Genomic DNA, 57,671 nt, shown 5'->3' on the forward strand with positions numbered 1-57,671 from the left:
AATAAGATGTTGGTTTTGAACAATATACGCAACAAAATCATTCACCGTATTTTTGCAGTGGTGAACTCCGGCAGAAATTACGAGAAAAACTACCAAAATAATTTGGTTTGTCCATAGAAATCAAGTCGGGCTGCGGATTCGTCGTTAAATCAAGATTTGTCCTAAAACCCAATATTGTTATTCCGTAGGAAATCAATGTAGTAGTTTGACGAGGTCAATCTCAAAGGTCTAGATTCCTAAGGAATGACAAAGGCTTTAAAGTTTTATTCTTTGATGAGCGTAATCGTCTTTGCGAACCTTAAAAATATTTTCAATAAGAATCAAAAAAATCTTAGCGGACTTTGCGTTAAAACCTTAAATCTATCAACCAACAACAATTAACTATCAACCAAAAATGAAATACATATCAACAAGAAAACACGAAGAAACCAACATCAAAACAGCCATCCTAAAAGGTTTGGCAGATGACGGCGGACTTTTTATGCCAGAATATATTCCGCAACTTGATGCTGGGTTTTTTGAAAATCTACCGAATCTTAGCTTGCAGGAAATCGGTTTCCAAGTAGCAAAAGAATTCCTCGGCGAGTCCATTTCCGATGACAATTTGAAAGAAATCATTAATGAAGTTTTGAATTTCGAAATTCCAGCTGTGAAAATCTCGGAGAATATTTATTCCCTGGAATTATTCCACGGTCCAACGATGGCTTTCAAGGATGTTGGCGCAAGATTTATGGCGAGAATGATGGCTTATTTCTCAGAAGGAAAACCGATGAAAGTTGTCGTGGCGACTTCTGGCGATACGGGAAGTGCCGTTGCATCAGGATTTTTCAATGTTGTGGGAATTGAGGTTTACATTCTCTATCCAAAAGGAAAAGTCAGTCCGTTGCAGGAAAAACAGTTGACAACTTGGGGCGGAAATATCAAAGCGTTGGAAATCGATGGCACTTTTGACGATTGCCAAGCTTTGGCAAAACAAATTTTGTCCGACGAAGAACTGAATCAAAAATTCACTTTGACATCGGCGAATAGTATCAATATTGCCAGATTGATTCCACAATCATTCTATTATTTCTGGGCGTTTGCTCAATTAGAAAAATTAGGAAAGCCAATTGTTTTCTCAGTTCCTAGCGGGAATTTTGGAAATTTGACAGCTGGGCTTTTTACTAAGAAAATGGGTTTGCCAATTCATCAATTCATAGCTTCAACCAACGCAAATGATGTCATTCCAAAGTTTTTAGAAACCGGAAATTACGAATCGAAACCTTCAAAACAAACCATCAGCAACGCAATGGACGTTGGCAATCCAAGCAATTTTGAAAGAATGAAAAGTCTTTTCAATGATGATGTTTCGGAATTCAAAAAAGAAATCGAGTCGTATTCTTTTTCGGATGAAGCGACAAAAGAGACGATGATAAAAGTTAAAAACGATTTCGGTTATACTTTGGACCCGCACGGCGCGGTGGCTTATTTGGGATTGGAAAAATATTCTGAGAAATCAAATGAAGATTTTGTTGGTGTTCTATTGGAAACGGCTCATCCTGCAAAGTTTGTCGAAGTTGTGGAAGAGGTCTTAAAAGGGAAAATCGAAATCCCTGAAAAACTGGAAGCTTTCAACAGAAAGGAAAAACAGTCTGTGGAATTTCCAGCGGATTTCGAATTGGTGAAAGCATTTTTGATGGAAGAGAAGTAAGAGTATGTATTCAGTAAGTTTGTCATTCCGTAGGAATCTCAACTTAGCTGTCTAGATTCCTACGGAATGACAAAATCGTGTTTTATTGAATAGAATTTATTCCAATAAAAATACTTTTGATTTTAAGTTCTTAATCCCAAATAAAATCCTATCTTTGCACCCGAATTACATAATAATCATTAAATAATATTGGAATGTATTTAACAACTGAAAAAAAGTCAGAAATTTTCGCAAAGCACGGAAAATCTGCAAATGACACAGGAAGCGCTGAAGGACAGATTGCTCTATTCACTTTTAGAATCAACCACCTTTCTCAGCACTTGAAAGCTAACCGTCACGATTTTGCTACTGAGAGATCTCTAGTGAAATTGGTAGGTAAGAGAAAATCTCTTCTTGATTATTTGAAGAAGAAAGAAATCTCTAGATACAGAGCTATCATCGCTGAATTGGGAATCAGAAAATAATTTCCGCTTTCAAGCAAAAAACAAAAGCAACTCAATTTGGGTTGCTTTTTTTGTTATTTTACTGCTCGAATTTTGATACTAAAATTCTCACGATTAATAATACTTTTATAAATTTTGATATGTTTTTGATTGGCAATTTTTTTTAAATACTCTTCAATAATGATATTTGTATTTGCTCCTATTATTATTGATTTGATAGATGTTGCATCATATTTAACTAAGCCAAATTTATCAGATAAAAATCGAAATTCTTTTTCATATTTCCAACCTAAACTTTTATTAAATAAATATTCATCGTAAGAATTTTCGAATAATTGCATTTTTTTACTTTTCGGAGAGTAAATTACTTCAGAAGACTTAGTTACTTTTCTTATGTTTTCTTCAACGTTAAAACTCTCCAATGTAAAATCATATTCAACTACATAACCTTTGTGATTATCACAATAGTGGCTCCATAGAACTAAATTGTTTTTTGACTTTGATAGTGATAAAACTCCAACTGATTGATTTTTTAGAAAACTGCTATCTAATAATTGGTTTTTATATTTCTCAGTTGAATACTTCCTTTTGGGTAATAAATAATCAAAATTTTTGGGATTTTCAAAATTGGCTATACCTTCAAAAGGGTCGTTAAGATATTCTATTTTTGAAAACCAAATTTCATCATTTAGAATACAATTTAAATCTCTTTCCACGTCAGAAATTTTTATTGCATTCTTATATTTATAGAGTTTCATTGGAAGGAGTAGTCTAATTAAGTATTTAAAAATAGTTTATTTAAAGACTAACAATTTCTTTGTTCCTTTTAAACAGAAAATAAACCCCAATCAAACTCAACAAAACAAACAATCCAAAACTTATCAAAGAAAATAATTTCCCAGTCTCGATAACGGCTGGTTCAAATTTCATTTCAATTTTGTGCTTTCCTGCTGGAACGTAAAGCGCTCTCAAAAGGTAATTGGCTTTGATGTAATCCACTTTGTTTCCGTCCAGATAAACATTCCAGCCGTGAGGATAATAAACCTCAGAAAAGACCGCTAATTGAGGCGTTTTGGAAGATGAATCAAATGACAATGCGTTTGGCTGATAAGATTTCAAAGCCAAAAACGCCGTTGAATCTTTTACCAGATTTTTCCCGTTGAAATAAGCTTTGTCATCTTTAGAAATCACCGCGATTTTTTTGGTGTCAAGATTTCCTGTTTCATTCAGTTCCTCGTTTGGATTGTTTACGAATTTGATGTCAGAAACAAACCACGCATTGCCGTTGGCTTCAGGGTTTGGAGAGATTTCTGGTTTTTGCTGGTCGCCAACTAGGAAGTATTTGGTGTTCAGCATATTCAGGATTCGGATGGTTTTTACCTGGTCTGTGGTTGAGAAATATTTGTTGATTAAATCATCGTAACGTCTCAGTTTAACCGCGTGATAACCGCCGATTGAAGATTTGAAATAAGAAGTATTCGTCTCACTGAAAGTTCCTAAAACATTGTTGAAAATCCTGTAATGGTCTTTATCTTTTTCAGCGATGGTTTGTAAGGCTTTGTTCACTTCGGTCTGTTGCAAAAGGCTTTGAACAAAAGAATTGTCGCCCGCTTTGCTCATCAGATATTCCGAGTTTTCGGTTTGGAAGGGATAATCTGCGAAGGTTTTATCAACGTAATTATCATCGTTCAGATAACGTCTGTTCACCGTCCAAAGGTCAAACAAGCTCACGAATCCGATGATTAATAAAACGATGTTGACATTCAGTTTTTTCTTTAATCCAAAAAATAAAACGCCGGCTGTAATCAAAACATAAATAATCGCTTTCAAAGCATCGGTTTGGAACATCGACGCTCTTTCATCAACCAAATAATCCAACACATACGGCGGAAGATAAGTTTTCTCATTCGCGGTGTAGAAACCTAAAATTCCTTTCCCGAAAACCATAAAAATCAATGTGATTCCGAGAACGCTTCCTGAAACATAAAGCAGGATTTTCTTTTTGTATTCCTCGGTCAGATTTTCATCCGTAAAGAATTTATACAAGCCAAGAATCGCAATCAAAGGGAATAAGAATTCCACAACCACCAAGATAGAAGACGGTGCACGGAACTTGTTGTACAACGGCACATAATCGATGAAGAAATCCGTCAGCGCAGAGAAATTGCTTCCCCAAGCCAAGAAAATCGTTAAAATCGAAGCACCCAAAATCCAATATCTGTACTTTCTTCCAGCAAAGAAGAATCCTAAAACTGCCAAGAAACAAACCACAGCACCTTGATAAGCCGGTCCAGAAGTGGTCGGCTGGTCGCCCCAATAGGTCGGACTTCCGAAACCTCTGAGGAACATATCGTATTCTTGTTGGGATTTGATGTTGTCCTGAGCCAAAACCTGGATTTGTTCCATTATTTTGTCGGAACCTTCTTCCTGACTTGCGCCTCCCATCAATCTAGGAATGAATAAGTTAAGTGTTTCTAGTTTTCCGTAGCTCCACATTGTTATGCTTTCTTTGTCCATTCCGGATTTTCCAGCGGTGTGATTTTTATCGTTCAGGATTTGCTTTCCACGAACAGTTTCCTTCACGTATTCGGCATTTGCCATTAGTCTTTGCGAGTTCATTCCAACGCCGATGATTCCAGCGACGGCAACGATTCCTGTCGAAATTAAGAAATGTTTCCATTCGATTTTCCCTTTGATGGCTCTAATCAATTCCGAAAGGAATAAAAATCCTAATCCGAGGAACAGATAATAAGTCATCTGTGGGTGATTCGCACAAATCTGAAGTCCCATAAATAGGGTAGTGGTGATGAATCCGAGAATATATTTTTTCCTAAAGTAAACCAATAAAATCCCCGCTACCAATGGCGCAAAGTAGGCAATCGTATGAACTTTTCCGTTGTGTCCAGCCGAAATAATGATGTAAAAATAAGTTGACAATCCAAAGAATGTCGCGCCCAGCAAAGCATATTTCCAGTTTCTAACAGCCACCATTCCCAAAAAGAAAAATCCGGCAAACAGCAAGAACAGGTAGTTTGCAGGTTTCGGAAGGAACAAAAACAAATCGTCAATTTTCTTGATGACATCGCCACGAAATTGCGCGCCAGTCTGATAAGTCGGCATTCCGCCAAACATTGCGTCGCTCCAATAGGTTTCGTTTTCGTTGTTCGCACGGTATTGCAAAAGTTCTTCCGCGCCACCTTTGTAGAAAACGATATCGTGTTGCATCAAACGTTTTCCAGAGATGACAGGATTGGCGTAAACCACCGCCAGCAAAATGAAAACAACCAAACTTGCAAGGATGAAAATGAGATTTTTCTTGTTTTTGAACATAGATGTTAGATATTAAGCTTTATATATTAGATTTGAAATCAGCGTTTTAACAATTAATATCAATTATCAAATGGCTTTAAACTTTCAAATTCCAAATTTAATATTAAAAAACCTTTCAGACTTAATAATCTGAAAGGTTTTATGTTTATTTTATGTCAGAATCTGACTATTGTTTTTTCTCTTCTTTTATTTCCTCAAAATCCACCGTTTCCGCATCCCATTTTACTTTTTGTTCGGGCATTTTTTTCGAACTGGTTTGCTGGTTTTGCTGTTGATTTTTTGGATTCAGAGTGGGGAAGTTTTTATAAAACGCACTGAAAAACAAGCGCTTCAAAATATTCCAAACGAAGAATATGATGATGGTTGCTATGATGAGTTCTAAAATGTATTTCATTTCCTGTTCTTATTTATAGGATGGATTAATGATGATAGAAGTGGTGGAATTCTTGCTCATACTCTGGGTTTGCTTGCCATCGGAAACCGTTTCTTTTTGATTGGTTTTGATGGAAAGGTTTTGGTTCAGTAGCCAACCAGTGTTTTCATCCACAATGATTTTCCCACTTTGCGAACCGCCCATACTCATCGAGTGTGTCATTCCGTTTTGGGATTGCTTGTCCGATTTGGATGGAATCACCCCAGTTACGGTAATTTCTGCTTTTCCGTCTTCAACTTTTGTCAAGGTGAAAGTCAGGTTTTGTTTCAATTTTCCGCTTGGGTCGATGTCTTCGGAAGTGGTCCATTTTTCTCCGATTTTCGTTCCTTTTACGGGAAGAAGTTTTAGGTTTTTGCCCAATTGTTCCTTCATCATTTCCTCGTTGAAACCAGCTTTGAAGCTTTCTATAAAGCCATCCTGCTGTTTCTTATCTTTCACAGTTCCAGCAATTGCTTTCTTCAAATTGTTGTAAATGGCATCAAATCCTGTAACCGATTTGATATTTCCCGAAGCATCCATTTTCACGTTCAGTTTATTTCCTGCCAAACCTTTGCTCACAAGATATTCCATTTTCAGATTTTCCTCTTTTGGAGCGGGCTGTTTGGTGTCGATGGTCAACGTCTTTCCGTTTGAAGTGCTGGACATTCTTTTGCCCACCATATTCAAAGTCAAATCGTAGATGTTGTCTTTGAAATCATTGACTGTCACAGACATTTCGTCCGTCGTTTCATTGGTTCCAGACATTGTTTTTCCATCTGGCGTTGTCAAAGACTGGATTTCTCTTTGATAAGAAACCAACGGATAAGTCACGCCTTTTTCAAGAATGAATTTTTGTTTGAAAATGCCACTACTGTCAGCAATCGCTTTCGGTTTTGAAGCTTCTTCGTCGGAAACTTCCACGGTTACAGTTTCAGTTTTTCCGGTTTTTGGGTCAACTCTTGTAACGGTTTTTGTTTCCTTTTTACAAGCGACCAATGTTATGGCAATTAGCGCAAGCGCTGTTATTTTTTTCATAATTGATGTTTAATAATAAATTATAATTGATGTTTTGATAATTATCAAGTTGATTTCTATCAAACAAAACTATCAACCAGCAACAACTATCTTCTGTCTCACGGCTTCATAAAGAATCGCGCCACACGCTACAGAGACGTTTAGGGATTGGGTTTTACCTTCGATTGGCAATTTTATTTTTTCATCGGAGTGGTGAAGCACTTCTTTTGAGATTCCCGTTTCCTCATTTCCCATTACGATTGCGCACGGTTCTGTGAAGTCCACGTCGTATATCAATTTCTGCGCCTTTTCCGTTGCTGAGAATACTTTGATGCCACTTTGCTGAAGGAAATCTACCGAGTGGGCAAGATTTTTTTCTTTACAGATTTTGATATTATAAATCGCTCCAGCCGAAGTTTTGATAGCATCAGAATTAATTGGCGCACCACCTTTTTCTGGAATCAAAATCGCGTCAACACCCACACATTCAGCGGTTCTACAGATAGCTCCGAAGTTCCGAACATCGGTCAATCTATCAAGAATTAAAATAAATGGCGTCTTTCCTTCTTCAAAAAGCTGAGGCAACACATCCTCGATTTTGTGAAACGGAACGTCTGAGATGAAGGCCACCACACCTTGGTGGTTTTTTCGTGTAAAACGGTTGAGTTTTTCTACGGGAACGTAGTTTGGGCGGAGATTATGCTTGGCCAAAAGTTGCTTCAGTTCGAAGTAAATTTCGCCCGTCAAAGCGTTTTGTAAAAATATTTTATCTACGGTTTTTCCGGCTTCTAAGGCTTCCATCACTGGCCTTAAACCGAATATGAAATCGTCTTTTTTCTCTGGATTCATTAATGAGATTTTGTTTTGCAAAAGTAGTCTTTTTGAGATTAATTTTATCTTAACAAAATTGTAAAGTTCTTGTTTGAACCACAAAAGTCACAAAAGGAAATCATTTGTAGGAAAAATTTAGAATAAGCGCAAAAAAGAAAATTTTACAGAAAGTCTTTTTTGAACTTTTAAAAAACATATTAAAGAAAAAACTTTTGTCCCTTTTGTGGTTTTTAATCCAACACAAAAACTAAAAACTCGTCATTTTCAGTTTTGAATTTCAAATCGCCCGTTTTTCTGTAATCTTCAAAAAGTGGCGTTGGAAACTTATCATCGAATTGTTTGGTCTTGAAGAATTTTCCCTTTATTTTTAAAGGGATTTTCTTAATCAATTTATCCGTCGTCACCGGAATTTTGAATTTCCTTTTCTCAGGATCTTTGGAATCGACGTAAAAACAATGTGCAATCAATTCAGCCTTGTCAACATATTTTTCGTAGTCAGCAGTTTTTACAAAATTTGGAAGGTTAGTGTCTTCCCAAGTCAGATAAAGAACTTCGATTTCCTGAGTTTTGCTGATAGGTTGGTAATATTTGAATCGCTCATTATCGGAAATCGAAAATGATAAAACTCCCAAGAGGAAAATCGGAAAAAGGAATCTGAATTTCATTAATTATAAACTTAATCCTTCCGCAATCAAAGCTCTTTTCTGAGCCAAAATATAACCGTAATGAATGCTTTCGTGCATATTGTTGAAGATGATAGCGTCCTGTACATTTTTCAAATCAATCCCAAAACTCGTGGAATAAGGGGTGTAATCCGAGAAGAAGTCATCATCATAATCCTTCATCAGGATTTTTGAAGTTTCAATTAATAGGTAAGCCAAATCCTCCATTTCGGATTGTTTGACATCCACGTTGGCGAAAGTTCCTTTTTTGTAAGTTTCCACCCAATATTTGTCGATTCTGAATTGGTTTCCGCTGAGATAATAGCAAAGTAACTGTTGCTGGGCCACGCAATGCGCGATGTTCCAATAAATATTGTTGTTGAATCCGTCTGGAATTGTCAGAAGGTCTTTTTCTGAGGTCGTTTGTAGAATATTTAAAAGGTTTTTTCGAACCTGTCTATGATTGGCAAAATGATAATTCATTTTCGGAGAGAAATTTATTTAGTCCAAAGTTATATTAATTATAAATAAACGACAAATTATTGAGATTTATTAGCAAAAAGTAAATCAGTTTGCTCAAAACTTCCATCATCTGGCTTCCAACTTCCATCTCTTTAACAAATATTTAACGGAAGTTTGGCAATTGTTATGTTTGCTGTTGCTAGATTTTATGTGAAATTTACCAATTATTTTTATTAATTGATATGTCAGAATTGAATCAAGCAGAAGATATCAGACAACTTACCGAAAAAGTTAAAGAACAAAATTACTTTTTCTCCATCTTAAAACAGGAAATCAACCGCGCCATCATCGGGCAGGAATATATGATAGACCGTTTGCTCATCGGACTTCTTGGCAACGGGCACGTTCTCTTGGAAGGTGTTCCGGGATTGGCAAAAACCTTGGCCATCAAAACCTTGTCGGAAGCTGTTGATGGACAATTTTCCAGAATCCAGTTTACACCGGATTTGTTGCCTGCGGATGTTGTTGGGACAATGATTTACAGCGTGAAAGACAACGATTTCAGTATCAAAAAAGGACCTGTTTTTGCGAATTTTGTTTTGGCAGATGAGATCAACCGTGCGCCGGCGAAAGTTCAGTCCGCACTTCTCGAGGTGATGCAGGAAAAACAGGTGACGATTGGCGACGAGACAATGCCTTTACCAAAACCTTTCCTCGTATTAGCCACTCAAAATCCGATTGACCAGGAAGGAACTTATCTTTTGCCAGAAGCGCAAACCGACCGTTTTATGCTGAAGTGTAAAATCGATTATCCTGAATTCGAGGATGAGAGAAAGGTGATGCGAATGATTTCGACGCAGGATATTCCGCAAATCAGAAAAGTGGTGGATTTGAACCAAATTGTTGAAGCCAAGAAACTCATCAATCAAATTTATCTTGATGAAAAAATAGAAAAATATATTCTGGATATGGTTTTCGCAACCCGTTTTCCAGAGCGATACGGCTTGTCCGAAATAAAAAATTACATCAGTTTTGGTGCTTCACCGAGAGCAAGTATCAACTTGGCCATTGCTTCCAGAGCGTATGCATTCATCAAAGGAAGAGCATTCGTAATCCCGGAAGATGTGAAAGAGATTGCGAAAGATGTTTTGAGACACAGAATTGGATTAAGTTTCGAAGCTGAGGCAGAGGAAGTGACTCAAGATGATATTGTGAATAAAATTCTGGCGAAAATTCAAGCACCGTAAATGAGTTTGAGGGTTTGAGAAAATATTGAGAATATTCAGGACAAATCTTGTTCTAAAATTTGGTTAATCTGTTGATAGTGGTCAGTCGTCCTATTGTTTTTGAAAAAACTAAGAGGTCTGAAAACTATCAACCGATGACCGCCAAAAAACAATCTAAATTGCAGATAAAAGACATTGTCAAAAAAGTAAAGCAGATAGAAATCCGAACTCGCAAGAAGACGGAGGCATCGCTTATGGGACAATATCACAGTGCATTCAAAGGTCAAGGAATGACTTTTTCAGAAGTTCGTCAATACCAGTTTGGTGATGACACCCGAAGAATGGACTGGAACAAAACTGCACGTTTTCGCGAGCCATTTGTGAAAGTAATGGAAGAGGAACGCGAGCTCACAATGATGCTTGTCGTGGACATTTCCGCCTCAATGGATTATGGAACGAGAACTCAGTTGAAACGAGAATATGTTGCAGAAATCTGCGCTTCTCTTGGATTTTCGGCCGCTGGAAACAATGACAAAATCGGATTGATTCTCTACGCAGACAAAGTTCTGAAAGTAGTTCCGCCACAGAAAGGTAGAAAACACGTTTTGTCTATCATCAGCAACATTTTGTCGGCTGATTATGTTCCTACAAAATCCAATCTGGATGTGGCTTTCAATTATATGATGAGCGTTTTCAAAAGGAAATCTTTGGTGTTTCTGTTTTCGGATTTCGAAGATGAATTTGACCAAAAAATCCTGAATGTGACCGCCAGAAAACATCAGGTTTTGGGACTTCGTGTTTTTGACGAAAAAGATATGGAGATTCCAGACATCGGTTATGCGCTTTTTCGTGATGCGGAAACTGGTCAGCAAGTTTGGGCAAACACTTCCAGCGCTAGATGGCGATACGATTTCGCAGAACAGCAAAAACGAAAAATGCGCCAGACAAAAGAAGAATTCGAGAATTCATCGGCCCATTTTTTAGATATTAAAACCTCAGATGATTACAGCAAGTTTTTGTATCAATATTTTAAAAAGTAAAAAACAAGAACCAAGAGTCAAGATTAAAGACAGTCAAATAATGCCTTACAGAATTTTCAAAATATTTTTTTCGCTTTTCATATTTATTTCTTCGTTTAGTTTCGGGCAAACCTTATCATCCAATCTTGATAAGACGACTTTGGCGTTGGGAGAGGTGGCGATTTTCAAGATTCAAATTCTGGATCTTAATGGAAAACAAGTACAGGCCGCGCCAAGAAACGAAATGCTTCCTTTTCATTTTGAAATGGTGAATGACAGTATTGCAGTTCAGAAAGATGTTTATTTAAGATCAATAAAATTCGCCGTTTTTCAGGAGGGAAAATTTACCATTCCGGAAATAGAGATCAGAGTTGGAGACCAAATCTTGAAAACTATCCCTTACGAAGTCGAAGTCATCAATACTGCGAAAAAAGATGACCAGATCAATGACATTATGAAGAATAAGGAAGTGGATCTGAATGTCAAAGATTATTGGGATCTCTACAAGTTCTATGTTCTTCTGGCTTTATTAATTATAGCGATCATTGTTTTGATCTACGGAATCATCAAATGGGGAAGAAAACGTAAGGACAGTCCAGCGGTAACGACCAATCAAACCTTGAAGGATTTGGATAAATTAAAAAAGAAAAACTACATCGAAGACCAGAATTTCCGTGCTTTCTACGTTGAATTAATTGAAATTTCCAGAGCCTTCATCACCAAACAATATCAAATTCCAGCAGACGTTTTGCTCACTGACGATTTGATTGTTTATATGAAACAAACCAACGCCATTTCTCCAGAGAATGAAAAAGTGGTAGAAGATATATTCCTGCGTGGCGATCTCGTGAAGTTTGCGAAAACAATCCCAAATCAGGAAATTATGAATCAGGATTTTGCGGAGATCAGAGCGTTTGTAAAGCGTTCCACAAAAGACATTGAAGCCGAAAATCTAAGAAATGTGAATAATGGAGATCAGGAAAACTATAGAGTCAAAAATCCGTAACCATTTAATCAAAATCATTTATCAACCATCATTTATCAATTATAATCACCCGTGAATTTCGAATTTTACAGTCCTTGGTTTTTATTACTTTTTCTTTTGTTCATTCCATTGTTGATATTGGATGCGGGCAAGAAGAAGAGTCGTGGGATTGCGGTGCCTTCGGTTCAGAATATGCGACCGAGCGGAAATATTTCTTTGGTGATGTGGTTTTTGAAGATCTCAAAATATTTCATTCTGTCAGCTTTGATCATCGCTTTGGCAAGACCAAGAACTTACACGGTTTCCCAAGACAGAGACGAGTCAAAGGGAATTGACATCATCCTTTCTGTGGATGTTTCACTGAGTATGTTGGCAAAAGATCTGGATCCCGATCGATTGGAAGCTTTGAAAAAGATTGCCGTCGATTTCGTCAATAAAAGAGAAAATGACAGACTTGGTTTGGTAGCCTATTCTGGAGAAGCTTACACCAAGGTGCCACTTACGACGGATCATCAGGTTGTTGTGGATGAGATCAATTTGTTAAATCCATTGGAATTGCAACAGGGAACTGCCATTGGAGAAGGCTTGTCCGTCGCTGTGAATCACCTCAAAAAAAGCAAGGCGAAAAGCAAGATCATCATTTTGATGACAGATGGCGTGAATACAATTGTCAATGCAATGCCTCCACAAATTGCTGCTGAGTTGGCGAAAAATAACGATATAAAAGTGTACACCGTCGGAATTGGAAGCAATGGTTTTGCGCCATTTCCAACTGGAACCAATATTTTTGGAGACATTGTTTTCACGGAGCAAAAAACGGAAATCGATGAAAATACTTTGATGGATATTGCCCAACTGACAGGCGGGAAATATTTCCGGGCAACGGACAATTCCAGTCTCCAAACGGTTTACGACGAGATCAATCAATTGGAAAAATCGGATGTGAAAACGTCGAAATTATACAATTACGAAGAATATTTCAGGATTTTTCTCTGGATTGCCTTGGGATTTTTGGTGTTGGATGCGATGTTGCGTTGGGTCATTTTTAAAATTTTGAATTAAGCTGATGAATTGGTCTTTAGGAAATTACTGGTATCTTTTACTTCTTCTTTTGTTGCCTATCATCGGTTACTTTATCATTCACTATGTCCGGTGGAAAGGGAAGAGAAGGAATGTTTTTGCGGAAGACAGGTTTCAAGATGTTTTATTTGAAAAGACCTCTGGATTTGCCAAGATTTTTCCGATTCTTTATCTCTTGGGATTTCTGTTTTTAATTTTTTCAATCATCGATCTCTTGGGTGGGAAAGAGGAAATTAGCGTGACTCAAAATCTCAGCAACACGATTTTTGTTTTGGACGTTTCCAACTCGATGAATGCACAAGACATCCAACCAAGCCGATTGGACGAAGCTAAAAATATCATCATCAATTCACTGCAAAAAATGAGCAACGATAGGGTAGGGATTGTGGTTTTTGCAGGCGATGCCTATTCTGTGATGCCTTTGTCCAGCGATTATTCAGCAGCGGAAACTTACCTTGCCGGAATCGAAACCAGCGTGATTCAAAATCAAGGAACGGATTTTCTGAAGGCGATGGAAATTGCTTCTCAGAAATTTAAAAATATCAGCAAAGGTTCAAAAAACGTAGTCCTCATCAGCGATGGCGAAGACAATGAAGGTCACGAGGGAGAAGCCATTGATTTGGCAAAGAAACAAGGCATCAGAATTACGACCATTGGCGTTGGAACCGAAGATGGCGCACCAATTCCAGAATATTATTACGGACAATTGATGGGCTACAAATCTGATCTGTACGGCGAAACAGTCGTTTCCAAACTTCAAACCAAAGCGCTCAACAACATCGCATCTTCCACGGGTGGAACTTATATCAATGGGAACAATCTCGAGGAAGCCATCAGCAGTCTAAACTCTGAGTTGCAAAAATCTACTGGAAGCAGTACAACGACCATCAGCTCTCAGTCTGCTGTTCATTATTACCAATATTTCTTGGCGGTTTCGGTTTTCTTTTTCTTGATGATCTATCTTTTCAATCCGAAGAAGGATTTTAATTTATAGAATTATTTGTTCAAATTTAAACAAAGTCCCAAAGTCCCAAAGGGACGATTGATATTTCAGCGTAGGAATTTATTCCTACGCAAATGTTATGATGGTCATTTCTAAATCACATACTTCTTCAAACCTTCCATAATGCCCTGCCAAACCATATTGAAGAAGCTCTTTTCAGGGTCGCGTTTTTTCTCGATTTTCACGTGTTCTGGTTCTCCAGTCGATTCGTTTTTCACAAACCAATTGGCGACAGTTGATAAGATTTTGCGCTCTTTTCCATTGTTTTTATTAATGAAATTCACGTACATATCTTTGTATTTGAAATAGAATTTACCAGCAATTCCTGCATTGGAACCATAATAATCAAACTTCACATAATCGATTTTCCCATCCAAAGTCACATTCAAATAAGGTCTGACGAACAAATTGACATTATCAGCCGAAAGTTTTTGGATATTTCCCGCAATCGTATATTTATCATCCATATCTTTCACATCAAATTTCCAAGTCGCGGTTGTAGGCGCAGTTCCATAGAATTTGAAATTGGCATCAACGGAAACCAAAGTTGGTAGACCTTTGATTTTCGTGTTGTTGACATTATTAATTGTTGCATTGAAATCATCAAAAGTCAATTTTCCAGGTTTGTTGGCATTCACCGCATTTTCCTCATAGATCAACCCAGAATTTTTCAATTGAATTTGATTGACGAACAGCGGAAACTTCACATCACGCAACTTCTTCCCAAACAAATATCGCACGCCGTGATCTTCTGGTGGCGCAAGGTCGTGGTAGATGTTGCAATCCAGATTGTCGATGATGATTTTATCGAGATGAATGACAGTATTCTTCCCAATTTTCGAATCTTTGTCTGTGATCGAAATGTGTTTCGTTCGGATTGTATACAAATCTTCCTGTTTCGCAATCACTTTGCTGAAAGCATCTCTGGAGTATTTTGGTAGAAATTCAAGATTCTGCAAATCGGTTTGTTTGCCTGAGTTTTTCAACGAAGCCAATTTCAATCTGTAATGCTTTCCAGCGTCCAGATTGATGATTTTTGCAGAGATCAATCTATTTTTTATCGTGAAAGGAAAATCTTCCTTTGCAATATTTTTGTCCGATTTTATTTCATTAAGATTAATGTCAAATTTCCCTACAGACAACTTTTCTTTACCTTCCGAAATTTGTTTGAAAGTTCCATTGGTGATATTCAATTTTCCAATCAACGCTTTGAAGTCAGGTGTTGATGAGGTTTTGTTTTTAGTATTAGATTTATGTTTTGCGGAGTAGATTTTAATCTTTGGATTCATCACATCGATTCCAGCAAAATTCAAATTCAATTGTTGACCGATATATTTTGATTGGTTTTTTGTGATTAATATTTTATCCGTTTTAATGTCAAGGATATCTTTGTGACTGCTCCTTCCAAGCGGAATCATCTCAAAATTATCAATCGTGATGTCTTGATTTTCCGACTTTATTTTTCCAATTTTCAAAGCTTGAAGTTCATCCGTTTTCAGATAAATATTTTCCGCTTCAATATTATGATTGGTAAATCTGAACGGAATTTTTTCTTTCACCGTATTTTTATCAAAAACAATATCATTAAGTTTAAAATTAAAGTTGTCGATTGAAGCCGTTTTCTGAAGATTAGATTGCAAAACCAATATTTTTCCTTGATTGAAATTGATATTCTTCAACCCGATTTTCAGGTTCATTTCCTTCTCTTTTTCCGATTTCTTTTCCACCGTTTTTTTACCTGTCGAAGTCACTTTCAAATCTGGTTTTATGAAATCGACCTGATCCACAATCAAAGAATCTTGGCTGATGACAAAGTTTTTTGCCATCAATTCATCCGCAGAAAAATCGAAAATATTTTTGGCATTATAATTTTTCGCATTTTGAATCGGATTGAGATGGAAACCAAGAATGTTCAAAGTTTTATTCTTTGCAGATATTTTTTTTGCATTGATTTCATAAAATTCATTCGCCGTCACGACAACATTTTGCGCATCAATTTTGAACTCCTCAAATGCAAAAGGAATTTTCGACTCATCTTCACTCTGCTTGATATTTGTGAGTTTGATGTTCACGTTTTGCCCATTGAACAAGGTCTTTTTCAACTCATTCTGGATTTTTACATTGCCGTTGGAAACAATGATGTTTTCCAGAGCAATATCAATTTTTTTCTTTTCCTTCTTTTTCTTTTCCTTTTTCGGAGCGAAAATTACTGTGATGTTTGGGTCGGTCAAAACCACATCTTTTGCCTTGTAACTTTTGCTGAAAACCGCTTTCCAAATGCTGAAATCCTCGATCTTCAGTTCTTTCACGGTTCCATTGATTTGAGTCACCGTAGAATCTTTTTTGTTTTTATTATTAATGACCAAATTCTCTGCATTCAAATTACCAGAAAACAGACTCAGATTGAATTGGTCAAGAGTCAAATGGTAAGGCGTTTTATCGTTGATGATGTCGGGAAGTTTGCGCTTCAAATAAGCATCTAGTGCAAAAGGAAAAATTATTGCCAAGACCAGAATAGAAATTCCAGTGATGGTCAATATTTTTTTTAGTTTAGATGGCTTAGTAGTTTTTTCATTCATTCTGTCGCGGTTTCAGATTTCGGTATAATCAATACTTATTCCAAAATTATAAATCATTATCATTAAAGACTGCATAAAATTTATATAACCACAAAGTCACAAAAGATAAATGAAAAAAAGAGAAATGTTTCAAAGAGCAAAAAAGCTAATTTTTAGAATAGCCTCCTTTTTTGAACTTTTGATACACTTAAGAAAGAGTATAACTTTTGTGACTTTTGTGGTTCGTAATAGTTTTACTCAAGCTCGCAACTTATTCAAAATCTTTGCGAAACTGATAACCATTCTCCGTATGTTCTGCAAAAATATGATGGAGTCCGTTGCTGATGATGATTTGTTGTGCGCCAATCAAGCTGTTGTAGCGCGCAATCTGCTCAAAATGAATTTGTTTCAAAGCAATGTTCGGTGCTTTGCATTCTATGAGGATTTTCGGTTTCGTTTTTTCTGTTACTAGAAGGTCGATTCGCTTGGTTGTGCCGTTTAGTTCTAGTTTTTTTTCTAGGATCAATGACGATAGATTTTTCTTTTTCACAAACCTGAAATAGTGCAACCAATGCTGTCGCACCCACTCCTCGGGCGTGAGCAAGAACCAGTTTTTCCGCACCAGATCATAGATAAAAAATGTATCTTTGTCTTGTTTGATCTGCAGATCAAAGTCATTTTCAAAGTTAAGTTTCGGAACCTGCATACGTTAAGATGAAAGAAATAGATATTATCCTCAAAAATATTAAAAATAAAGAACTATTACCGGTTTATTTTCTTCACGGCGACGAGTCTTTTTATATCGATCTCGCTGTCAAGCATTTTGAGCAGGATGTTTTGGAGGAAGATGAGAAGGCTTTTAACCAAACGGTTGCTTACGGAAGAGATACCAATTATCTGGAAATTCTGTCATTGGCAAGACAATATCCAATGATGGGCGACAAACAGCTCATCATTGTAAAGGAAGCGCAGGACATGAAACTGAATGACGACGAATCCAAAGCTCTTGAAACTTATCTGGAAAATCCCGTTCCGTCCACCATTTTGATTTTTGCACACAAGCTGAAAAAGTTAGATGCGAGGAAGAAAGTCACAAAAATATTAGCCAAATCCGGAATGCTTTTCACAAGCGAGAAGATGAAAGATTATCAACTTCCAACGTGGATCCAAGGCGAAATGTCTGTGATGGGAATCAAATCTGCGCCGAACATCAGCCACCTTTTAGCAGAATATCTTGGTAATGACCTTTCCAGAATTGCGAATGAACTCAACAAACTGAAAATCGTTTTGAAAGACGGCGCCGTTCTGGATGGAAAGATCATTGAGGAACATATTGGGATCAGCAAGGATTTCAACATCTTCGAACTTCAAAAGGCGTTGGCTACGAAAGATCAGGCGAAGGCTTTCAGCATTGCTTATTATATGGGCAAGAACAAAAAATCGAATCCTGTTCAAATGGCTTTCGGCGCGTTGTACAATTTCTTTTCGAACATCGTCATTTATCATACTTTGACGGGACAATCTCCGCAGAACATTGCTTCTCAAATGGGCGTGAATCCTTATGCTATCAAAGATTATTCGGAAGCGGCGCGGTTCTATCCATTGAAGCACGCGACAAGAGTCATTTCCATACTTCGAGAAATGGATCTGAAATCCAAAGGTGTTGGGGTGAGACAAATGGAAGATGACGAGATCTATAAAGAGCTGGTTTACAAAATTATAAAAGTGGATGAGTTGAAGGTGAAGGTTTAAAAATGATAAAGGCTGTAATCTTAAATTTTGTATTTTTAATGTTTGTTACAACATTTTTTGTAGCAATGTTTTTAATCTATCCTCTTTTTGAAAATTACTTTACAAATAAATATTTTGATGTTACTATATTAGAAGATAGAGGTGCATTTGGTTTTGGGAGCTTCAAATTCAATTTTTTATTTATAGTAATATTTAATCTAATTGTTTCAATTATTACTATTTTAGTTTTATCAAAAATCAAAATTACAAATAGTAAATTATCTAAAATTACAGCGATTTTACTTAATCTTACGCTATTTGTTTGGATTAATTATCATATTACAGAATTTATTTTTTTTCCATTTGATCACATTTCTGTGCTTAATACAATTTTGATGATCACATTTTTTAGTATTTATTGGAGCTTTAGATAGCGAACAAATTTTATTTAATAAGAAATAAAAGACAAAATACACAAATGAAAGAAGAATTAATCGGTAACATCAAGCTGTTCGCAAAGATCAGCGGAAAAGCTTCCTTAGCTTGGATCAAAGTTGCGTTGATAGGCGCAATCATTATGATTGTCAATATTGTGATTGCCATTATTTTATTGGGTGACAACACTGGTGGTGGATTTCCGGCCTCGGCGCACGCGGGAATGTTGGGCGCCGTAATGGGATTTATATTGCTCTTTGTGGTCGAGTTTTGGACGGCGCTGCTTATGACTGTCGGGATTTTAGCGCCAATCCTTTTCATTGTTTTGGCCAATAAAAATGCCATTGCTTCCGCCGTTTATAATGTCTGGAAATATAAGATTGCAGATTTTATCGAACCTAAAATTGATTTTTACATCGACAAAATACTCCAGAAACAGCCTGGATTTTTGAAGAACATCACAGAATGGAGCGTTGTAAAAGTGAAGTTGCTAGACACCATCAACAATGATTCTCAGACACCCAAATTGCAGAAGAGAATCATCAAGTTCGTCCTCAAAAAAATCAAAATGGACGATGTTAATTTTAAAGATCCGAATACGAATCTGAGTACCATCTTATCTCTTAAAATCAGACAATTCATAGAAGGATTTGCGGAGCCGGATCTGAAGCTGGTTTGGATTCTTGTTGGGATTGATATTGTGCTGATTATTTTGGCTTTTGTTTTCAATCATCAGTAAATAAATATTATTCATCATTCATATATTTCAAATCGACAGTTTAGATAGGTTATGAATAATTAATTCCCGAAATTTGTGTTCGCTTTTTTCGCGTAAAGATTTATATTTGAAAACTTAAAATCGAGGAAAAAATCGATTCATAAATTAGTCTTAAGAATAAAATAATTTAATTATAAAAATGGAAAACAATATCTTAGATTGTGTGATTGTAGGATCTGGACCAGCTGGTTTTACAGCAGCAATCTACGCTGCCAGAGCAAGTCTGAAACCGGAATTATTCACAGGACTGGAGCCAGGAGGGCAGTTGACGACCACTACAGAAGTAGAGAATTTCCCAGGTTATCCAGACGGAATCACAGGTCCGGAAATGATGTTGCATTTACAAAAGCAAGCGGAACGTTTCGAGACTAAAGTTCATTACGAGATGATTTCCAAAGTGGAATTTTCCAAAGTAAGAGGCGGAATCCACAAATTGAGTACAGGTTCTCGAGAGATTCTTGCAAAAAGTGTGATCATCTCCACTGGAGCAGCAGCAAAATATCTTGGTCTTGAGGACGAGAAAAAATATTCTGGTGGCGGTGTTTCTGCGTGTGCAACTTGCGACGGATTTTTCTACAGAGGAAAAGATGTTGTGGTGGTTGGCGCTGGAGATACTGCTGCGGAAGAAGCAACTTATCTATCAAAAATCTGTAACAAAGTTACTTTGTTGGTTAGAAAAGACCACTTCCGAGCTTCAAAAGTAATGGTGGACAGAGTAATGACAACGCCAAACATCGAAGTGAAATACAACCACGAACTCATCGGAATCGAAGGCGAAAATTTCTTGGTAGAAAGAGCGAAGGTCGTAAATAATTTGACTGACGAAGTTTCTACGATCGATGTTCACGGGATTTTCATCGCGATTGGTCATAAACCAAATACAGGAATCTTCAAAGGACAAATCGATTTGGACGAAAACGAATACATCATCACCGAAGGCAAATCTGCAAGAACCAATCTTCCAGGTGTTTTCGCAGCGGGTGATGTTCAGGATCATCACTACAGACAGGCGATCACAGCGGCTGGAAGCGGTTGTATGGCGGCAATGGATGCAGAGAAATATCTTGGTGAATTAGCTGGTGAAAACCATACTTGGGTGGAGCAAGACTAGTTGATTAAAACATATTATAAAAATAAATACACCGAGACTTTCTCGGTGTATTTCTGTAAAAAAGAACTATTAAAAACTAATATATATTGAAGTGTTTTCTTAGAATTAATCCTCGTTGAAGGCAAGTTTCGGTTTGGCTGTTGTTCGGCTCGTCGTCCTTTTTTCTTCCTTGTTATGGATTTTGTAGTACAAGAAGGCAATCAAGGTTGGCTTGTGATAGATCTTGTAATATCTGTATTCTGTTTGGAAATGTCGCAAGTTGATCTTGTAAAAATCATATCCAATAACAATTAACAAACAAAAGCTAATCACATAAAAAACTCTGAACTCCAGATTGTAATAAGTCAGTCCAGAGAATACAGCGCCTAAAACATAAGCGACCATAATGCTAGATAACAACTTGGCTCTGGCAATCAATTCGGGGTTTTTTCTGAATCTCTTCTGAGTAAACATCGAAACCAAAATACCTAAATCCGTGGTCGTTCCCGTAAGGTGCGTCGTCTTTACGGAGAAGTTGGAGATACTCGCTGTCAAACCATTTTGAAGACCAGTTGCGAACAACATCAGTGCAACCAGCATTTCTGTCTCTTGCAAAGTTTTCTCGTAATAAAACTGACCATAGATTCCAACTGCCAAGAGACACAAGATCTCTAAAATGATCGGAAAGGCGTGTGCAAAATATTTACTCTTCTTGTTGAGGTTGATCACACTCATGTTGGCTACAAAACCTCCGAAGAAGAATAGGAAGATCCAGCCCGCTACGACACCAACCTGAGTCCAGTTTCCTTGGCTAATTTCCGCCGCCAAGATGGCGTAGTGTCCTGTTACGTTGGACGTAAAAGAAAGGAAAATCAATAGAGAAGCTATATTTATAGTTCCTGCTGTAAAAGCAGTCAGCGTCCCCAGTCTTATATTTTCTCCCAATGTCCTGCTGTTACTATAATTTCTTAACATATTACTTACTTTTTAATCTATTAACTTCTTTTTCATCATTCGGTTTTTATGAGAAAACCTGCGCCAGTCTGCCTTTTTCAGGCATGTAATCTACTGCTTCCATTACCACTTCTTGCGGTTGGATGTGTTTGTTTTTTTTGAGGTAAGTTGTAAGTTCAAATTGGTTTTTCTTAAGACTCTTGCTTTTTGTAGAAGAATAGTAAGCCTCATCTATATTAAGTGCTTCCAAATAATGGTTGAAGGTTCTCTGGAAATTTCCTGTGAAAATATCGCAAGTCACTTTGTTGATCAGCTTAGAATATTTGTTGCAAATAATGCTGTACGCATCGCAGAAATCTTGAGATCTCACTTTGCAGATCATCGAATTTTTTGTGGTGAAAAGAAGCTCTCGGATAGAATCTCCCATATCATATCCAGAAACAAAAAGGATATTGTATTGATTCTCGTCACTTTGACTCTCTTTCTTTTTCAACACTTTCTTCAAGATGTCCAAAGATTCCAGTGAAAAGTCCGTAGCTATTAAAATGGTTTTGATCATAACTTTATAATTTTTGTGAGTTGTTGTTTTTTTGATAATACAAAACTATACCCACCAAATTAGAAAGCCTTTGGAATTAAATTAAAATGTAATTAGAGAGATTAGAATGAGATTAGAATTTCTTCTCAGGAGCAAATTATCAGAAATTTTTAGTCTGAGGCTCTTGAAGACTATATCAGATTTGGGCAGCTATTCCGCCTGGAGTTTATCCTGAGCTTGTCGAAGGGCTCACAATCTTTTTTGCAGACGATTTCCTTTTAAATAGAACTTAATTCAAAGCAAAAAAGGATTTCCGCTCAAACCTAACGGAGTGGTTCATCGCTTCAAATAAAAACAATAAAAATTAAGAGATAAGTCGGGCTGCGGTTTCGTTAAAAGAACAACAGCCAATATAAAAACGAAATTTTCTCATTCCGTAGATTCCTGCGAAATAAAAGAATCAATACGTCACAAAAATAGGAAAACTAATCTGAACCGTAGTTCCCACATTCTCCTTAGAATTGATAATCAACTCGCCACTGTGAATCCTGATAATATTCCTTGCCAACGGTAATCCGATTCCATAACCTTCGTAATTCTTCGTATTAGAAGCACGGAAAAACGGATCATAGATCTTATCAAATTCGGAGTCAGGAATACCGATTCCATTATCTTTCACAATGATGTAAACGTGCGTATCTGTTGCGCCAAGTGAAACCTTCACCTGTTGGAAGTTGGAATATTTGCAAGCATTATTGATGATATTTGCCATTGCAAGATGCAGAAGTTGCTCGTTTCCTTGGACTTTCAATTTCTTAGGATTGTCTGGCAACATACTGATGTCCATAAAAACATTATTATTGGAATTGATTCTAGTTGCCGTTTCTATCACGTCCCAAAGCAGTTGATCCATCCGCACTTTGTCCATTTTCTGGATCTTTCCGTCAAAACCAGTTTGGGCAATCATTAGCAAAGCCTTGATTTTTTTATCGAGTTTTTCGGCTTCATTCAAAATGATCTGAAGCGTTTCCTGATAATGTTCTTCCGTTCTCTTCATCGAGAGTGCAACGTCAGCTTCTCCCATTATCGAAGTCAAAGGCGTGCGAAGTTCGTGCGAAACATTCCCGATCAAATGGTTTTGCGTTTCAAAAGAAGTCTCGATTCTGTTCAGCATTCCGTTGAAGGTTTCTACAAGTTCGTCCAATTCTTTATTCCCAGGTTGAGGTTCCAATCGGAGATGTAGATTTTCCGAGCTTATTTCTTTCACTTTATTCGTGATTTTAAGAATCGGTTTGAACAAAGTTTTTGATAAGTAAAACGAGAAAATCATCGAAAAGAACAAGGCTAAAATCATACAAGTGATCAAAGTTCTTTTGAGATAACCGAGATAATAAACCACATAATGATTCTTTGCAGAAGCAATGGCGATGTAATTTTTATCGTGCGATCGGAAACTTTGCCCGATGTAGTAATCCTCTTTGTCCTTATAGTTCGCTTCTCCATTTTTTACAATGTTTTTGAAGAAAGATTCTGGAATGTGAATTTGATGCGATATTTTTTTATAGTTGGAATCCGTCGGAATCTGAAAAACATAATCTTTCTCCATTGGAAGTTCCTCCGCCTGCGTCAGATTGTTGATTTTTGTGTTGACAGAATTTGATATTTCCGATTTGCTTTTCTCGATTTGGACAATCGTGGTAGCGCGAATTTTCAGCAATTCATAAAAACGCTGGTGCGAAAAATTAACAATAGAAAAATAAACCAATCCACTGAAAAGAAGGATGACAACAGAAAAAACAAGCATCAAGAGAAGCATTGTCTTGGTTTGATTTGTATAAGAAAATTTACCTGTCATAGTTTAAGGTTTTTTCATAACGTAACCCATTCCAATAACCGTATGAATGATTTTGTTATCGTCTTGATTGTCCAGTTTTTTTCTGAGGTAATTCACGTAAACATCTACCACATTGGTTCCCAGTTCATAATTCACGCCCCAGACCGCTTCCAGAATTTCGGATCTGGAAATTACTTTTTCCGGATTGTTGAGAAAGTAGAGTAGAAGCTTGTATTCTGTTGAGGTCAGGGAGATCTCTGTACCGTTTCTGGTTACTTTTTTTGTATAATCATTTACGCTAAGATCTGCGAAGTTATAGGTGTTTTCATCATTTTCGGCTTCGCTGTTTTCGTTGCCGTTGCTGTGTCCGCTTCTTCTGAGTAAGGATTTGATTCTTGCCACCAATTCTATAAATTTGAAAGGCTTCACCAAATAATCATCGCCACCGCTTTCCAATCCTAAAACGATATTTTCCGAAGAGTCCAAAGCTGTAAGGAAAAGAATGGGAACGGTTTTGTTTTTCTTTCGAATTTCTTTACAAACCTCCAAACCATTGATGTCTGGCAACATAATGTCAAGAATGATCATATCGAAATCATTGCTTTCCACCAGTTTGATTCCTGTAGAACCGTCAAATGCGACAGAGATCTCGTAGCCAAATTCCATAAGTCCCTTTTTGATAAAAGAAACAACGCTGGATTCATCTTCGATAAGAACGATTTTTTTCATAAAGTTTAATTCAGAATAAAAGTGGAATTTCAAAAATAACAATTTAAAATGTAAGTCTAATATGTAAAGTCAAATCTTACACTCAATTTTCATAATTTAGCACAATGAGAAATTTGGTTTATATTTTCTTGGGAGGCGGTTTTGGAAGTGTGATGAGGTTCTTAATCTCCAATTACACCCAGAAGTTATGGAACGTCAACGCATTTCCGATGGGAACCTTTGTCGTAAATATGACTGGTTGTTTTCTGATCGGATTGTTAACTGCATATTTCATCAAAATTGACAATTCGCTGAAGTATCTTTTGATTACCGGAATCTGTGGCGGTTACACCACATTTTCTACATTTTCTGCAGAAAACTTTTCGCTTTGGCAAAACGGCAACTACAATATTCTTATTTTTTATGCTCTGTTGAGTCTTGTTTTAGGATTATTGATGGTTTTTGCAGGTTTTAATTTGATCAAAAATTAATTTTTCCCTTTGATAACGAAAGAATTAAAACTTTTTCTCAAAAATTATTTGGTCATAAAGCAAAAGCGTTTTATATTTGCACCACTGAAAACGAAGATATAATCTGAGTTTTTAAGGAGAGATGGCAGAGTGGTCGATTGCGATAGTCTTGAAAACTATTGACTGTAACAGGTCCGGGGGTTCGAATCCCTCTCTCTCCGCAGAAAACCCCATAAACATAATGTTAATGGGGTTTTTTAATTTTAGGTGCTAAAATAGGTGCTAATAAAATAAGTTCTTAATGTTTCAATCATCTCAAAGGAACTATCATTACTATTTTATAGGTTACTATTGTGTTTCTACACTGGTACTGGGTACCAAAAACATTAAACTCTAATTGATAATCAATCAATTAGAGTTTTGTTTTTATATAATTGTTCCCCAATTGTTCCCATACGAAGCAGATTACTACATTTAAGAATTATTATTGTATTGTATTGTACTTTAGTTTACACTAAATAAATATTCACTTTAAGTATTGATTTCCTCCAACTCCACTTAAAAAACTTCTCAAATAGTTATATTTATTTAACGGGATTAATTTTTCTAGGTACTACCAACGGATCTAATAGAACTAATGGTTTATTTTTCAATTATTTCTTAGAATACTTAATCTCATCGTAATTTTTTTAAAGTATATTAATATATCAGATAATTCAACATATATAATAATTTTAATTATATATACCGTACTACATCATTAGTAAATAGTCGCATTTTTTATTTAACGAATACTTCTTTGATGATGAGAAAATGCTCTCAATCATTCCCATAATCAAAATCTGGCTCATAATCATCTAACTCGAAATATTCTCTTGGCTCAAAAACTTCTTCTATTTTGTACTGACCACCAAGTTCAATTGCATCTAATTCTTGATGATTTACTAATTCTAAATCACAACACAAACAGCTAAAATGGGTTGGCAAAATATTCATTTTTTGGGTTATCTCATATTCATTCGCCGTACCTTCCATAACTGAAATTAATTTACCAGTCATAACACCATTATTGCCACACGAAGGGCAAGTCTCATCTTTCCTATAAACGCGGCTACCGAACCACTTATCTTTTTCCGAAATTGATATTTTTTCTTTCTGGCTCTCTATTGTGAGTAATGCGAAGTTTCTTCTATAAAGTGAAATTCTATCCCTTACTCTTTTTTCCAGATCTGCATCCCTTTCGGCAATCATTTCTTCAGCTGCTTCTGCCTCATCATTACCCAAAAAATCTAATAGAGTTTTTTCTTGAAATTCCAATAAAATTTTTAAAGTTTTATAGTATTTTGACAACCAAACTTTAGTAGGAAAATTATCAAAACCTAAATTCCCACTATGTAGTTCTTCATTTCGTTTAGTTGTAATCTCTTTACAAAATACTTTTTCACTATCCGTAAAATTAGGAACAATCACTTCACATCTTTCTAAAACTGATTTTGTAGGAATCGAAATAGGTGTATATATTGGTTTCTTTTGAAATCCAAAAACGTAAAGAATATTTTCTCCTTCTCTCGGATCCGCCAGTAAAACAGGATGTATTTTAGCTAGAGAAGCTCTAGCAATAAATTCCAAAGCAATAGCAGCAAAAAAAGGAAACATTTCACTCTCTCTATCTTGTAAAAGTGCTTTGCTAATATAAACTTTACCTTTCAACCACAATTTTTCGTAAGTCCAAGCGCTATCAAAACTCATAATATCATAATTCTTTGAAGGTTTCTAGAATTTATCTCATTGTCTTTCACTTCTGGTCGTGTGTGTAAATAATTCCAATTGTCAATCACAACTGTTTTATTAATTTCCCAATTAATTTGTTCTTTTGGTAATGTTGAAATTAACTGTTCTAAATATATTGAATTGTCGTTTTTACTGTCAGCTGGTTGCATTATACATTTATCGAATCTGAAAATTCGTTCATCCTCTGATAGAATTGAAGAATAAAAAGATAAATCCCTTGATTTAACTTTCCATACAGAATGCTTAAGTATTCGTTTATCAGTTGTAGTAATATCTTTTAAATTACATACTAGCGTTGGTGTTGGATTTGAAATGCCGTTGATGTACCTTAATAGAATAAATTTTGGTGGAATTTTAAAATATGCCCCATCAGTATGAAATGGAAATGCATTTGTTCCAAAATTAGCAGATATAGATTGCTTGTGTGCCTCTTCTTTCCGCACTGGAATTAAATTATCAATCAAAAATCCATTTATTCTTGATGTAATAGGTTTTCCTAATTTGTAAGCAAGCTTTAAAAAATCTTCATCGCTTTTTATTGAAAGTTCTTCCATTTTTTTTAAAATTCTACTGATTAAAATATGTTAATATAGCTTGCAAATCGACTCCAGCTACTGTTGAAATTGAACTTAAAACATTTAGTCCTGAAAAGATTGTCTTTATTACATTTATAGGCAATCGCTCTGACCTTTCTAAAGTGGCTTGTGTAGATAGAATATTTACATTATCCAGTAGTAAATTTCTTTCTTCTTCTGAAATATTTTCATTATTAACCACCTCCTTTAATCTATTAAAAGATTCTGCAATATTTTCCTCTCCTCTATTTTTCAAGATTGTAATACTGTTTTCAATATCTCCATTGGTTCCACCAATATTAACAAAGTGTCCAGTTCCAGTAATTGTCAAATTTTCAACATAGTTGCCAAAAGATGATCTATTATTCCTTTCAATCTTATTTAATTCCTGCTTTAAAAAGAAAAGCGCAGCTTCATAGTTTCCTTCAATAACACAATTACCATTCAATGCCGTACATACTTCCTTATGATTTAATAATCCTTGCTGAAGATTTATTTTATAAAAATCAATAATTCCACGTTTGTCAGTCTCATCAAAGATGTTTTCTAAAAATTCTTCAATCTGAATTCTAATTTTATCTCTTTGATGAGGATTACGTATACTATCAATATTGCGCTTAAGAAGTTCAAATTTTCTAACTGTATAATCATTCATAGCTTTTTCTTTTAAATATTTAATTTTTAAGGTTTACACAGAGACATAGATATTAATAACAGAATTAGCTTGAAATTACTTTTAAGCTTATCCCACCTTCTTTATTTAGATGATTTGCTGTAACTCCTAATAAATTTAAAATTGAAGGGGTTACAGTCGTTTGAGAAAATCCAGGTTGAATGATGTAAATTTGAAATTTCAATTCTTTCTTCCATTTGGCTTCAAATTGTAATTTTTCCAGCAATTCTATGTCACCTTTTCTAATTCGGGTTTGTCCTATTTTATTTTTTTTATCCTCCCTCTTTATTAAATGATTAAAGAACTCTATATTTTCTTTATATTTCCAAATTAAAGATTTTTGTGCTTGACCACAAACTTCGTAAAAGTTTTTGATTTCGGCTGACACCAGACCATTTTGAGCAAACTTTAAATGATATAAGTCTATTACAATTTCATTTTCATTATTTTTTATAGCAACAATATCTGCTATTTCTCCCTTATTATCATCATTAAAAATTAAATCATAATAATCTTCTTGCCTTAATCTTTCTATAGAATGAAACTGAATTGAATCGGTATTTAAAGATGCAAATCCTTCAGATTCATTTCTTAAATTAACTCCACTCCAATCCCAAGCCTCAATTTCATTTTTGGGGAAATCAAGTATTTGTTCATTAAATTTCACATAATCATTTCCCTGTAAAAATGCTCCATCGTGAAACCAAAATTTGGGTGGTAATTCATTGAAAAATTCAGATACTGAATAATTTCTGGAACCTAATCTCACATTTGCATCAATAGTAGTAAGCTTGACAACACTGAAACTAAATACTTTATTATCATTTAGAATTGTTTCATCCAAGTTTATTTGAAAAGCAATACTATCATTTTCAGCATCTAAAGAGAAGCATAAAGGACTTTCATTATCGGGATTGAAAGTATTAAGCTCCAAAGTTGATAAATCATAATCAATTCCATTAATTGTAAAAACAACTCTATCTTCAATTGTCTTATAAATTTCGTGATGCCAATCTACTGAAATTGGATAAGCATTTGGTCTCACAGAAGTCCTGACTGGTTTTATGGAGTTTTTGAATAAAATATTGTTAGGATCAATTTCATCATTTGCCAATTTAACAGCAATTCCATCACACCAATCCAAGTACTGATTTATTGTTCCTCGGGAATATGACCAGATTCTTCCTTTTCTTGAACAACCTATAGAAGTCATATTGCCATCTTCAAATCCGACCCCAAACACATTGTTGCTAATGCCCGATTTTTCTTCTGCCAGAGACAGCCCTTCTTGTACACCTTTTCCATAATAAGATTGGAAAGTGATATCTTTTCCAAGGCCTTTTCTCAGACCTAAGTTAAAAAGTCGAATCCTGTCAATATTATAAAATGTTTTGAAGACCTCTTCATCTTTTATTAGTAAAGAACTTTCACCAATAACAGCATTTGCTAATTCCTTATAAAGACTTCCTTTATCCGACGAGTGTATAAATAACAAATTTTTTGATTGCTCCCAGTAAACTATATAAATATCCCATTCAATATTATAAACGTCTTTAAAACTACCCCAATCAACGGATTTTTTATTTCCTAGAAAAACAATCAATGCCTTTTTCTCTCTATTTAAATCGAAAAATTTATAGTCATAATTTTCATAACCTTTTATACCTTTTTTGAAATTCATTGGATGCCAATCCTCGTTTTGATTTTGATAAACCACGGAGCTAAAAGCTGGACGGACTTCTTGAAATGGAATGAGTGATTCGTCCAAGTGACTAAATCCAGCCAAGAATTCTTGTAGGTCTATCTGTTCTTGGGTAGCTTGTAAACTTAACGCTGGTAATATTGAGTTCCAATTTGATTCTTTAGCGTAAAGAAGACTTAATTCATCACTTAAAGTTGGTTGATGAAGATTTGCAATAAAACTTGCTTTACCCAAATTATTATCTTTGTTCGTCCGTGTAAACCTACCTGCAAATTGCAAAGTGATTGGTAAACTTTTTCTTACATCGTGGAATGCTGCAATTTTCAACTCGGGCAAATCAAATCCCTCTCCAAGCATATCAACACATACAATAATCTGATGCTGTTTATCTATTATATTTTGTTTAATATTTGATTGCCCTTTTAGATTAGAATATATTTTAACAGGATTTAAGTCTGTATATTGAGAGTATATTTCAAAAACTTCATCTGCACGATATTTATCCTCACATCTAGCCATCAAAATATGCTCATAACCATTGGCTATATCTTCTCTTAATTTATTTACAGCTGTTTCGGCAATTTTTAAGTCGGCAATTTTTTGGTCATATTCTCTTATTGGGATAAAATCAATTTCTTTAAAATAACCTTGTTCCTGAGCTTCTTTTAGCGTGAAATTATAAATGATTTTTCCATCGAGTAATTGCCCGTCATTTCTATACGGTGTTGCTGTAAAAAGAACCACTCTATTTTTATCAAAAGATTTAATGAGTTTATTCCAGCTTTTAGCTTTCGAATGATGTGCTTCATCAACAAATAAATGTGAACACTTTTCAATCATTAAGTTTTTCTGCTGAATTGACATTGATGTCAATAAATCCATCGTAGAAACAATGACATTACATTTATCAAAAAACTGATTAAGTTCTTCCTCATTGCTAAAACCAGTATTTAATATTCCCACTTTTGGATATTTAGCGGAAGTATTTACAATTGAATTACCATCACTATCAAGTTTTTTTAACCAACCTAAATTACAAAATTTTCCGGCTAATTGACCTCGTAGAGCATCAGATGGTACAGTAACTAAAAGCTTACTACATTTATTAGCAATCAAGACAGATAACATTGTTTCTGTTTTACCCGTTCCTGTCGGTAATACGACTGTAGCAATTTCAGTAGCATTTGTTAAATGTCCTAAAATAGAATGAATGGCTCCAATCTGAGGTTTACGTAATCCTATTGTATTGTTTTCAACATCTTCTTCTTTGAAATTGAATGTGTTTTTCCAAGAATTCACTATAGTATCTAATAAATTATCAACATTATCAGGATGCTTTACCCATTTAATAAATTTTATATTTCCATTCTCAACATCAGCTTTGAGAAAGCTTTTTGATAATAGCACAAAATTTTTATCGTCAGGAACATCATTCTTATCTGTAGTGATATAATATTCATTGCTATCCAAATCCTTTAAAATGACTTTTCCTCTTTGAAAAGAAACAATTTCAAATTCTATTTCTGCTTCTTCCCTAATTAAATGAATTATTATATTCTTTTTTGCAGAGTTTCCTATTTTCTCTTCTCTTTGTAGTTTGGGTAATTTTAAATTCATTGCTATTATTAGTTTTGTTAAAAATACTATAATTCAATTGTTTGACAACCTACTGTCTAAAATTATTTTAGATTTTCAATCATTTGTAAAACTAAATTTTAAAAACCTGTCATTTTTACGGAATACCGTAACAACGTAAGAAAAGCCTCACAAGAAGAAAGGCTTAGGCATAAAATATATGGTTATGTAATAAAGAAAGAACTTAGTCCAGAATTTTACAATAAAAAAAACACCAACTCTAGTCGGCATTTATTCATTTATAAGTTCAAGAAATTGCTCAAGATTAATTTTTCTTGCTTTGCAAATTCTATATGGTGTTTTAACTATAGTTCTGTACGTAGAAACAATGAATTTAGGCTCTATCTTAAAACAAAACCACTTATTAGGATTTTCTCTTATTTTGATTTTTGAATTTTTCTTCGAGAAGTTTTATCTCGCTTATCATTTCATCAATTTGAGAATGATTTATTTTAGAAAATACTCGAAGTAAATCAATTTCTAGAAAGTTGCAGATAGTAATAATAATCTCAATAGTTGGATTAGTTTTTCCTCTTTCTATTCTACCAATATAATCTTTAGAGAGTTCTATCTCGGTGGCTACTTGAAATTGCGACAATCCTTTTCTTAAACGATATAGTTTAAAAAAGATTCCGATTTGATTTTTTATTTCTTCTGAGTTCCACTTATACATTCAGTAAATTTTATAAATATTTATGTTTTTCATAGAGACTTATAGTACTTACTGAATAAATATTCTTATATTTGGAACAAATTACCTACCAAGGTAGTTATCAATAACTTCAAAGAAACATAGAAGCTATTAATTAGCTCTCGATTGGAAATACTGTGTATGAAAAGAACAGAATTTTTGCCCCGAAAGTTAACCAATCTTCAGCTATACGAACTGCTGAAAGAAGGCAATCCGACCGCACTTGAACATATTCATCTGCGCTACAAAAGACTTCTTTTCTGGGTTGGATGGCAGGTACTTAAGGATGATTTTGTAGTGGACACTATTGTTCAGGATACCTTCCTTAAATTGTGGTTACACCGTGACACCATTGAAACCCCTGATCATATTACTGGCTTTTTACGGTTTGTTATGAAAAGAGACTGTATATCGTATGTCACTGCGCCGAAGAATAAATTCAATCGTCTAATTGCTTCTCTTGAAAGTTTTGAGAATTATCAGGATTATCTTGTGGGTTATGATCCACTAACTGATAAAGAGAATCTCCTCAGTCACGAATCGGATCAGAAAAATTTCGATGAAGTCAAAAAGGTTTTACCTGTTCTGGATCCCAAAAGAAAACATCTGATTGAACTTTGCTTAGAATATGGCTTTCAGCACAAACCAATCGCAGAAGCAATGGGAAGCAGTGTAAAAGACATCAGCAATGAGGTAAGCAGAGCTATAAATGATCTCCGGAAAATTCTTAATAGAAGTTCTTTTGAACAGCCACAGGGAAAGGCTTTCGATAACAAGGAGCAGTCAGTAAAACTCAGTAGTCAACAACTCGATATTTTGAAAAGAAGGTTTGAACAGAAATCTTCATTTGCAGGTATTGCTCAGGAACTCAAATTACCTGAAAAGACAGTACATCGGGAATTTCTGTATGCATATCAACATTTACAAAATCAAAACACTTCTGAAATACCTCTTTGAAATGGAAAAATCCAAAATTACACTTACCCGAAGAATTCAGTTGCTGATCGATCTTCCTGCAAATGAACAAAAAGAGATGTGGGAAAAACTATATCGTTATCAGAACCGGTGTTTCCGGGCGGCTAATTTAATTGTTTCCCATCTGTATGTTCAGGAAATGATCAAAGATTTCTTTTACCTTACAGAAGACATCCAATACAAACTAGCGGATGTAAACAAAGATGAAATGGGAATGTTTACGAGATCGAAAACACACACAACTGCACGGATGATCTTCGACCGTTTCAAAGGGGAGGTTACGACCGATATTCTAGGAAGCCTAAACCATACGATTCAATCTACCTTTTCCAAAAACAAAGCCGACTATTGGCAAGGGTCTCAATCACTGAGAAACTTTAAAAAAGACATTCCCATTCCGCTTCCGATCAAATGCATCAGCAAAATGAAGTATGATCCCGAAAAGAAAGCGTTTAGTTTCAATATGTTTGCGATCCCTGTCAAAACGTATTTAGGGAGAGATTTCTCTGATAAACATTTGGTACTGGAACGTCTCTTAAGAGAAGAGATCAAGCTGTGCAATTCACAGGTACAGCTAAAAGACGGTAAAATATTTTGGCTAGCTGTTTTTGAATTTGAAAAGGAAGACCACGGTTTAAAACCCGACATCATTGCTGAAGCATCCCTGTCATTAGAACATCCGATCGTGGTAAAAGCCAATAATGTACGGATGAATATTGGCTCGAAAGAGGAATTCCTCTACCGCAGATTGGCGATCCAGGCCAGTAATAAAAGGATTCGAGCCGGAGTCGCATATTCCCGTTCCGGACATGGAACCAAACGCAAACAGAAGGCACTGCACAAAACAGAGGATCTGGAAAACCGTTTTGTCAGTCATCATCTTCATCTGTACAGCCGCAAATTGATTGATTTCTGCATCAGGCAACAGGCAGGCACCCTTATCCTTAAAGATCAGGAAGACAAAATAGGAATTGCAAAAGAACAGGAATTTGTGCTTCGCAACTGGAGCTATTATGAACTGCAGACCAAAATAAAATACAAAGCAGAAAAAGCCGGTATCGAATTGATTATCGGATAGCTAAAAAAAATGAGGGTGCTTGTAAACCCGTAGGGTGAGGTCATGAACACTCACTAAATACCTAATAGTATATACAACGGCGTGGGCTTCTTTTTTTATCTAAATCTTGATTGTGAAAAATGGAAGTAACTAATGTGATACAGAATTAATTTGTAAGAAATAATTTTCAAGATAAAAGAAGTATTTTGAATTTTAAGGATTGATAGTTTAATCATGAATTTGAATATTTCATCAAATTGGGGTTTTTACTCTATCTATTTACGCATAGTTGAAAACAAATAACTTTATGAACTTTAATTCATTTAATCTACTTGCAGGTTGAAGTATAGATAAAGCCATGATGATGCGTAGGAAATGCTACTTGACTAGAAATATTAGGATATTTTAATAATTTAATGTTTTTTTGGATCTGTGATTGAATCTGAGGATCTCACCTGTACTAGTATTAGTCAATGGAAATCAATTCAAAAACTCAGCCCCAGGAGTCCGCACACAATACTCACTTCCCAGATAAAGCGGATTTCCATGCTTCTCGGACCAAAAGCCATCTAGGATATTCTTGCTAAGACATCGGTAGACAGCAACGCCCTTGTAGATTTGATGATCGTCGCCTACATAATTAAAATTAACGACCAGAATCTGATCTTTAAAAAAGCACGTCCCATTCTGAATATGATTGCCAATCGTCCATTGGGCGTTGATTCTGTTATTTTCATCAAGACTTAAAGTCAATACGCCGTGATAAGGATACCCTTTCTCCTCCTGATTACTACCTTCCACTGCATAACTTCCTATCAAATCCTCAATTGTCATTGCTCATTTTTATTCAGACAAATTTAAACAATCTAATGTTTATTTAAAACAAGACACTCAAACAAAATTTTCCTCCCTTTAGTGCTAGGGGCAAGAAAATTTCGCCGCCCAAACAAAATTTCCCTCCCTTTAGGGTAAGGGCAAGGAAATCTCGCCTCCGTACCATTGATGTTTTTCCTCTTTTTAAATGCTGTCACAAACTCAACCCTTCAACTTCTAACCGTAAACCCGTCCTCCAACTTCCAAGCTCCAGCCTCAACCCACTTTAACAAACATTTATAATTCTCAAAACCCGCATCGGCATTATATTTTCTTACTTGATGACATACTAATCACAAAAATATATTATTATGTCAAAGAAAATTGCAATACTTGCAACCCACGGATTTGAAGAAAGTGAATTGAGTTCTCCAAAAGAACATTTGGAACAACAAGGCTGGACGGCGCACATTGTAAGTCCTCAAGATGGAAGCATCAAAGCCTGGTCTGGAAAAGACTGGGGAAAGGAATACAAGGTAGATGTGACACTTGACGAAGCCTCAGCAAGCGACTATGATGCATTAGTATTGCCAGGAGGTGTCATCAATCCAGATAAACTGAGAACTAATAAAGCGGCTTTGTCATTCGTGCAGGATTTCTTCAAACAGCACAAGCCAGTGGCGGCCATTTGCCACGGTCCTCAGATTCTAATCAATGCAGGTGCTACAGAAGGCAGAAAAATGACCTCGGTAGAATCCATCAGCGTCGACCTGAAAAATGCAGGTGTGATCTGGGAAGACAGTGAAGTAGTGGTGGACAATGGCTTGGTGACAAGCCGTACACCAGAAGATCTTCCAGCCTTCAATACCAAATTGGTAGAGGAGATCAAAGAAGGAAAACACGAAGATCAGAATCTCTAAACTGATTTTCAAAATTATCATATTTAAGACCTGGGTTTTTGTCTGGGTCTTTTTTTTGTGTTGGAGAGTGGTAGCGCTTGAGGGTTTAAGGGTGACAAAGAAATGTCGAAGGTTATGGGAGGAAGTTTTATAGAGCTGGCTGAGCCAGCGATTGTTATAGGTCTTCGAGAATCTCTGACTGGCATTTGATTAATTTCATTTATTCACAAAGAACTCGAAGATTTCAATATTAGTAGCCATAGGTGAAACCTATGGAACATCGCCAATGGTAATGAAAAAGATATTTTGACATTTATTCACAAAGAACTCGAAGAGTTCAATATTAGTAGCCGTATGTGAAACCTATGGATCGCCAATGGTAATGAAAAAGATAGTTTGACATTTATTCACGAAGAACTCGAAGGGTTCAATATTAGTAGCCGTATGTGAAACCTATGGATCGCCAATGGTAATGAAAAAGATAGTTTGACATTTATTCACGAAGAACTCGAAGAGTTCAATATTAGTAGCCACATGTGAAACCTATGGAACATTGCCCATGGTAGTGAAAGATCTATGTGAAACCTGTAGAATTTTGACAATATTACGATTGTGTGAAACTTTATGTTAAATTCATTCGTATGTGAATTAAAATAATTACTTTAGCGCCCCCGTTATCTATTAGCTAAAAATAATACCGTTTTTTGGTGACGGTCTCAATAAATAATTAAATATCCGTGATTAAATCTGGTCAAATCGTTCAAATACCATTAGACTCTTCAATCTTTGAAACTGATGTTTCTGTATTGGATTCGAAGAAAGATGCACTGACTAAGGCGGTCGAAGTAAGAAATTACGGTTTGTTCGACGGTTTTTTGATCGGCGAGCATCAGGGAACGGAGAACTTCAAGCTTGGACAAAGAAAAGGAATCAATGTGGGCGGAAAGAAATCCCCACTTTATGTGATTGGCATCAGCCACGTTACCAATCAACTGTTTGTTGGCGAAGGAGAACAACATCCCGGTCTGTGGATTAAAGTAATTAAAGTCAGTCAATTTCCATTAGATCAAATGACGAATCCTTCAACTGAAGAAGACTCGAAACAAGGCTTGAAAGTCCAGATCCATTCAGCATTGACGGATGAAGAAGCTCCTGCAAGCTTGTATCAATTTGAGGAAGACGTGTTTTTGGAATTTGATAACCTTGTACCCATCGCCATTCAGGATTACCCTTTTGAGATTCGTTTCGAGGATCATTATAAAGCAACTATTAGAATCAATTAAATATATTTTTATCACATGAAATTAAAATTTTCATTCTTTGCAAGTATCATTTCGTTTGTGGTTTTTGCACAGTCGGCGTCTTCTTACTATTCCGGTGTCAACTTCAACAAAACGAAAAACGAACTGAAAGCTGATCTTGCGACATTGATCACAACCACCCACACGGCTAGTGTTTCTTACTCTGCGGGATTGGCGAACCTCTTCAAAACGAGTGATGCAGATCCAACAAACCCGTCCAATCTATTATTGATGTACGGGTCCACAAGTTCTGGGACACACCAAAGAAGCCGTCCATACAGCGGATCTTGGAACCGCGAGCACGTTTACGCCAAATCAAAAGGAACACCTAATCTAGGTGAGTCTGGTCCAGGTGCCGACGGTCACCACCTTCGTCCAACGGACATGCAGTTGAACAGTACGAGAGGAAGTCTTCTTTTTGATGATGGAACTGGCGTAACTGCAGGTAAAACGAGCAGAGGTGGTTGGTACCCAGGAAGCGAGTGGAAAGGTGACGTTGCTAGAATCTTAATGTACATGTACGTAAGATACAATACAAGATGTCTTCCTTTGAACATCACAATGAATCCGGCAACTTACTCATCCGACTTCCCAGATATCCTGTTGAAATGGAATGCAGAAGATCCCGTTTCTGACTTCGAAAGAACAAGAAACAATGTAGTAGCAGGTGTTCAGAAAAACAGAAACCCATTCATCGACAATCCTTATTTGGCAACTGTGATCTGGGGTGGTCCAGCAGCGCAGAATACTTGGCCAGATACTTTCAATGGTGGATCATCATCTGATACTGTAGCACCATCTACGCCTACAAATCTTGCTGTTGTGGCGGTAACTTCAAACAGTGTGTCGTTATCTTGGACAGCTTCAACAGATAATATCGGAGTTAGCGGTTATGACATTTATGTAGATAATGCATTTAAAGCTTCTGTTTCTACAACAACTGGAACAGTTTCAGGACTTAACTCTTCTACAACTTATTCTTTCTACGTGTTAGCAAGAGATGCGGCAGGTAACAAATCTGAAAATAGCACAAGTGTACAAGGCACAACAGAAGCAGGAGGTGGTACAGGAGAAACTACCACTTGTGGTACAGAAGATTTTGAAAATATGCCAGCAACCAATTCTTCTTATGCGGGTAGAGAGTGGTCTAACAAAAGCATCGTTTGGACTGCAACCAACGCAAGAACAGATAAGCAGATTTACATTGATGGGGACAACAACAGAGCGATCTGTATCAGAAAAGGAAGCTTGAAATCTTCTACAATCTCTGGTGGTATCGGATCTTTGACAGTGAAAACTTACTTGCCATTCAACGACGGTGAGGGAAGTTATACATTGAAAGTGAACGGTGTGGTGAAAGGACAAATTCCTTATTCTAAGACTGCTAAGACTCAAACTATCAGTAACATCAATGTTGAAGGTAATGTGGTAATCGAGTTGGTAGATGATGTTACAAGCAACCGTGTGTCTTTTGACAACCTGTCTTGGACTTGTTTCGCAGGATTGGCAACGGACGATGTCGATGCTCAAAAAACAAAAATCGCGATCTACCCAAACCCAGTGAAAAATAACCAATTCTTCATCAGTGGTATCGAGAAAAACGAAACAGTGAAAATCTACAGCTTAAACGGACAATTGGTTCAAACCATCAACAACGTTGAGAACAAAGGTAAAGTAAGCCTTAACAAGCTCGCAAAAGGTGTTTACATTGTAGCAACTAAAAACCAGTCTTCTAAGATTGTTGTAGAATAATCATTGACAGACATTCAATATCAAAGCCGGGAGTTATCTTCCGGCCTTTTTTGTTAATTAAGACCCTGCTTAAACTTTCATCAAAATTATTTCCCCGACCCTAAAGGCAGTAATTTTGATGAAATTTTCAAGGCGTTTTTCCACCTTTTAGAATTGGGGAAAAGAAATATGTTTTGAAAATTTTATTTCTTAATCATTTTTAAACAAACACTAAATATTAGCTCTGAAAATTAGTTAAACTACATAGATAGAAAAATGAAATATCTGTTTTTAGAAAAGATAAAATAGATTTGAGCATCAAAATATTTTATCTTAAAACATTACAAAAACGATGTGTCTATGTGGTGAAAAAGTGAATGCTCTCAAACAAAAAAAAGACTGCTCCAAATTGGAACAGCCTTATTTATGTTAAAATGAATGTTTCTAATTAAGAGATAATTCGAACAGAGTCTGGTTCGTTCATATCCAATTTATCCATCAGCTTTTGAAGGTTCTCAATATCTTTCAATACTTTCTGATAAGATGATCTGGCGTAATCTGCAAAAGACGCCGTAGTATTCAAATCATCCACATTTTTGAAAACATTGATTTCAGGATTCTCTACCGTGTCGTGTTTGTAATTCTCAAGACAATCTTCTATCGCTTTCCTTTTTCTTTTGCAACTCACTTTGTTCCTCAGTTTTTGAAGAGAACTGATCAGGTACGGGCTATCGTTGTATGGATTTACAAAATCGCTTTGTTCAGATTCCTCCTGATACACGTGATATGCTGTTTCATTGCTGGGCTTGAGGTAGTTTTTGTCGAATATCATAGCGGTAGAGAGTTAAAGTTTAACATCAATAAAAATCGGTTTAGATAGATTTGACATATCAATTTTAAGACCAAGATTTTATCATATTAATAATTATCTTCGTCGTCAGCTACAAATATTTCTCAATTTAAATAACAAATATCAACCACTTTCCCTTCAATAGTTAATACCTTTGACGCTTTAAAAATTTGATTAAATGAAAATATTAGCATTTGGAGCGAGCAACTCCAGAGAATCCATCAATAAGCAACTGGCAGAATACACAGCAAAACAATTCAACGGTGCAGAAGTAGAGCTTTTGGATCTTAACGATTTCGAAATGCCCTTGTTCAGCGTTGATAGAGAAAAGCACGATGGCATCCCAACTTTGGCACTTCAATTTGCTGAAAAGATAGATGCTTCCGATCTATTGATTATTTCTTTTTCAGAGCACAACAGCACTTATACTGTGGCTTTCAAAAACATATTCGATTGGGTGTCAAGAATCAAAGACCGCAAACATTTTGGCGAGAAGCCTGTTTTTGTTTTGGCTACAGCGCCTGGTCCTGGTGGTGGAAAGAATGTTGTGGCAGCTTTTGAAGCAAGAGCCCCTTTCAGTGGAGCTAATGTTCTACAGACCTTTACATTACCAAAGTTCAAAGAGAGTTTTGATGGGGAAAAAGGGATAATTAATGATGAAAAAAAAGCGGAATTCGAAGAGAAATTGACTGCTGTTAAAAACTTTTTCGCTTAACATTTTGGAAAGTCATATTAAGAATGCGTAGCTTTGCAATCAAATAAGGACAATGAAAATTCAACAAGTTCATTTTGAGAAATATCCTAATTCTTGCAAAGAGAATTACATCAGCACCTCCGAACTTGTGGACTAAAATAACGGCCGATAATCTAAAAGATTGTCGGCTTTTTTATTTAACAATTTTGAAAAAGTAAGTTTGAAATAAATCTAGTAAATTCTGATATTCTTTCAGGCCTCAAAAACCTGAAAGAGTTGATGAAGAAAGATAAAAAGTCAAACAAGCCACAGCGTGGCGACCGATTTATCAGCATTGGATTTCAATCCAATGAATAAGAATAAATGAAATTGAAAATCTAAAAATGAGCAATACCTATAAATCCGCCGGAGTCGATAAAGAAGAAGGCTACAAAACAGTAGATAAAATAAAATCTGCCGTTGCCGAAACCCATAACAAAAACGTTCTCAACAATCTTGGAAGCTTTGGTGCGTTCTATGAGATTGCTGGCTACAAAAATCCAGTGTTGGTTTCAGGAACCGATGGCGTTGGAACCAAACTGAAAATCGCTTTGGACACCAAACAATACGATTCTATCGGCATCGACTGTTTCGCAATGTGCGCGAACGATATTCTTTGCCACGGTGCAAAACCCTTGTTTTTCCTGGATTATCTGGCTTGCGGAAAACTCGATTCTGAGATTGCAGCAGAAATCGTTCTTGGAATGGTAAAAGCTTGTAAAGACAACAACTGCGCATTGATTGGTGGCGAAACTGCCGAGATGCCAGGAATGTATCAGCCAGGCGATTATGACGTTGCTGGATTCTGCGTCGGAATTGTAGAAAAAGACCAAATCATTGACGGTTCCAAAATCAGAGCAGGGAATAAAATTATTGTTATTCCAAGTTCTGGATTTCATTCCAATGGATTTTCATTGGTGAGAAAGATATTCCCGGATTTCGAAGAGCAATTTGAAGGAAAACCTTTGTACGAAACACTTTTGGTTCCTACGAGATTATATTATCAAGACATTCATAAAGTGTTGGAAGAAGCGCCACTTTACGGTATTGCGCACATCACAGGAGGCGGATTGTACGAGAATGTTCCAAGAATTATCCCAGAAGGACTTTGCGCAACCATCGATGCTTCAAAAATCCAAATTCCGACCGTAATGCAGGAATTGGAAAAACGTGGCAACATCGCAAGAGAAGAGATGTTCGGAACGTTCAATATGGGCGTTGGAATGGTTCTCGTGACCGACGAAAATCACGTTGATAAAATCCTTGACCTTTTGGAAGACGCATATGTAGTGGGCGAAATCACGGAAGGAAGCGAGAAAATAAAATTATCAATCTAGCAATTTAATAATGTACCAGTTTACCAATTTGTTCAATTGTTAAATTATTAAACTGATACATTGTTACATTTATAAATGAAAAACATCACCATCTTAATTTCAGGTTCAGGAACCAATCTTCAAAGGATTATAGATTGCATTGATAGCGGAGAAATCCGAAATGCAAGAATCATCCAGGTCATCGCTGACAGAGAATGTTACGGATTGGAAAGAGCTCAGAAACATCAAATCCCGAATGAATTAATCAAACGCGGAAAAGACTTCGCTGAGAATCTTGAACAAGCCGTTCCTGAGAATACAGATTTGATTGTTCTGGCAGGTTTTCTATCTATTTTGAAGCCGGAATTCTGTGAAAAATGGGAAGGAAAAATCATTAATATTCATCCGGCATTATTACCAAAATTTGGTGGAAAAGGAATGTGGGGTCATCATGTTCACAATGCGGTCATCGAAGCAGGCGAGAAAGAAAGTGGTGCAAGCGTTCATTATGTGACCTCAGGTATCGATGAAGGCGAGGTGATTTTGCAGGGAAAATTTGAGATTGATGAAACTGATACTGCCGAAATAGTTGCTGAAAAAGTTCATCTTGCTGAATATGATATTTTCCCAAAAGCCATTGATTTGGTTTTAAATAAATAAAACATTAAGTTAAAGTTAAAATAATATTTTAATTTGTAAAGTGTTGTAATATATTATTTTATGAATTTTATTTATAATTAACTTTAAATTAAGAAATGAAATCTAATAGCTCCGTCGGAGCGACCAATTAATAGAAATCCGGAGGTGAAAGAACCGGTAAATCACAGTTTGGATAAAACTGTAAAAAGTAAAATTTGAAAGAGAAGGTATGAGTAAAAAGAGAGCACTTATCAGCGTATCTGATAAAAGCGGTTTGGTAGATTTCGCAAGATTTCTCGAAGAACAGAACTACGAATTGATTTCCACCGGCGGAACATTCAAACATTTGAAAGACGCCGGATTGAGCCCGATTCAAATCGATGAAGTCACAGATTTTCCGGAAATGCTGGACGGCAGAGTGAAAACCCTGCACCCGAAAGTTCACGGCGGATTGCTGGCGGTTCGTTCCAACGAGGAACATATGAAAACCGTTCAGGAGTACGAAATCGGACTGATTGATATGGTCATCGTGAATCTTTATCCGTTTTTCGAAAACGTGAACAAAGAAATTTCTCTTGACGAAAAAGTAGAATTCATCGATATTGGCGGACCTTCTATGTTGCGTTCTGCAGCTAAGAATTTCAATTCTGTTGTGGTTCTTACAGACGTAAATGACTACGAAATCATCAAAAATGAAATGTCAGAAAATGGTGATTCGACCATCGAAACCAGAAAGAAATTGGCTGGAAAAGTATTCAATCTGACTTCTGCCTACGATGCTGCGATTTCCAGAATGCTTTTGGATGAAGAATATCCAACTTATCTGAACGCCTCTTACAAAAAGGTTTCAGACTTGCGTTACGGCGAAAATCCGCACCAGTCAGCGGCTTATTACACTTCGACTTTCGAAAACGGCGCAATGAAGGATTTCGAAATTTTGGGAGGCAAAGAATTGTCTTTCAATAATTTGAGAGATATGGATTTGTGTTGGAAAGTGGTTAATGAGTTCAAGGATGAATTGGCTTGTTGTGCTGTAAAACACTCAACGCCTTGTGGTGTTGCGGTTGGAACTACAGCTTTGGAAACTTACACTAAAACATTCGAATGCGACCCAATTTCCATCTTCGGCGGCATCATCGGAATGAATTATAAAGTGGATGCGGCAACGGCTGAGGAATTGAACAAAACGTTCCTCGAAATCGTGATGGCAACGGACTTTGACGAAGATGCTTTGGAAATCCTCAGAAAAAAGAAAAATCTTAGAATCATCAAAATCAAAAACCAGGTGACAGACAAACAAGCTTGGGTGAAAATTGATGGCGGAATGTTGGTTCAAAGTGCCGACGACCAATTCTCAGACGATATTAAATTAGTGACAGAAACCGCTCCAACAGACGAACAAAGAAAAGCATTACTGTTCTCTCAAAGGGTGGTGAAATATGTAAAATCCAACGCAATCGTGGTTTCAAACGGCGTTCAAGCCATTGGAATCGGTGGTGGACAAGTGAACAGAATCTGGGCAACACAACAAGCAATTGAAAGAGCCAAAGAGAAATTCGACGGCGAGTTGGTTTTGGCTTCGGATGCATTTTTCCCTTTCCGAGATGTGGTGGATTTCTGTGCACAGGAAGGCATTACGGCGATTATTCAGCCAGGTGGAAGTATGAGAGATAATGACTCCATCGAAGCGGCGAATGAGCATCAAATCCCGATGTTGTTTACGGGAATGAGACATTTCTTGCATTGATATTAAAATAGTTGATTTTGTTTGGGCAGCTATTTCCGCCTTCCGCTCCCAATCTTTTTTGCAGACGATTTCAGTCCAAATAGAACTTTAGTTTACGCAAAAAAGGATTTCCGCTCAAGTCGGGCTGCAGATTCAATATAAATCAACGTTTTGTACAAGATATAAAGATGAGTAAAATATAAAAGTCCTTCGACTCCGCTCAGGATGACATCGGAATTTATGATTAAATATGAATGTCAGGCTGAGCGGAGTCGAAGCCTTTTCCAATAAAATTACCCTTTCAAGTTCAAACTTCGGAAGGGTTTTCTTTTTAATAATTAATAAAAATTAGTCTCAAAAATTATCGTTCGTTTGATGGATTTAGAATTATGTTGAGATATTGATTTTGTGGTCATTTAATTTTAAATTAATGATAAAATTTCGGTTAAAAATTCATTTTGAAATCGAAATAATATTTACTTTTGGGACAAATTCTGGATATGAGTATTTTCAATGATACAAAGCTCGCATTTGCCGATAAAACGGATGCTCAGCTGAGAAAAGCGTATTGGATGTTCAAGGCCATCGAACAGCCTGCATTGACGAATATTGGCGTTTCACTGCTCAATTTTACCGTTAAGAACAATTTTCCGTTTGTGGACGGCATCGTGAAGCAAACTTTGTTCGAACAGTTTTGCGGTGGCGAAACGAGAGAGGAAAGTATGTCTGTGGTAAAACAGATGTTCAAACGTGGCGTTGGAAGCATTTTCGATTACTCCATTGAAGGAAAAGAAGAAGAGGAAGTTTTTGATGCAGTTTGCAAGGAAATCAAAGATATCATTAGATTTTCTGTTGGAAATCTAGCGATTCCGTTTATTGTTTTCAAACCGACGGCTTTTGGTAGAATTGATATTTATGAAGAAGTTGGGAAAGGCAAAGAACTCACCACCAGCCAAAAAGAAGAATGGAATAGAGTAGTGACGCGTTTCGACGAAGTTTGCAAACTCTGTTTCGAGAACAACAAAAAAGTAATGGTTGACGCCGAAGAATCCTGGATGCAAGATGCGGCCGACCAACTTTGTGAGGAAATGATGGAAAAGTACAATCAGGAAAAACCCATCGTTTGGAACACTATTCAAATGTACAGAACCGGCCGTTTGGAATATATGAACGCACATCTTGAAAGAGCGAAAGAAAAAGGCTATTTCATTGGTTATAAGATTGTTCGTGGCGCTTATATGGAAAAGGAAAGAAAACGTGCCGAGGAACAAAACTACCCAGACCCAATCCAACCAACCAAGCAAGCTTCCGACGATAATTACAATGCAGGAATTGATTTCGTGATGGCGAATCTCGATAAAGTTTCAGCCTTCTTCGGAACACACAACGAGAAATCCTCCGAATTGGTGATGGATAAAATGCAGGCCAACAATCTGGAGCACAACAATCCGCATATCTATTTTGGACAGCTTTACGGGATGAGTGATAATATTACTTATTACTTGGCGGACAAACATTATAACGTTGCCAAATATCTGCCTTATGGTCCTGTGAAAGACGTCGTTCCGTATCTTACGAGAAGAGCGCAGGAAAATACGTCTGTTGCTGGACAAACCGGACGGGAATTGGGATTGATTGATAAAGAATTGAAAAGAAGAAAAGCGAAATAGAAAATCCTTAATCGTATTTTAGACGGATTTTTTCATTTTATAAAATTAAAAAGTTAAATCATAATTAGTTAAAGTTTTATTAAAATTATTCATATTGAAAATTTGTGGATTAATATTTGGTAACATTACCAAAATCAAACTCATAAAATAAACTATTATGTCAACTAATCTTATCGACCTTATCAAAGGTCAACTGGGACCAGCAACAGTGTCTCAAACAGCAACTCAACTTGGAGAAAGTGAATCTGGAATTTCAAAAGCAATTTCTGCATTATTACCTGCAGTGATTGGCGGTTTTGCCAATAGCAATGCAAAATCAGAACTTTTCAGTACAGTCAAAGACGCATCAACTTCTGGATTATTGTCAAATCTTTTGGGAAATCTAAGTGGGAGTGATACTGTTGTTTCAAAAATCTTAAGTTTAATTTTTGGAGACGGTGATAAACTTGCAGCAATTACAAACGCAGTTTCATCTTATGCGGGAATCAAAACTGAATCTACAAATTCATTATTGAATTTAGTTACTGGAGCGACAGCAGGAACTCTTGGAAGATATGCAACGGAAAATAATTTGGACGTCTCATCTTTCGGAAATCTATTGGACGAGCAAAAAGGACTTTTAACTTCATTATTACCAGCTGGATTTAGTTTCGCATCTTTGGGATTAGGAAATTGGTTCGGGACTGTGGATGCAGAACCGGTAAATGTGAACGTAATTCCGGAAGCAAATCAAACGCCACTTGCAGATGTAAATCCAGTGACGCCAGTTACGGAAAGACCAATCGTGACAGACTCTCCTATCACTGACACTCCAAAAGTCGAAGTCAACAGAAGCGGAAGTACACACGAAATTGTTTCCGATAATAATGGAGGAGGCGGAAGCATTTGGAAATGGTTATTGCCATTGCTTTTATTATTGTTGTTAGGCTGGTTCTTCTGGAAACAATGCAACAAGAAGGTAGAAACAGTTCCAGTGGGAACAACTGATTCATCAGCGGTAGTAGCAGATTCTACAAATACAACACCAGATTCTGTGGTTACAACAAGAGAAACCTTAGTAGTGACTTTACCAAGCGGAAAAACTCTACAAGCTTACAAAGGTGGAATCGAAGATCAAATTGTTACTTTCTTAAAATCTGATGATTACAAAAATTCAACAGAAGAACAATTGAAAGATAGATGGTTTAATTTTGATAATCTTAATTTCGAATTTGGGAACGCGAAATTAACTCCTGAATCTCAAGTTCAGTTGGATAATTTGAAAGCAATCTTGGCTGAATTTCCAGATGCTAAAATTAAAATTGGAGCTTACACAGATAAAAAAGGTGACGAAGCAGTTAACTTGAAATTGTCTGGAGAAAGAGCAAGTGTTATAAAATCTGCAGTTAGCTCGGCTCAAGTCTTGGAAGCAGAAGGTTATGGATCTAAATTTGCAAAAGTTTCAGCAGACGCTACTGACAAAGAAAGAGAGTCTGATAGAAAAACAGCAATCAGATTTACAAAATAAATCGACTTAAAGTTAAATACAAACTGCCAAGCAATTGGCAGTTTTTTTATTGTTAACTTGCGAGTTAAGTAGAGTATAACTAATTTTGTTAGTCTAATCTAACAATGCAGATCATTGGAGCAATTTAATCATAACGGTGGCTGGCGAAAAGAGAAGAGTTCCAACTCTCTCCAAGAGGTTTTCGCAAGCGTCAATATTCCTAAAGACGGAAGTTTCAAAAAGAAATTATTGGCCTATATGGGTCCAGGATTGCTTGTTGCAGTCGGTTATATGGATCCAGGGAATTGGGCAACGGATATTGCCGGTGGAGCGCAGTTTGGCTATGCATTGCTTTCGGTCATTTTAATTTCAAATCTTTTTGCGATTCTTTTGCAACATCTTTCTGTTAAATTGGGTGTTGTTGCGGAGCGCGATTTAGCGCAGGCTTGTAAAGATCATTTTCATCCGGCTGTTAATTTTGTGCTCTGGATATTTTGTGAGATTGCCATTGCTGCCTGTGATCTGGCAGAAGTCATCGGTTCCGCCATTGCTTTGAATCTCCTCTTTGGAATTCCACTCACTTGGGGTGTTGTGATTACAATTGTTGATGTATTTTTGATTTTATTCTTGCAATCACGTGGATTTAGATATATTGAAAGTATTGTTGGCGGATTGATCTTCATCATTTTTGTGGCTTTCTTTTATGAGATTTTCCTTAGCCAACCAGAGATTTTTCCTTTGTTGGAAGGCTTGATTCCACAGAAGGAAATTATTACCAATCCATCGATGCTTTACATTGCAATTGGGATTTTGGGAGCAACGGTGATGCCTCACAACCTTTATTTGCACAGCAGTATTGTACAAACTAGAAATTACCCAAGAACAACGGAAGGTAAAAAAGAAGCGCTCAAATTCGCAAGTATTGATAGCAGTCTATCATTAATGTTGGCTTTCGTCATCAATGCAGCGATTTTGATTATTGCGGCAGCAACTTTCCATACTTCGGGGAACAAAGATGTGGCGGACATTAATGATGCTTATATGTTGTTGACGCCACTTCTGGGAACTACTTTGGCAAGTATTTTCTTTGGAGTCGCGTTGCTGGCTTCTGGTCAAAATTCTACTTTGACGGGAACGCTTGCCGGACAAATTGTGATGGAAGGTTTTCTAAATATTCGATTGAAACCCTGGGTTCGAAGATTGATAACAAGAACGATTGCAATCATTCCAGCTTTTGTTATTTCTTTGATCTATGGTGAGAAGGGAACTGCGGATCTTTTGGTCTTTAGTCAGGTGATCCTTTCGATGCAATTGAGTTTTGCGGTTGTTCCATTGGTAATGTTTACAAACAGCAAAGCGAAAATGGGAGAGTTTGCGAACAAAATGTGGCTTAAAGTTTTGGCGATCATCATCAGTGTGATTATTATTTTCTTGAATCTCTATCTCTTGAAAGAAACTATATTCTAAATAATTTTGGATTGATCTCAAAAATATAAAACCTTCTCGCTATGAAAACGGGAAGGTTTTTTGTATGTTGGATTTGATGACAAATCTTGTTTCTTGCGAAGCGCGCCCCCGAACTGAGTGGACTCTTCGAGAGGCTCAGAGTGACAGCGGGAATCCTTCGACTTCGCTCAGGATAAACTACGGGCGGAAATTGGCGCCCAAATAATTTTAACCCAACTTCTTGGAATCTGCTACGAACTGCGCCAATCCTGAATCTGTCAATGGATGATTGAGCAAATTAAGAATCGATGGAAGTGGCGAAGTGATTACATCTGCACCAATTTTTGCACAATTGATGATGTGCATAGGGCTTCTGATGGATGCTGCAAGGATTTCTGTATCAAACATGTAATTGTCAAAAATCAAACGGATTTCTTCAATCAAATTAAGTCCATCAACGGAAATATCATCTAATCTTCCTAAGAAAGGAGATACGTAAGTTGCGCCAGCTTTTGCTGCCAGAAGTGCTTGTCCTGCAGAGAAAATCAAAGTGCAATTGGTTTTGATGCCTTTGTCTGAGAAATATTTTAGGGCTTTGATGCCGTCTTTTATCATTGGGATTTTTACAACAATTCTCTCGTGAAGTGCAGCAAGTTCGTCTCCTTCTTTGATCATTTCATCGTAAGTTGTGGAAAGAACTTCTGCGGAAACATCGCCGTCTGAGATGTTGCAAATGTCAACGTAATGCTTGTTGATGGCTTCTTTGCCAGAGATTCCTTCTTTTGCCATAAGGGAAGGATTCGTAGTAACACCATCCAGGATTCCAAGATCTTGTGCTTCTTTGATTTGCTCTAGATTGGCTGTGTCAATAAAAAATTTCATATAAAGGTATTTGTTTATTTATTTTTAATTAATAGCAAATATACATTTTTAGTTTGCTCTGTAAAAATCAAAAAAAGAAGCCAATTGGCTTCTTTTAAAATTATTTCATCGCAGCTTCTTTTGCTTTGAACTCGTTGTACTTTGCAGTGTTTTGCGTTGTCATGTACAAACCTTTTAGAATGCTGACCATGTCTTTGTCATCCGGTTTGATGGCATTGTATTTTTCTGCATAAGGAATTGCTTTTGAGAATCTGGCTCTTCTTTCCTCCATTATTTTGTTGGCCGCATCAATCTTTCCAGATTTTCTAAGCTTATTATATTCGTCAACCGTTTTTCCATCATCTCCCATGTACAAATAGACCATATTCTGAAGTGCATTTTCAAAGTTTGGATCTATTTCCAAAGCTTTTTTCAATGATGTTTCTGCATCATTCTGCATAGCTGGATCTTTTAATTGTAGAACGCCCAAGTTGTACCAATTAACTTTATCCCCAGGATTTTTAGCCAATTGTGCTTTTAGATTTGCTACAAATTCTCCAGTTTTTCCAGTTTTAAAATAGGAGTTTCCTTGGATCTGAGAGAGTGTCTTGTTGTTTGGAAACTTCTTTAATCCATCATCGGAAATAGCCGCTGCTTCTTCAAATTTTTGCTGATCAAAAAGTAATGAAGCTAGAATCTCATACAATTCTTCTTGCTTGCTAGGCGTTTTTTCGATTTTAAAATCTGAATAATCGCTACCATCTTTCATCTTTTGGTAAAGATCGTACGCGTTTTTGTCAAGATTTTCTACGGTTCCAGTTTTCTTGTTTTTTGCAGTGTAGTTGGTTTCCTCACCTGTATAATTGGACTTGATCAATTCATTAAGAATCGCAATTCCTTTTGCTTTTTGGTCTTGAGTCTGCGCATACGCTACACCCGCATAGTAGAGATAGTTTTTGTTGTCTTGGCCAGCTGCTTTGAATAAGTAATAAGTCTCAGCAAATTTTTCTCCAGCAACATCATATTTCTTATTGTTGTAATTTGTCGTTGCTGCTGTACTTGCTGCCTGCAACTGAGGATTGATTGCATTTCTAAGTTTTTCGCTTAACGAAGGTGAGTATTTTTCCTGCTTCAAAGAAATTCCATTTCCGAATTTTTCCGATGCTTCTTTTCCTACAAAATAAACTTTGTTCTTATCCGTATCTTTTCCTGTGAAAATAGGCTCTGTACCTAGAGTTGCAATTTTTGCAAGATATTCTGCGCCTTCAGTATTTTTTCCGGATTTCAATAATGAAAATCCTTTTGCATAATAATATTGCTCAAGAAGAGAAGGTTCTAGTAAATAAGTTTTGTCACCAAAAATACCTTCTGCTTTTGATATTTCTGAATTGGCGGTTGCAAGATCTCCTGAATCAACTGCTTTTACAGCATTAGCGATTTCCTTTTTCTGTGCATTGATACATGTTACAGATAAAACTGCTAAACTTAAAATTAATCTTTTCATATGATAATTTTTATTTTTTTATTTAAGGTCAAATGTTATCGCAAGCGATTTGATACTATTTTATTCGTTGTCTTCTGATTCTTCAGCATTGTCTGCGGCTTCCTCGTCTTCAATTTTCTTCAATTCCTCTTCATCGCCGATGTTGATCTGATTGTTACCAGTTTGGGGTTTCACTTTGAATTCCGGATTGTTGCTGTCGTTTTCTGCAACTTCTTCGCCTTCTTCTTCCACAACCTCACTGTCCATTTCTACTTTTGCAATTGCTGCAATTTCGTCCTTGGTTTTCAGATTAATGACTTTCACACCTTGGGTATTTCTGCCCATCACGCGCATTTCGTTCATGTTCATTCGGATGGCGACACCAGATTTGTTGATGATCATCAATCCGTCTTCGTCGGTTACGCTTTGGATAGCGATCAGATTTCCAGTTTTCTCAGTGATGTTCAAAGTAATTACACCTTTTCCACCTCTGTTTGTGATTCGGTAATCTTCAACAGCTGTTCTTTTTCCATAACCTCTCTCTGATACAACCAAAACTGTATCATTTTCCAAATCATTAACAACAATCATTCCGATTACTTCGTCTTTCTCTTCAAGTGAGATTCCACGTACACCAATAGATCCTCTGCCGACCGCTCTCGCTTTTTCTTCAGGGAAACGGATACATTTACCATTTTTGGTAGCGATCATGATCTGGGAATTTCCGTCCGTCAATCTTGCGCCTAGTAAGGCATCATTATCACGGATCTCAATGGCATTTACACCATTCGTTCTTGGTCTAGAGTAAGCTTCCAAAGATGTTTTCTTGATGGTCCCGTTCTTGGTGATCATCACGACATTCATTTGGTTGATATATTCCTGATTTTTAAGATCTTTGGTTCTGATGTAAGCCTTAATCTTATCGTCCTGTTCAATATTAATTAAGTTCTGAACCGCTCTACCTTTCGCTGTTTTAGAACCTTCCGGAACTTCGAAGACCCTTAGCCAGAAACATTTTCCTTTTTCTGTGAAGAATAATAGATATTCGTGGTTGGTGGCTGTAACAATGTATTCAAGGAAATCCTCGTCTCTTGTCGTCGCCGCTCTGTTTCCAACGCCACCTCTGGACTGTACTTTATATTCGGAAAGAAGTGTTCTTTTGATGTAACCAGCGTGAGAGATGGTCAAAACAACTTTCTCATCTGGGATCATATCTTCGATAGAGAATTCTCCACCAGTATAATCGATCTCTGAACGTCTTTCGTCGCCGTATTTTTCTTTGATCTCTTGAAGTTCTTCTTTGATGATCTCGTAACGTCTTGGCTCATTGGTTAAAATGTCTTCCAAGTCTTTTATTAAGGCCATGATCTCTTCGTACTCAGCACGGATCTTGTCCAATTCCATTCCCGTAAGACGAGCCAAACGAAGATCTAGAATTGCCTGCGCCTGAAGGTCAGAAAGTTCAAATTCTTCGATCAAGCCTTCTTTCGCTGCCGCAGGATTTGCACTGTGACGGATGATCGCAATCGCTCTATCAAGAGAATCCTGAGTGCCGATCACTTTCATAAAGCCTTCAAGGATGTGGGCTCTTTCCTGTGCTTTTCTAAGTTCGTATTTTGTTCTTCTTACAATAACCTCGTGACGGTGATCTACGAAATGCAGGATCATATCTTTCACATTCAGTTGTACAGGACGTCCTTTGACCAAGGCGATATTGTTAACTGAAAAAGAAGTTTGTAATGAAGTATATTTATATAAAAGATTTAAGACAACATTTGGAATCGCGTCGTTTTTGAGTTCGTAAACGATACGCATGCCATTTCTGTCGGACTCATCACGGATCTCATAGATTCCTGGGAGTTTGTCATCTTTTACCAACTCAGCAGTTCTGGCGATCATTTCTGCTTTGTTAACCTGATAAGGAATTTCTGTTACGATGATCGCATTTCTGTTTCCGATCTCTTCGAAGTTGATCTTCGCTCTCAAAACGATACGTCCTCTTCCTGTATGGAAAGCATCACGCACGCCGTCATAACCGTAGATGATTCCACCTGTCGGGAAATCCGGCGCAATGATGTGCTTCATCAGCTCATCGATGGTAATTTCTTTATCATCAATGTAAGAGCAGATCGCATCAATACTTTCAGATAGGTTGTGAGGCGCCATATTCGTCGCCATCCCAACTGCAATTCCGGAAGCTCCGTTCACCAAAAGACTTGGGATCCTTGTAGGAAGAACGGTAGGTTCTGTTAAACTATCATCAAAGTTATTTTGGAAATCAACAGTTTCTTTATCAAGATCGGCAAGGATCTCATCAGATATTTTTTTAAGTCTTGCTTCGGTGTAACGCATTGCTGCTGGTGGATCACCGTCCATAGAACCAAAGTTACCTTGTCCGTCAACCATTTGATAACGCAAACTCCAAGGCTGAGCCATTCTTACCATCGCATCGTAAACAGAACTGTCTCCGTGCGGGTGATATTTACCTAGAACGTCTCCAACAATTCTCGCAGATTTCAAATGTTTTCTGTTAGAAAAGACATTAAGACCATACATACCGTAAAGCACTCTTCTGTGAACGGGTTTCAATCCGTCTCTCACATCTGGCAAAGCTCTTGATACGATTACTGACATCGAATAATCGATGTAAGAGGTTCTCATCTCGTCAACAATGTTGATCGGTATTAACCTTTCTCCTTCCTTATGCATAAATATTTTTTAATTTATTGTAAATCAGAATATTAAAATACATTCTGACCCTTTAAGTTTTTCTGTTTTTTATAACGGGCTAATTTACAAAAAAAATACGATTTTTGCATTCTGAATTTATCAACATTAATCATAAAAAAATATAAAAAATGAGCATCCTGAGTATTACATTTCATACAATCGAAAATAAAATTGAAGAATGGGACATCTATGTGGAAAGTGATCTGCATCAGATGGTAGAAAATCTTCTGGATGTTGAAAAATATATTCTTTCTGAAGTTCGGTCTGATATGCTGGGTGAAGGGAAAAACACCAATTTGCTTTTGGTTTTTGATAATGACGATATGAGAGATCAGTTCATGGAAAGTGAATTGGTGAATCTCGAAGAAAGAATTAATCTGAAATTTGGAGAATATGTGATGGTGTTTCCAACTTTTCTTGATCCTAAGAAAAAGAGATTTTAATTAAATTTTAAAATCTAAAAATATGCTCTGGCAGATTATGCTGATTTTTCAGATTCTAATTTTAAATCTGCTTGATTTGCAAAATGTGCGAGATTTTTACTTTAAAGGTCTATCTTAATGTGAGTCGAAGCGTAATCAAATACTATCAAATGTCGGTCTGAGGCTCTCGAAGACTTTTTTTATTAGTAGGAATAATTTTTGGAGTTACTTTGTAGCTCCTTTATTTTTATAAATTATGTTCGATAAACAACAGCGAAAACTTAAACGTTCTGCCAGATTGATCTCGGTTCTCAGCAAATATGGCTTTAAAGATATGATTGCCAGAATGGGGAAAAAACCAGAAGAAAGTTCTGTAAATTCTGATGAGATCATTTCCAAAGGAACTGTTTACGAGAGGATTCGATTGGTTTTGGAAGAATTAGGTCCGACCTTCGTGAAGCTTGGGCAGACGTTCAGCAATCGGGAAGATCTGCTTCCGCCAGAGTTGATTCAGGAGTTGCAGAAGCTTCAGGATAGAGTTGAGGTTGTTGATATGAATGTTGAGGAAATCTTGGAAAACGAATTCAATATTTCGGTCAAAGAATATTTCTCTGAAATTGTTTCCAAACCTTTGGCGACAGCTTCTATTGCGCAAGTTTACAGAGCAACTTTGATCACTGGAGAAGAAGTGATTTTAAAGATCAAAAAACCGGATGTTCTGAGTGTGATCGAGGATGATCTGTTGTTGATAAAAGATTTGGTAAAACTGATTTCGACCTATTCTGAAATTGCTTCAAAATTAAATCTTAAACAAGCGATTGCGACGTTCGAAAAGTCTTTGTTAGAAGAAGTTTCACTGGTGAATGAACGAAATAATATCAAGCAATTTGCATTAAATTTCAAAAATAACAAAGAAACCTACGTTCCAGTTGTCTACGACGAATTTTCCAATAATAATGTCCTTTGTATGGAATTTATTGACGGGATTAAAGTCACCGATAAAACTGAGCTTCTTAATAATAACATCAGTCCAGTTGTGATTTCGGAAGTTGGTTTGAGACTTTTCGTTTCTCAGATTTTGGATTATGGGTTTTTCCACGCCGATCCACACGCAGGAAATATTCTGGTGAAGAAAGATGGGAGAGTGGTTTTTATTGATTTTGGTGCCGTCGGGAAAATTCAGCCGAATGACAAGGAGATTCTTGAAAGTCTGATTGTGGCTTTTGTCGCTAAAAATTCAAATAAAATTGTGAGGTCATTGAAGAAAATGGCAGTCAGTTACGAGATCCCAGATGACAGGCGATTTGAAAATGACGTGGAAGAAGTTCTGAATTTCGTTCACAGCACGTCATTGAAAAATATCGACCCGCATATTATCATTAATAAAATGAAAGATGTTCTGAAGGACAATCAGCTTTATATGCCGGATTATTTTTATCTGTTGTTCAAAGGAATTGGTCTGATAGAAGGCGTTGGGCGAACCATCAATCCTGATCTGGACATTGTTAAAAGTCTGCATCCTTACACTAAGAAAATTTTATCGAGAAAGATCAGTCCGAAAAAGATCTTCAAATCCGGAATGGACAAAATGCTGAATTTCACAGACAACATTGATGAAATTCCAAAAGAATTGCGCTCCGTTCTGCAGAAATTGGATGATAACAAATTCACCATTTCGAGCGAGATCAAAAATATTGAGAAAACCAACAATCTTATCAAATCGAGTATCATTAATCTGATTTTAGCGATGATTTTGGGTGCAAATATCATTGCTACATCAATCGTTTTCGTTTCGGAATCCGGACCAAGGGTTGGTGAAATGTCTTTGGTTGCTGTTTTGGGATTTATATTTTCAGTTGTTCTGGTGATTATTCTTTTGTTGAGAATCATCCGAAAATAGATATTAAGATCAAAGATTTAATTCACTTCTTCCGCTTTTAAATTTCCAGTTTCTCTTAAGAAAATAGAAATGACAATCGCGAAGGAAATTCCTATGACAAAGAATAACAGTGAATGTTGTAATAGAGAATCTGCGTCTAAGCTCTTTGTCAGCTTCGAACCGTACAATTTAGAAAACAAAGGTGCTAAAAGCGTCGTCACACCAAAGGTCAAGAAATTGATGGCTCCTGTTGCGCTTCCTTTCACTTTGTCGGGGTTCACTTCTTTGATGATGGAGTAAGGAATCATTGCGGCGCCAGAACCGATTCCCATTAATAATAGAGAAATATTTTCTGACATTAAACTTGGTAAGTAAGCCAACTGCAATAAGCTTAGGATCATTAAAACAGCGCCTCCGATGATGACCGGAATTCTACGTTTGATCTTATCTGCGACCCAACCCAAAAGCGGACATCCAATTGCCCAACCAATCGGAACTAAGGCGCAAGCTATTGTTGCCGTTTCGTGGGAAAGACCTCGGCTTTTTTGAAGAAAATCTACACCCCAGATCATCGCAAAAATCGTTGTCGGAGCGAATAATAATCCCGAAACCAAACCTGATAAATAACTTTGCGGATTTCCGAAGATGATTTTATAATTATCAAGAAAATTCTTTTGCTTTTCAATCTTTTCTCCAGGTTCTGTTTTGGGTGTGAACAAAAATGCCAGTAAAGCTAAAATTAATGAGGTGACACCAAAAATAATCCAGATGCTAGTAACGCTATTTCCATTGGTCAAATAAGTGTTGCTTAATTTCTGTCCAGCAGAACCTCCCAGCATTCCTAAAGTCTGTGTGATTCCAATCGCTGTGGCAAGATTTTTTCCAGAGAAAGCTTTCACTGCAATGTAAACCGCGGCCGGAAAAGCCATTGCTGAACCTGCGCCCTGCATCAATCTTCCTGCATATCCAACTACATAATGTGAACCTCCAAATAATAATGAGCCAATTGCCAAAACCAAAATTCCAAAAAACACAGGCTTTCTCGCGCCCATTCTGTCCAAAAATAATCCAGCCGCCAAACTCGTGATGGAGTAGCTGATATAGTAGGCGCTGATCATCGAGCTGACTTCTGTCCTTGTCGCGCCGTAAGATTCTTTGAGGTCACCTATCATCACGCTTGGAGAAGATCTGATCGCATATTCCAATGCGTAGAACAATAAGGCCAATATCCAGGAGATAAAGAAGGGATTTTTCAGAAAAGAAGTTTCGGTTTTCATAGGGAAATATTGGAAGTGTAAAAACAATTTTCACCTCGGTTAAAGAGATCTTTTAAG

At 36.5% G+C, this 57,671-nt stretch carries 50 protein-coding genes and 1 tRNA gene; 27 read left to right on the forward strand and 24 right to left on the reverse strand.

Annotated elements, in window-relative coordinates; translation table 11 throughout:
* Window positions 1-394 precede the first annotated feature (394 nt).
* Entirely contained in the window at window positions 395-1,690 is a 1,296-nt protein-coding gene (thrC, locus tag IO90_RS07055) for a threonine synthase (protein WP_034965354.1), read from the forward strand.
* 194 nt (window positions 1,691-1,884) lie between these two features.
* The gene (rpsO, locus tag IO90_RS07060) at window positions 1,885-2,154 is read left to right on the forward strand and encodes a 30S ribosomal protein S15 (protein ID WP_034965356.1); all 270 of its coding nucleotides are present in this window, start codon (window positions 1,885-1,887) and stop codon (window positions 2,152-2,154) included.
* Window positions 2,155-2,207: 53 nt separating this feature from the next.
* Here rpsO and IO90_RS07065 read toward each other — a convergent pair whose 3' ends face one another.
* The 7 genes from IO90_RS07065 to IO90_RS07095 all read right to left on the reverse strand — a co-directional run bounded on the left by IO90_RS07065 (window position 2,208) and on the right by IO90_RS07095 (window position 8,865).
* A complete protein-coding gene (locus IO90_RS07065) occupies window positions 2,208-2,891 on the reverse strand; it encodes a DUF2971 domain-containing protein (protein ID WP_034965360.1) in 684 nt (227 codons plus the stop codon).
* Between the two features lie 40 nt (window positions 2,892-2,931).
* Window positions 2,932-5,463, reverse strand: coding sequence for a YfhO family protein (locus IO90_RS07070; protein ID WP_034965362.1), 2,532 nt, complete (start codon window positions 5,461-5,463; stop codon window positions 2,932-2,934).
* Between the two features lie 166 nt (window positions 5,464-5,629).
* The gene (locus IO90_RS07075; protein WP_034965364.1) at window positions 5,630-5,857 is read right to left on the reverse strand and encodes a hypothetical protein; all 228 of its coding nucleotides are present in this window, start codon (window positions 5,855-5,857) and stop codon (window positions 5,630-5,632) included.
* 9 nt (window positions 5,858-5,866) lie between these two features.
* A complete protein-coding gene (locus IO90_RS07080) occupies window positions 5,867-6,910 on the reverse strand; it encodes a DUF6263 family protein (RefSeq protein ID WP_228374654.1) in 1,044 nt (347 codons plus the stop codon).
* 72 nt (window positions 6,911-6,982) lie between these two features.
* Window positions 6,983-7,738: a 23S rRNA (guanosine(2251)-2'-O)-methyltransferase RlmB gene (gene rlmB / locus IO90_RS07085; RefSeq protein ID WP_034965369.1), complete on the reverse strand. Its 756-nt coding sequence runs from the start codon at window positions 7,736-7,738 to the stop codon at window positions 6,983-6,985.
* A gap of 212 nt (window positions 7,739-7,950) precedes the next feature.
* Entirely contained in the window at window positions 7,951-8,385 is a 435-nt protein-coding gene (locus IO90_RS07090) for a hypothetical protein (RefSeq protein WP_034965370.1), read from the reverse strand.
* Between the two features lie 3 nt (window positions 8,386-8,388).
* On the reverse strand, window positions 8,389-8,865 hold the full coding sequence (locus IO90_RS07095) for a DinB family protein (protein ID WP_034965372.1): 477 nt from the start codon (window positions 8,863-8,865) through the stop codon (window positions 8,389-8,391).
* A gap of 221 nt (window positions 8,866-9,086) precedes the next feature.
* On the opposite strand from IO90_RS07095, the gene IO90_RS07100 reads away from it, so the two are divergent.
* From IO90_RS07100 to IO90_RS07120, 5 genes are all read left to right on the forward strand, one after another.
* Window positions 9,087-10,091: an AAA family ATPase gene (locus IO90_RS07100; RefSeq protein ID WP_034965374.1), complete on the forward strand. Its 1,005-nt coding sequence runs from the start codon at window positions 9,087-9,089 to the stop codon at window positions 10,089-10,091.
* Window positions 10,092-10,249: 158 nt separating this feature from the next.
* Window positions 10,250-11,110, forward strand: a complete 861-nt coding sequence (locus tag IO90_RS07105; protein WP_034968661.1) for a DUF58 domain-containing protein — start codon at window positions 10,250-10,252, stop codon at window positions 11,108-11,110.
* 40 nt (window positions 11,111-11,150) lie between these two features.
* Entirely contained in the window at window positions 11,151-12,095 is a 945-nt protein-coding gene (locus IO90_RS07110) for a BatD family protein (protein ID WP_051878784.1), read from the forward strand.
* Between the two features lie 51 nt (window positions 12,096-12,146).
* Entirely contained in the window at window positions 12,147-13,136 is a 990-nt protein-coding gene (locus IO90_RS07115; protein ID WP_034965376.1) for a VWA domain-containing protein, read from the forward strand.
* Window positions 13,137-13,140: 4 nt separating this feature from the next.
* Window positions 13,141-14,148, forward strand: coding sequence for a VWA domain-containing protein (locus IO90_RS07120; protein ID WP_034965378.1), 1,008 nt, complete (start codon window positions 13,141-13,143; stop codon window positions 14,146-14,148).
* 101 nt (window positions 14,149-14,249) lie between these two features.
* On the opposite strand, the gene IO90_RS07125 is transcribed toward IO90_RS07120, so the two are convergent.
* Window positions 14,250-16,736 carry a hypothetical protein gene (locus IO90_RS07125; protein ID WP_034965381.1) on the reverse strand — a complete coding sequence of 829 codons (2,487 nt, stop codon included), beginning with the start codon at window positions 16,734-16,736 and terminating at the stop codon, window positions 14,250-14,252.
* A 250-nt stretch (window positions 16,737-16,986) separates the two neighbouring features.
* Window positions 16,987-17,421, reverse strand: a complete 435-nt coding sequence (locus IO90_RS07130) for a type I restriction enzyme HsdR N-terminal domain-containing protein (RefSeq protein ID WP_034965383.1) — start codon at window positions 17,419-17,421, stop codon at window positions 16,987-16,989.
* 8 nt (window positions 17,422-17,429) lie between these two features.
* Between IO90_RS07130 and holA the strand changes: the two genes are divergently transcribed.
* The 4 genes from holA (at window position 17,430) to trxB (ending at window position 20,770) form a co-directional block, all read left to right on the forward strand.
* Complete coding sequence (holA, locus tag IO90_RS07135; RefSeq protein ID WP_034965384.1) at window positions 17,430-18,467, forward strand: DNA polymerase III subunit delta; 1,038 nt, start codon at window positions 17,430-17,432, stop codon at window positions 18,465-18,467.
* 2 nt (window positions 18,468-18,469) lie between these two features.
* A complete protein-coding gene (locus IO90_RS07140) occupies window positions 18,470-18,880 on the forward strand; it encodes a hypothetical protein (protein ID WP_034965385.1) in 411 nt (136 codons plus the stop codon).
* 44 nt (window positions 18,881-18,924) lie between these two features.
* Window positions 18,925-19,620: a hypothetical protein gene (locus IO90_RS07145; protein ID WP_034965386.1), complete on the forward strand. Its 696-nt coding sequence runs from the start codon at window positions 18,925-18,927 to the stop codon at window positions 19,618-19,620.
* Between the two features lie 178 nt (window positions 19,621-19,798).
* Window positions 19,799-20,770, forward strand: coding sequence for a thioredoxin-disulfide reductase (gene trxB / locus IO90_RS07150; protein ID WP_034965387.1), 972 nt, complete (start codon window positions 19,799-19,801; stop codon window positions 20,768-20,770).
* Window positions 20,771-20,875: 105 nt separating this feature from the next.
* Here the strand turns inward: trxB and IO90_RS07155 are convergent, their stop codons facing one another.
* The 4 genes from IO90_RS07155 to IO90_RS07170 form a co-directional block, all read right to left on the reverse strand.
* Window positions 20,876-21,724 (reverse strand): YoaK family protein, encoded by an 849-nt coding sequence (locus tag IO90_RS07155; protein WP_051878392.1) that lies wholly within the window; start codon window positions 21,722-21,724, stop codon window positions 20,876-20,878.
* Window positions 21,725-21,770: 46 nt separating this feature from the next.
* Window positions 21,771-22,262: a hypothetical protein gene (locus IO90_RS07160; RefSeq protein WP_034965390.1), complete on the reverse strand. Its 492-nt coding sequence runs from the start codon at window positions 22,260-22,262 to the stop codon at window positions 21,771-21,773.
* Window positions 22,263-22,701: 439 nt separating this feature from the next.
* Window positions 22,702-24,096: a sensor histidine kinase gene (locus IO90_RS07165; protein ID WP_034965392.1), complete on the reverse strand. Its 1,395-nt coding sequence runs from the start codon at window positions 24,094-24,096 to the stop codon at window positions 22,702-22,704.
* 3 nt (window positions 24,097-24,099) lie between these two features.
* Window positions 24,100-24,804: a response regulator transcription factor gene (locus IO90_RS07170; protein ID WP_034965393.1), complete on the reverse strand. Its 705-nt coding sequence runs from the start codon at window positions 24,802-24,804 to the stop codon at window positions 24,100-24,102.
* Between the two features lie 104 nt (window positions 24,805-24,908).
* On the opposite strand from IO90_RS07170, the gene crcB reads away from it, so the two are divergent.
* Together crcB and IO90_RS07180 are read left to right on the forward strand one after the other, a co-directional pair.
* Window positions 24,909-25,274, forward strand: a complete 366-nt coding sequence (crcB, locus tag IO90_RS07175; RefSeq protein ID WP_034965395.1) for a fluoride efflux transporter CrcB — start codon at window positions 24,909-24,911, stop codon at window positions 25,272-25,274.
* Window positions 25,275-25,389: 115 nt separating this feature from the next.
* Window positions 25,390-25,474, forward strand: a tRNA-Ser gene (locus IO90_RS07180).
* A gap of 598 nt (window positions 25,475-26,072) precedes the next feature.
* Here the strand turns inward: IO90_RS07180 and IO90_RS07185 are convergent.
* From IO90_RS07185 to IO90_RS18325, 5 genes are all read right to left on the reverse strand, one after another.
* On the reverse strand, window positions 26,073-27,002 hold the full coding sequence (locus IO90_RS07185; RefSeq protein WP_034965397.1) for a hypothetical protein: 930 nt from the start codon (window positions 27,000-27,002) through the stop codon (window positions 26,073-26,075).
* Window positions 26,999-27,598, reverse strand: coding sequence for a hypothetical protein (locus IO90_RS07190; protein ID WP_034965399.1), 600 nt, complete (start codon window positions 27,596-27,598; stop codon window positions 26,999-27,001). Before IO90_RS07190 ends, IO90_RS07185 begins: the two co-directional genes overlap by 4 nt.
* A 13-nt stretch (window positions 27,599-27,611) precedes the next feature.
* Window positions 27,612-28,274: a hypothetical protein gene (locus IO90_RS07195; RefSeq protein WP_034965402.1), complete on the reverse strand. Its 663-nt coding sequence runs from the start codon at window positions 28,272-28,274 to the stop codon at window positions 27,612-27,614.
* Between the two features lie 64 nt (window positions 28,275-28,338).
* Window positions 28,339-31,611, reverse strand: coding sequence for a DEAD/DEAH box helicase (locus tag IO90_RS07200; protein WP_034965405.1), 3,273 nt, complete (start codon window positions 31,609-31,611; stop codon window positions 28,339-28,341).
* A 382-nt stretch (window positions 31,612-31,993) separates the two neighbouring features.
* Window positions 31,994-32,302 (reverse strand): helix-turn-helix domain-containing protein, encoded by a 309-nt coding sequence (locus IO90_RS18325; RefSeq protein WP_051878395.1) that lies wholly within the window; start codon window positions 32,300-32,302, stop codon window positions 31,994-31,996.
* A 159-nt stretch (window positions 32,303-32,461) separates the two neighbouring features.
* Here IO90_RS18325 and IO90_RS07210 point away from each other — a divergent pair, with 159 nt between their 5' ends.
* Together IO90_RS07210 and IO90_RS07215 are read left to right on the forward strand one after the other, a co-directional pair.
* Window positions 32,462-33,277 (forward strand): RNA polymerase sigma factor, encoded by an 816-nt coding sequence (locus tag IO90_RS07210; protein ID WP_051878396.1) that lies wholly within the window; start codon window positions 32,462-32,464, stop codon window positions 33,275-33,277.
* A gap of 1 nt (window position 33,278) precedes the next feature.
* Window positions 33,279-34,373, forward strand: coding sequence for a hypothetical protein (locus tag IO90_RS07215; RefSeq protein WP_034968667.1), 1,095 nt, complete (start codon window positions 33,279-33,281; stop codon window positions 34,371-34,373).
* Window positions 34,374-34,832: 459 nt separating this feature from the next.
* On the opposite strand, the gene IO90_RS07220 is transcribed toward IO90_RS07215, so the two are convergent.
* Window positions 34,833-35,186 carry a hypothetical protein gene (locus IO90_RS07220; RefSeq protein ID WP_034965408.1) on the reverse strand — a complete coding sequence of 118 codons (354 nt, stop codon included), beginning with the start codon at window positions 35,184-35,186 and terminating at the stop codon, window positions 34,833-34,835.
* 350 nt (window positions 35,187-35,536) lie between these two features.
* Between IO90_RS07220 and IO90_RS07225 the strand changes: the two genes are divergently transcribed.
* The 3 genes from IO90_RS07225 (at window position 35,537) to IO90_RS07235 (ending at window position 39,117) form a co-directional block, all read left to right on the forward strand.
* Window positions 35,537-36,085 carry a type 1 glutamine amidotransferase domain-containing protein gene (locus tag IO90_RS07225; protein ID WP_034965411.1) on the forward strand — a complete coding sequence of 183 codons (549 nt, stop codon included), beginning with the start codon at window positions 35,537-35,539 and terminating at the stop codon, window positions 36,083-36,085.
* A gap of 716 nt (window positions 36,086-36,801) precedes the next feature.
* Window positions 36,802-37,347 (forward strand): tRNA methyl transferase PRC-barrel domain-containing protein, encoded by a 546-nt coding sequence (locus IO90_RS07230; RefSeq protein WP_034965413.1) that lies wholly within the window; start codon window positions 36,802-36,804, stop codon window positions 37,345-37,347.
* Window positions 37,348-37,362: 15 nt separating this feature from the next.
* The gene (locus IO90_RS07235; RefSeq protein ID WP_034965415.1) at window positions 37,363-39,117 is read left to right on the forward strand and encodes an endonuclease; all 1,755 of its coding nucleotides are present in this window, start codon (window positions 37,363-37,365) and stop codon (window positions 39,115-39,117) included.
* A gap of 427 nt (window positions 39,118-39,544) precedes the next feature.
* Here IO90_RS07235 and IO90_RS07240 read toward each other — a convergent pair whose 3' ends face one another.
* Window positions 39,545-39,928, reverse strand: a complete 384-nt coding sequence (locus tag IO90_RS07240; RefSeq protein ID WP_034965416.1) for a hypothetical protein — start codon at window positions 39,926-39,928, stop codon at window positions 39,545-39,547.
* A 196-nt stretch (window positions 39,929-40,124) separates the two neighbouring features.
* Here IO90_RS07240 and IO90_RS07245 point away from each other — a divergent pair, with 196 nt between their 5' ends.
* From IO90_RS07245 to IO90_RS07275, 7 genes are all read left to right on the forward strand, one after another.
* Window positions 40,125-40,661 (forward strand): NADPH-dependent FMN reductase, encoded by a 537-nt coding sequence (locus tag IO90_RS07245; protein WP_034965417.1) that lies wholly within the window; start codon window positions 40,125-40,127, stop codon window positions 40,659-40,661.
* 362 nt (window positions 40,662-41,023) lie between these two features.
* Window positions 41,024-42,016: a phosphoribosylformylglycinamidine cyclo-ligase gene (gene purM / locus IO90_RS07250; protein WP_034965419.1), complete on the forward strand. Its 993-nt coding sequence runs from the start codon at window positions 41,024-41,026 to the stop codon at window positions 42,014-42,016.
* A gap of 75 nt (window positions 42,017-42,091) precedes the next feature.
* Entirely contained in the window at window positions 42,092-42,655 is a 564-nt protein-coding gene (gene purN / locus IO90_RS07255; RefSeq protein ID WP_034965421.1) for a phosphoribosylglycinamide formyltransferase, read from the forward strand.
* A gap of 208 nt (window positions 42,656-42,863) precedes the next feature.
* A complete protein-coding gene (gene purH / locus IO90_RS07260) occupies window positions 42,864-44,381 on the forward strand; it encodes a bifunctional phosphoribosylaminoimidazolecarboxamide formyltransferase/IMP cyclohydrolase (RefSeq protein ID WP_034965424.1) in 1,518 nt (505 codons plus the stop codon).
* Window positions 44,382-44,860: 479 nt separating this feature from the next.
* Entirely contained in the window at window positions 44,861-46,030 is a 1,170-nt protein-coding gene (locus tag IO90_RS07265) for a proline dehydrogenase family protein (protein ID WP_034968668.1), read from the forward strand.
* A 157-nt stretch (window positions 46,031-46,187) separates the two neighbouring features.
* On the forward strand, window positions 46,188-47,537 hold the full coding sequence (locus IO90_RS07270; protein ID WP_034965426.1) for an OmpA family protein: 1,350 nt from the start codon (window positions 46,188-46,190) through the stop codon (window positions 47,535-47,537).
* Between the two features lie 114 nt (window positions 47,538-47,651).
* A complete protein-coding gene (locus IO90_RS07275; RefSeq protein WP_034965427.1) occupies window positions 47,652-48,983 on the forward strand; it encodes an Nramp family divalent metal transporter in 1,332 nt (443 codons plus the stop codon).
* Window positions 48,984-49,190: 207 nt separating this feature from the next.
* Here the strand turns inward: IO90_RS07275 and fsa are convergent, their stop codons facing one another.
* From fsa to gyrA, 3 genes are all read right to left on the reverse strand, one after another.
* Window positions 49,191-49,844, reverse strand: a complete 654-nt coding sequence (gene fsa, locus IO90_RS07280) for a fructose-6-phosphate aldolase (protein WP_034965430.1) — start codon at window positions 49,842-49,844, stop codon at window positions 49,191-49,193.
* A gap of 100 nt (window positions 49,845-49,944) precedes the next feature.
* Window positions 49,945-51,327: a hypothetical protein gene (locus IO90_RS07285; protein ID WP_034965431.1), complete on the reverse strand. Its 1,383-nt coding sequence runs from the start codon at window positions 51,325-51,327 to the stop codon at window positions 49,945-49,947.
* A gap of 60 nt (window positions 51,328-51,387) precedes the next feature.
* Entirely contained in the window at window positions 51,388-54,015 is a 2,628-nt protein-coding gene (gene gyrA / locus IO90_RS07290) for a DNA gyrase subunit A (RefSeq protein WP_034965432.1), read from the reverse strand.
* Window positions 54,016-54,164: 149 nt separating this feature from the next.
* On the opposite strand from gyrA, the gene IO90_RS07295 reads away from it, so the two are divergent.
* Window positions 54,165-54,479: a DUF4286 family protein gene (locus IO90_RS07295; protein ID WP_034965434.1), complete on the forward strand. Its 315-nt coding sequence runs from the start codon at window positions 54,165-54,167 to the stop codon at window positions 54,477-54,479.
* Between the two features lie 235 nt (window positions 54,480-54,714).
* Window positions 54,715-56,358 (forward strand): ABC1 kinase family protein, encoded by a 1,644-nt coding sequence (locus IO90_RS07300; protein WP_034965435.1) that lies wholly within the window; start codon window positions 54,715-54,717, stop codon window positions 56,356-56,358.
* Between the two features lie 17 nt (window positions 56,359-56,375).
* Here IO90_RS07300 and IO90_RS07305 read toward each other — a convergent pair whose 3' ends face one another.
* A complete protein-coding gene (locus IO90_RS07305) occupies window positions 56,376-57,614 on the reverse strand; it encodes an MFS transporter (protein ID WP_034965437.1) in 1,239 nt (412 codons plus the stop codon).
* Window positions 57,615-57,671: the final 57 nt, after the last annotated feature.

The sequence above is a fragment of the Chryseobacterium sp. FH1 genome (assembly GCF_000735135.1).
Lineage (GTDB): Bacteria > Bacteroidota > Bacteroidia > Flavobacteriales > Weeksellaceae > Epilithonimonas.

Coding starts and splice junctions, on each gene's coding strand:
- thrC (WP_034965354.1), top strand. CDS start 395: ATGAAATACATATCAACAAGAAAACACGAAGAAACCAACATCAAAACA.
- rpsO (WP_034965356.1), top strand. CDS start 1,885: ATGTATTTAACAACTGAAAAAAAGTCAGAAATTTTCGCAAAGCACGGA.
- IO90_RS07065 (WP_034965360.1), bottom strand. CDS start 2,891: ATGAAACTCTATAAATATAAGAATGCAATAAAAATTTCTGACGTGGAA.
- IO90_RS07070 (WP_034965362.1), bottom strand. CDS start 5,463: ATGTTCAAAAACAAGAAAAATCTCATTTTCATCCTTGCAAGTTTGGTT.
- IO90_RS07075 (WP_034965364.1), bottom strand. CDS start 5,857: ATGAAATACATTTTAGAACTCATCATAGCAACCATCATCATATTCTTC.
- IO90_RS07080 (WP_228374654.1), bottom strand. CDS start 6,910: ATGAAAAAAATAACAGCGCTTGCGCTAATTGCCATAACATTGGTCGCT.
- rlmB (WP_034965369.1), bottom strand. CDS start 7,738: ATGAATCCAGAGAAAAAAGACGATTTCATATTCGGTTTAAGGCCAGTG.
- IO90_RS07090 (WP_034965370.1), bottom strand. CDS start 8,385: ATGAAATTCAGATTCCTTTTTCCGATTTTCCTCTTGGGAGTTTTATCA.
- IO90_RS07095 (WP_034965372.1), bottom strand. CDS start 8,865: ATGAATTATCATTTTGCCAATCATAGACAGGTTCGAAAAAACCTTTTA.
- IO90_RS07100 (WP_034965374.1), top strand. CDS start 9,087: ATGTCAGAATTGAATCAAGCAGAAGATATCAGACAACTTACCGAAAAA.
- IO90_RS07110 (WP_051878784.1), top strand. CDS start 11,151: ATGCCTTACAGAATTTTCAAAATATTTTTTTCGCTTTTCATATTTATT.
- IO90_RS07120 (WP_034965378.1), top strand. CDS start 13,141: ATGAATTGGTCTTTAGGAAATTACTGGTATCTTTTACTTCTTCTTTTG.
- IO90_RS07125 (WP_034965381.1), bottom strand. CDS start 16,736: ATGAATGAAAAAACTACTAAGCCATCTAAACTAAAAAAAATATTGACC.
- IO90_RS07130 (WP_034965383.1), bottom strand. CDS start 17,421: ATGCAGGTTCCGAAACTTAACTTTGAAAATGACTTTGATCTGCAGATC.
- holA (WP_034965384.1), top strand. CDS start 17,430: ATGAAAGAAATAGATATTATCCTCAAAAATATTAAAAATAAAGAACTA.
- IO90_RS07140 (WP_034965385.1), top strand. CDS start 18,470: ATGATAAAGGCTGTAATCTTAAATTTTGTATTTTTAATGTTTGTTACA.
- IO90_RS07145 (WP_034965386.1), top strand. CDS start 18,925: ATGAAAGAAGAATTAATCGGTAACATCAAGCTGTTCGCAAAGATCAGC.
- trxB (WP_034965387.1), top strand. CDS start 19,799: ATGGAAAACAATATCTTAGATTGTGTGATTGTAGGATCTGGACCAGCT.
- IO90_RS07155 (WP_051878392.1), bottom strand. CDS start 21,724: ATGTTAAGAAATTATAGTAACAGCAGGACATTGGGAGAAAATATAAGA.
- IO90_RS07160 (WP_034965390.1), bottom strand. CDS start 22,262: ATGATCAAAACCATTTTAATAGCTACGGACTTTTCACTGGAATCTTTG.
- IO90_RS07165 (WP_034965392.1), bottom strand. CDS start 24,096: ATGACAGGTAAATTTTCTTATACAAATCAAACCAAGACAATGCTTCTC.
- IO90_RS07170 (WP_034965393.1), bottom strand. CDS start 24,804: ATGAAAAAAATCGTTCTTATCGAAGATGAATCCAGCGTTGTTTCTTTT.
- crcB (WP_034965395.1), top strand. CDS start 24,909: ATGAGAAATTTGGTTTATATTTTCTTGGGAGGCGGTTTTGGAAGTGTG.
- IO90_RS07185 (WP_034965397.1), bottom strand. CDS start 27,002: ATGAGTTTTGATAGCGCTTGGACTTACGAAAAATTGTGGTTGAAAGGT.
- IO90_RS07190 (WP_034965399.1), bottom strand. CDS start 27,598: ATGGAAGAACTTTCAATAAAAAGCGATGAAGATTTTTTAAAGCTTGCT.
- IO90_RS07195 (WP_034965402.1), bottom strand. CDS start 28,274: ATGAATGATTATACAGTTAGAAAATTTGAACTTCTTAAGCGCAATATT.
- IO90_RS07200 (WP_034965405.1), bottom strand. CDS start 31,611: ATGAATTTAAAATTACCCAAACTACAAAGAGAAGAGAAAATAGGAAAC.
- IO90_RS18325 (WP_051878395.1), bottom strand. CDS start 32,302: ATGTATAAGTGGAACTCAGAAGAAATAAAAAATCAAATCGGAATCTTT.
- IO90_RS07210 (WP_051878396.1), top strand. CDS start 32,462: ATGAAAAGAACAGAATTTTTGCCCCGAAAGTTAACCAATCTTCAGCTA.
- IO90_RS07215 (WP_034968667.1), top strand. CDS start 33,279: ATGGAAAAATCCAAAATTACACTTACCCGAAGAATTCAGTTGCTGATC.
- IO90_RS07220 (WP_034965408.1), bottom strand. CDS start 35,186: ATGACAATTGAGGATTTGATAGGAAGTTATGCAGTGGAAGGTAGTAAT.
- IO90_RS07225 (WP_034965411.1), top strand. CDS start 35,537: ATGTCAAAGAAAATTGCAATACTTGCAACCCACGGATTTGAAGAAAGT.
- IO90_RS07235 (WP_034965415.1), top strand. CDS start 37,363: ATGAAATTAAAATTTTCATTCTTTGCAAGTATCATTTCGTTTGTGGTT.
- IO90_RS07240 (WP_034965416.1), bottom strand. CDS start 39,928: ATGATATTCGACAAAAACTACCTCAAGCCCAGCAATGAAACAGCATAT.
- IO90_RS07245 (WP_034965417.1), top strand. CDS start 40,125: ATGAAAATATTAGCATTTGGAGCGAGCAACTCCAGAGAATCCATCAAT.
- purM (WP_034965419.1), top strand. CDS start 41,024: ATGAGCAATACCTATAAATCCGCCGGAGTCGATAAAGAAGAAGGCTAC.
- purN (WP_034965421.1), top strand. CDS start 42,092: ATGAAAAACATCACCATCTTAATTTCAGGTTCAGGAACCAATCTTCAA.
- purH (WP_034965424.1), top strand. CDS start 42,864: ATGAGTAAAAAGAGAGCACTTATCAGCGTATCTGATAAAAGCGGTTTG.
- IO90_RS07265 (WP_034968668.1), top strand. CDS start 44,861: ATGAGTATTTTCAATGATACAAAGCTCGCATTTGCCGATAAAACGGAT.
- IO90_RS07270 (WP_034965426.1), top strand. CDS start 46,188: ATGTCAACTAATCTTATCGACCTTATCAAAGGTCAACTGGGACCAGCA.
- fsa (WP_034965430.1), bottom strand. CDS start 49,844: ATGAAATTTTTTATTGACACAGCCAATCTAGAGCAAATCAAAGAAGCA.
- IO90_RS07285 (WP_034965431.1), bottom strand. CDS start 51,327: ATGAAAAGATTAATTTTAAGTTTAGCAGTTTTATCTGTAACATGTATC.
- gyrA (WP_034965432.1), bottom strand. CDS start 54,015: ATGCATAAGGAAGGAGAAAGGTTAATACCGATCAACATTGTTGACGAG.
- IO90_RS07295 (WP_034965434.1), top strand. CDS start 54,165: ATGAGCATCCTGAGTATTACATTTCATACAATCGAAAATAAAATTGAA.
- IO90_RS07300 (WP_034965435.1), top strand. CDS start 54,715: ATGTTCGATAAACAACAGCGAAAACTTAAACGTTCTGCCAGATTGATC.
- IO90_RS07305 (WP_034965437.1), bottom strand. CDS start 57,614: ATGAAAACCGAAACTTCTTTTCTGAAAAATCCCTTCTTTATCTCCTGG.